Source organism: Ruegeria sp. CF2, assembly GCF_056537385.1.
Window position 1 is genome coordinate 447567 of the sequence record NZ_JBQFRL010000001.1, and the last position, 56011, is coordinate 503577.

The window sequence follows — 56011 nt, forward strand, 5'->3', positions numbered from 1 at the left end:
CCTGCGCCCGCGGAGTGATCTCGACGATCTCCAGCGTGTCATAGGCGTTGGTCGGGTTTTCGTTGCCGCGCACGACCAGCACATCCTTGAAGCACTGGTGGTCGGCACCGCGATACCAGGTCGGGCCGTTGCCCAGACCGTCGAACTCGAAGTCCTCGAGAGCTTCGACCACGCCGCACGGGTTGAAGGTGCCTGCGCGCTCGCACGCATCCGCGTACAGCAGTACCTGGGCATAGCAAGTCTGAGCCGAGTTCGACGGCGGCTTGCCGTACTTCTCGCCGAAGGACTTCACGAAGGCCTTGGTGCCCTCATCCTGCAGCTGCCAGTTCCAGTTCATCGAACCCAGAACGCCTTTGATGTTCTCGCCGGCACCGGCTGCCATCAGTTCCGAGTACAGCGGAACGACGATCTTGAAGTCCTTGCCGTTCACGACCTTGTCCAGCAGGCCGAACTGGATCGCGTTTGTCAGCGAGTTGACCATGTTGCCGCCGTAGTGGTTCAGAACCAGCACGTCCGCGCCCGAGTTCAGAACCGGCGCGATGTAGGACGAGAAGTCGGTCGAGGCCAGCGGGGTCTTGACGGTGTTGACCGTCTCCCAGCCCATCGCCTCGGTCGACGCCACGATCGACTCTTCCTGGGTCCAGCCCCAGTTGTAGTCGGCGGTCAGGTGATAGGCGCGGCGTTCGGTGCCCATCTCCTTGGCCAGCACCGGCGCCAGAGCGGCACCCGACATGTAGGCGTTGAAGAAGTGACGGAAGCCGTTCGCCTTCTTGTCCTTGCCGGTGGTGTCGTTGGCGTGCGTCAGGCCGGCCATGAAGATCACGCCCGCCTCCTGGCAGAGGCCCTGAACCGCAACGGCCACGCCCGAGGACGAGCCGCCGTTGATCATGATCGCGCCGTCTTTTTCGATCATCGACTTGGCCGATGCACGGGCAGCGTCGGACTTGGTCTGCGTGTCGCCGGTGACGAACTCGACCTTCTTGCCAAGGATGCCGTTGCCCTTCAGCGCCTTTGACGTGAAGGTGTTCAGGCAGCCGCCGTCGCCTTCACCATTCAGATGCTCGACCGCCAGCTGCTGCGCCAGCAGTTCGTCATTGCCTTCTTCGGCGTAGGGGCCGGTCTGCGGCACGTTGAAGCCCAGCGTGACTGATCCGCCAGTGGGTTCGTTGGTATAGGCCGCGGCCGACGAGGCCGTGAAGATCGTCGGCAATGCCAGACCGGCGCTTGTGACGGCACCAGACTTCAGCACGCCGCGACGCGTGACAGATTTGTTTGACATGAATTCCTCCCAATTAGCAGGCTACGCCCTCGGGCTCCTCTTCCGTCGGGTAAAACGCAACCTGCGCAGGGCAAGTATGAGGGGCAGAATGAAAATTCCCCAACAAGTCCCTAGAAATGAAATATTATTTTGTAAATTCTTGAACTCTTTGATTTATGAATTTGTAAATTTTTGGATTTGGAAGATGCTAAGCTGCTCATTGGAAAGGATGAGTCCGAAAATCCCGTTTCGATACAAGTGTCGGGTGTCAGTACGCAAACGCCAGTCCCACGCCGTCCGATGTCCGGCCGTTGATGCTCAGGGCATCGCATGATCTCCGGGCACTCAACCTTTGCCTGAATTTCCTTGCAGAATCGAGGGCAAACGCAAGGGACCACCCGGACAAAACCCGGTGTGCACTATCTATCTGCGTTCTGTTTTGCGGAAGAAGATGGTGGGCGACCCTGGAATCGAACCAGGCGTGCGTCTCCGCGAGGGAGTTACAGTCCCCTGCCACACCTTGCGGCCTGTCGCCCACTGTCAGGCGTTGCACCTGACGTGGAGGCGTGATTACTAGCGCTCCAAAGGAGCGTCAACAGGAAAATTCCGCTTTGGCGCAGGAAACATTGTTCCCGGCCCGGAGGCCAGTAAAATGAAGAAACCGAAGTGGGTGATCGAGAAAGAGCAGGCGCGTAAAGCGGCGGCTTCCGAAACCGTTTGGTTGTTCGGATTGCACGCCGTGCGTGATGCGTTGATGAACCCCAAACGGCAGAAACTGCGCCTGATCGTGACCCGCAACGCACAGGACAAGCTGGCGGATGCGATCGCGGAATCGGGCATGCAGGCTGAGCTCGTCGATCCGCGAAAATTCAACGCGCCAATCGACTCGGGCTCGGTGCACCAAGGCGCGGCGCTTGAAGTCAAGCCGCTGGAATGGGGCGGTCTGGCCGAGAATTGCATCGGGCGCGAAAACCCTCGGGTGCTGCTGTTGGACCGCGTGACCGATCCGCACAATGTGGGCGCGATTCTGCGCTCGGCCGAGGTTCTTGGCGCCAGCGCGGTCATCGGCACGCGCCACCACTCGGCGCCGGAAACCGGTGCGCTGGCCAAGACCGCCAGCGGTGCGTTGGAACGCCAGCCCTATCTGCGGGTGCGTAACCTGGCTGATGCGATCGTCGAGTTGCAGAATATGGGGTTCCTGGTTCTGGGCTTGGATGGTGAGGCCGAACAGACCATCGAGGCCGCTCTGGACGGCAAGCGCGATCGGCCGGTTGCGCTGGTTCTGGGCGCCGAGGGGCCGGGGTTGCGGCAAAAGACCAAGGAAACGGTGGATATGCTTGTCAAAATTGACGCAGCGGGCGGTTTCGGATCGCTGAACGTCTCAAATGCCGCGGCGATTGCCCTATATGCTTCTCAGCCGCATTGAGAGGAGAGACCCATTCCCGCCCCATCCAAGATTGCTACGTGCTGCTACTGCGGAACCCGCGCGGCGCTGGTCCTCAAGGGTCGGCAGCGGCACGAACTCAGCTGTTCCAGTTGCGGTGCCCCGCTGCATAATCTGAAGATGATCCCTGTCAAAAAGGCTTCGGATCCACAGCCGAGACACAGCATTCCGATGCAGAAGCCCAAAAAGAAGAGCTACAAGAAAAGGAAAAAAGGCCTTTTCTCGCGCGTTCTGGACGAAGCTTGGGATGTGATCGAGGACGTGTTCGACTGAGCCCTTTCCGACACGTCCCTTCACAACTGCGTCAAATGGGTTTCGCAGCGCGTCAAAAGTTGCATCTTATAGCGTCTGTAAAACACAACCCGTGAAATCTGATGCTACCCCGACGATCCGTACTTGCTGGTCTTACCTTTTCAATCGCTTGTCCGCTGACCTTGCGGGCGCAGACCGCCCCGGTCTTCTATTCCGCAAAAGGTGCGGCCATTACCGGTTATGACGCGGTCAGCTATTTTCGGGATGGCGGCCCGGTTCAAGGGCAACCCGACATTGCGGTGATGTGGAAGGGCGCTACCTGGCGGTTTGCCTCGCAGGAGAACCGAGAGGCGTTTGAACTTAGTCCGCGTGCCTACGCGCCGCGGTTCGGCGGATATTGCGCCTATGCCATGGCCTATGGCGAGCTCACCAGCACGGACCCGATGGCGTGGAAAATCGTAGGCGGCAGGCTGTATCTGACGCATTCCCTCGAGATCGAAAAGATGTGGTTGATGGACACGGCCGGCTTCATCCAGAAGGCCGAGAAAAACTGGCCGGCGATCCTATACGGTTGACAGGCAGATTCTCGCTTATCCGCTCGTGTCATCACAAAAATGCGCGCAGCCCCTTTTTTTTCCTCAACTCATGCCTAAATGTCACAGTGACCGCGGAACGGAACTGCCGCGGGTCATTTCACTGTCCCTCGTTCCAACAACTGGCGCCCAAGGTATCCTTGGGCGCTTTTTTCTTTTCCAAGTCACGGCTAGACTAAAGCCATGACTGAGTATTCCGATGACTTCCTCAGATCCGTCCTGAAACGCACCAAGGTGGTTGCGGTCGTTGGCGTGTCGATGAACCCGGTGCGGCCCAGCTACTATGTTGCGCGCTACTTGTCGCTCAAGGGATACAGGGTGATTCCGGTCAACCCCGGTCATGCCGGAGCCGATCTTTTCGGTGAAACCGTTCGGGCTTCGTTGTCCGAAATCAGCGAACCCGTTGACATGGTAGATATTTTTCGCAGGTCCGAAGCCGTTCCTCCGATCGTGGATGAAGCGCTGGCTGCATTTGCCGACCTGCGCACGATCTGGATGCAGATCGGTGTCGAAAACACCGAGGCCGCCGCGGTGGCGCAGGCACGCGGTGTCGATGTCGTCATGAATCGCTGCCCCAAGATCGAATATCAGCGCCTGTTCGGCGAGCTGCGCATGGGCGGGTTCGCCACCGGCATCATCTCATCAAAACTCTGACCGCTCAGTTGACCGCCACGGCGTTGATTTCCGCAAGCTGCTCTTGCCGCCGTTTCTCCAGCACGATGTCGCGCGGGACCCAGTCATAGCGCGTGTCCTCGCGCAATGGACTCCAAAACAGGACCCCTCCATAGCGCCATGGGTCCAGAACGACACCGTCGTACATCGAATCACCGCGTCGGCTGATTATTGCCGTGCTGTGATCGATTCGGAACGGGTTGTCGGCGTTGGCGATCGCGCGGTGCAGGGTCAGCGTGCGAAAGTTCTCCTGCTTCAAGCGCCGTTCGATGTCTTCGGCCCAGTGCCAGCACAGCCCGCGCGGGCGCAGCCCTTTGTTGACCTTGGCGTTATGGATCAGAGGGGGGTCTGTGATCTGGTATTCCTGCGCCAGCTGCGCGGTATAGGCATAGGTGACGCGGGCCGCGCGCTGGGCCTCTTCCGGGTCGATCTCGGGCCCCAGCGCCTGGATCTGGGCTGCAAGCCGTGCGACGTCGTCGCTGCGGGCGGGCGGCGCGGATGAGCATGCGCCGAGCCCCAGAATGGCCAGCGTCGTCAGTGCCCAGATCGTGGGTTTGAACATGCCTGTGTCCCTTGTCGCCCCTGCGCCCGGCAGGCGCTTCGGTCAATCAGTATAGGGCGCGGACGCTATTGGCGAAAGCCGGGTCTCAGCCCCGGTCGCGTGCGGCCTTTTCGGCGATGCCGCTGGTGCCCTGCCGCCTCGCAAGCTCGGCCAGAACGTCATCCAGCGGCACTTCGCGCGCGGCCAGCATGACCAGCAGGTGATACAGCACGTCGGCGGCCTCGGATGTCAGCCGGGCGCGGTCACCCTTGACGGCTTCGATGATCGCCTCCACGGCCTCTTCGCCGAACTTCTCGGCACATTTTTCCGGGCCCTTGGACAGCAGCTTAGCGGTCCAGCTTGATTCGGGGTCCGCGCCCTTTCGGGCTGCGATCGTGGCGGCCAGATCGTTCAGTATGCTCATGTCAGCCTCATGGGGATACCCGCGGCGGCCATGTGTTCCTTGGCCTCGCGGATCGTGTATTCGCCGAAGTGAAAGATCGAGGCCGCAAGCACCGCGCTGGCTCCGCCTTCCGTCACGCCTTCGACCAAGTGGTCCAGATTGCCCACGCCGCCCGAGGCGATCACCGGCACGTCGACCGCGTCCGAGATGGCGCGGGTGAGGGGAATGTTGAACCCCGCCTTGGTGCCGTCGCGGTCCATCGAGGTCAGCAGAATTTCACCCGCGCCCTTGGCGACGACGGTTTGGGCAAATTCGACGGCGTCAATGCCTGTGGACTTCCGCCCGCCGTGGGTGAAGATCTCCCATTTGCCGGGGCTGACGGTTTTGGCGTCGATGGCGCAGACGATGCACTGGCTGCCGAACTGGTCGGCGGCCTCGGAGATCACATCGGGGTTGGCCACGGCGGCCGAGTTGAAGCTGACCTTGTCGGCCCCCGCCAGCAATAACGCGCGCACGTCTTCCTTGGTCCGCACGCCGCCACCCACTGTCAGCGGTACGAAGCACTGCTCGGCCGTGCGCTGAACCACGTCGAACATTGTGCCGCGGTTTTCATGCGTGGCGTGGATGTCCAGAAAGCAGATCTCGTCAGCGCCGGCGGCGTCATAGGCCTTAGCCGATTCCACCGGATCGCCCGCGTCGCGCAGGCCCACGAAATTCACGCCCTTGACCACGCGGCCATCGGCGACATCCAGACAGGGAATGATGCGGGTTTTCAGCATGGTTTGTCCTTTGTTGCCGCACCTCTACCGGCAAAGCCCCGCCGATGCCAGAGTTGTGATTGTCCTGCGCCCGGAACCTCGTGAAACTGAAGCGGATTTCAGCAGGAGGTGAAAACCATGCGCAACTTGTTTCTTACAACCGCTTTCATTCTGTCCGGTGCGACTTGGGCGATGGCTGACGACATCATCAAGGTCCCGACCGACAAGTCCGTGACCGAGGCCATCGACGCGCTGCAGGCTGCCGTCGAAAATGCAGGCGCGACTGTATTTGCCCGCGTTGACCACGCGGCCGGTGCGCACAAGGTCGACATGACGATACCGCCCAATCAGGTTTTGATCTTCGGAAACCCGGCCCTGGGAACGCCCGCCATGCGGATCGATCCGCGCGCGGGATTGTTCCTTCCGCTCAAGGTGCAGGCCTATGAGGATGCCGACGGCCAAGTCTGGTTGGCCTACGAGGATCCCAAGGAAACCATGGACGAGCTTGATGCGGTGGAAAAATCCCCGGTGATCGACAAGATGCGCGGTGCGTTGAGCAAGCTGACGAGTGCGGCGGCCAACTGATCGGCGTCATACCTGAGAAGCGCGTGCGATCCGTTTCATGCAATTGCGCACGATCAGAATGTGAAGGGGCATGATCACCGTCAGATAGATCCGTCCCAAACGATTGTGAGTCCGCACCCAGGTTGCCATGACTACGCGGTCTTTGTCGCGATGCACGGCGATGCGGAAATCCAGATGGCGGTCATCGATTCCCACGATGACCTCTGTCTCATCCCTGTAGGTTACGGGAAAAATCGCGCCGGTGCCTGCGTCGGGCGAGCCATTGTCGGTGTTCAAGTGCTTGCCGCCCTTCAAGCCGAATGGGGAAACGATTGCGTTCCGGATTCCCATCAGGATCTTCACCCACCCCGGCATGTTCAGACCGATTTTCATCGCGTCAAACGGTGCAAGGTCGCTTTGGACCGAGTACCCATCAACAAAATCACCCGGAGTGAACAGCGACCACAATTCAGACTGCTCGGGCAGAACCTGTTTGCGGACCGCTTGCAATATCCTAACCCTTCAACGCCGCCAGGGCTTCGCGCAGATCCAGCGCGCCGTCATAGAGCGCGCGGCCTGAAATCGCGCCGTTCAGGTTTGCGCCGCAGTCGCGCAAGGCGATCAGGTCGTCCAGCGAGCTGACCCCGCCGCTGGCGATCACCGGGATCGAGACTGCACGGGCCAGATCGGCCGTGGCTTCGACATTGGGGCCTTGCATCGCGCCGTCGCGGTTGATGTCGGTGTAGATGATCGCCGCCACGCCCGCGTCTTCGAAGCTGCGCGCCAGGTCGGTCACCATCACGTCGGTTTCCTCGGCCCAGCCCTTGGTGGCGACACGTCCGTTGCGCGCGTCGATGCCGACGGCGACCTGGCCGGGAAAGGCCTTGGCTGCCTGACGGACCAGATCGGGGTTTTCCACGGCAACCGTGCCCAGAATCACCCGGGCCAGGCCTTTGTCCAGCCAGGTCTCGATAGTGGCCATGTCGCGGATGCCGCCGCCCAACTGGGCCGGTACGTCGCAGGACTTCAGGATCGCCTCGACCGGGGCGGCGTTCACGGGTTCCCCGGCGAAAGCGCCGTTCAGGTCCACCAGATGCAGCCATTCGCAGCCGGCCTCGACAAAGGCGCGGGCCTGGGCGGCAGGGTCTTCGTTGAAGACCGTGGCCCTGTCCATCTCGCCGCGCAGAAGGCGTACGGCCTGGCCGTCTTTCAGGTCGATTGCGGGATAGAGGATCATGTCGGGCGGCCTTTTCGTGACTGGTACTGGCGCGGGATATGGCACAGGCGGGGCAGGGGATGCAACGCGACGCAAAGTCAATCTTGCCCGAACGGGTGCCGGCGGTCAGACTGCCTGCAAAACAGGGAGGATACCATGAACAAACTTGCTCTGGCCGCTGCGGCGGCACTTGTCACCTTGGCCACCGGCGCACGGGCGGATGACCCGGTCGACGGGCTTTGGAAAACCCAGCCGGGCGATACCGGCGGATATCTGCACGTCTCGATCGGGCCTTGCGGCAGCGCCGTTTGCGGCACCATCGACAGCGCCTTCGACAAGGACGGAAACCAGCAGCTGGATTACGAGAATCTTGGCAAGAAGATCATCTGGGACATGGTCGCGGATGGCGGCGGCAGCTATAGCGGCGGCAAGATCTGGGCGCCGGACCGGGACAAGACCTACAATTCCAAGATGTCGCTTGACGGTCAGAACAAGCTGACGGTCAAGGGTTGCGTCGCGGGCGGCCTGATCTGCCGCGGCCAGGCCTGGACCCGCGTGCAGTAACCGGTCAGGGGGCCCAGGTCAGGAAGTTTCCGATCATCCGCAGGCCCACATCCTGGCTTTTTTCAGGGTGAAACTGCATTCCGATCATCGTGTCGCGGCCGATCACGGCCGTGACCGGCCCGCCATAGTCCACATGGGCCAGACGTTGCGCCGGATCGGCGACGCGGAAATGGTAGGAGTGGACAAAATAAACGTGATCGCCTGAGGTAACGCCGTTGAACACCGGGTGCTCGCTCTCGATCACCAGATCGTTCCACCCCATATGCGGAACCTTTAGCGCCCGGTCTTCGGGCTCGATCCGCACCACGTCTCCGGTCACCCAATTCAGGCCCGGCGTGTCGGTATATTCGCGGCCCGTGGTTGCCATCAGCTGCATGCCGACGCAGATGCCCAGGAACGGGCGGCCCTTCTGCTCGACCGCTTCGACCATCGCATCGTGGATGCCCTTGTGCCCGCGCAGCTCGGCCGCGCAGGCGGGAAAGGCGCCGTCGCCGGGCAGCACCAGTCGGTCGGCGCGCGCGACGACGTCGGCATCCGAGGTCACGACGACCTCGCCCGCGTCCAGCTCGCGCGCCATGCGTTGAAACGCCTTTTCCGCCGAGTGCAGGTTGCCGCTTTCGTAGTCGATGATCGCGGTCAGCATCTAGAGCGCGCCCTTGGTGGACGGTATCGCATCCGCTTTGCGCGGGTCGGTCTCGACCGCCTGGCGCAGGGCGCGGGCGACGGCCTTGAAGGCGGCCTCGGCGATGTGGTGGCTGTTGAAACCGTGCAACTGGTCGATATGCAGAGTGATGCCGCCATGGGTGGCCAGCGCTTGGAAGAACTCGCGCACCAACTCGGTGTCGAAACTGCCGATCTTGGGCGTCGGCAGATCCACGTTCCACACCAGAAACGGTCGGCCCGACAAGTCCAGCGCGCAGCGCACCTGCGCATCGTCCATCGGCAGATGGCACTCGCCATACCGACGGATGCCTTTTTTGTCCCCCAGCGCCTGCGTCAGCGCCTGACCCAGCGCGATGCCGGTGTCTTCGACGGTGTGGTGATCGTCGATGTGATAGTCGCCTTTGGCCCGGATCGTCATGTCGATCAGCGAATGGCGCGCCAACTGGTCCAGCATGTGATCGAAGAACCCCACACCGGTCTGGTTGTCATAGGTGCCGGTGCCGTCGAGGTTGACCTCGACCGTAATCGCGGTCTCGGCGGTCTTGCGGCTGATCGAAGCTGTGCGCATTGGCGAAATCCTCTTGCTACAGGGGCGCTTATAGACGGGGACGGGCGGCCTTATCCAGCCCGATCGTTGCAATCGCAGCAAACTGTTGCAGGGGATTGCGCCCGGGCGTGGGGCGTGCCAGCCTGCGCCAAACGGAAGCAACAAGGCCACGAAATGTCCACCTGCGTTTTCATCCAGATCCGCTGCAAGCCCGGCACCACCTACAAGGTGGCCGAAGAGATCGCTCTGCGCGAAATCCACTCGGAACTCTACTCCACCAGCGGTGAATATGATCTGCTGCTCAAGCTTTACATCCCCGAAACCGAGGATGTGGGCCATTTCATTAACGAACACCTTCTGGTCATTCCGAACATCGAGCGGTCGTTGACGACAATGACCTTCAAGGCGTTCTAAGGCTCAGCCAAGTTCGAACGTCGTCACGCCGAACACTCGGTTCAGGTCGATATCCGGCTCGTGGTCGGAATACATGCGCGCGGTTTCAAAGACTTTTTCCAAACCCAAAGCGTCAGCCAGTGCAAAGGCCGCCGCGTTGGGCTGTGGCATGTCGACATAGACCTCAGAGCTGCGGTGATCCGCGGGAACTTCGGCCAGAACCGCAGCCAAAAGCGCCAGCGCGATGTCCGGATCGTCGGCGAACAGTGGCCCTACCTTGTAGCCATTCAGGCAGGGGCGCAAAGTTGCATATCCGGCGATGCGACCTTTCTGGATACAAACACGCGAGACGTGGCCCGGTGCGCTCAGCCACTCCGTCAGAAAGGCATCCCGATGCGCGGGGAACAGGGCACGGTCATAGATGCGAAGGTCTTCGGACAGGCCACCGATGGGTGCAACCTCGATACTGGTCTTGGGTAGGCTGGAGAGGATGCCTGACACTGTGCCGGAGAACCGATAATTGTTGTAGGCGAAGACAAAGCCCGACTTGCGGTAGTTGTCCTGTTGTTCGACCACCCCGTCCAGACCCATGTTTCGCCCTGTACAATGCGCCAGGGCGTGCTGGGCGATTTCCAGACCATGACCGGATCCGCGAAACTCGGGCCGCACGATATAGAAACCCAGAAACGAAAACGCGTCGTCGTAGTTCACGGCTGAAACCGAGGCGATCATCTCGCCATCGAGAAACCCGCCCAGAAATCCGTCGGGGTCGGTCGAGCGGAAACAGACGGCGTCCTCATGACCCGGGTTCCAGCCCTCGCGCCCGGCCCAATCCACTGCGTGGCGCAGTTCTTCGGCGGTCAGCGTGCGAATTTGGTAGTCTGGCATCGGGGCATCCATCTGACTGCTGCATGTCAGAACAGAATGGCGCAGGACCGACCGATCCGCCAGTGCTTGTTGTGGGAAGTTGGATATCTGGAGCGGGCGATGAGATTCGAACTCACGACCCTAACCTTGGCAAGGTTATGCTCTACCCCTGAGCTACGCCCGCAATCAGATATCTTGTGCGACCTTTCGGTCCTCGTTGGAGCGGGCGATGAGATTCGAACTCACGACCCTAACCTTGGCAAGGTTATGCTCTACCCCTGAGCTACGCCCGCGCCGTCGAGTGAGGCGTGAACTATAAATTCTGGCGGAAAGCTGCAAGAGGAAAAACGCACTTGGCCGGAAAAAATTTGCGACGGAACAGGCGTGCTGAGCCGTTGAAACCTACAGCCACGGATATTGACAACGGTGGAGACGGAGGGATGAACAAGGTTGAGAACATAAAACTGACTACGTTGGTCGGAGCTATGCTTCTGAGCCTCTTTGCAGGTCAGTTGAGAGACGAGCAAGCCTATGAAGTTAATGATATTTTCAATCGGCCGCCCGAGGTCAATTCTCTCGAATTGAGTGGGTGACAGTGGCTTCGTTAGAATGCCAAATTTTGCCGTATTCGATAACTAGTATATGCATAATGCGAAATTTCTGCTCAAACTTGTGCCGGTTGGCGCAAGTATTTGGATACGAAAAAGGGGATTGGCATGCATTGGTTTATTTCCATGTCACGGGTTTTGGCGACATCTTTGTTGCTGACCGGGGCAGTTAGCTTCGTTGCGGTGTTGGCTACGCCAGATATCGCCATAGCCAAGAACGGGAATGGCAATGGTGGCGGAAATGGAAACGGTGGTGGAAACGGAAATAGCAACGGTGGCGGCAACGGGAACGGTGGCGGCAACGGAAATGGCAAAAGCGTAGAAAAATCCAGTGCCAGCCTCGGAGGATCTGCGCGCAGCACGAAGGGTGGGTCCGGCCAGGGCAAGGGTTTTCTCGCCGGTCTCGGTCTCGCTAAACCAAAGGCACAACGAAAGAACACCAAAACTACATCTCGGACCAAAGGGCAGAACGGTTTTGCAGCCAAACTCGACGAATTCTTCACTGGAAAAAAGAAAGTCGAGAAACCGATCCGCAAAGCGCGGGTAGCGGCGGCAGTTGTCGAGGAGCCGTATGTCAAACCAATCAAGCACGGCAAAATCGCGTCCGAGCTCAAGGGCTTGAATGCCGCGCACGCCAGCCAGACTGCCCTGAAGAATGCGGCCCCGAACAGCATGCCGGGCAAGCTCTACAGCTATCAGCAGAGTATACTTGGTTTCTCTGGCGCGACAGAGGATCTTGAAATGCGCGAACAGGAATTGTCCGAACTGGAAGGTCTGACCGAAGCGGAGATCGAGGACCAATTTGCGCCAACTGAAGAAGAAGCAGCCGAGGGCATCACCGCACAGGACAAATACGAGGATGCCGTGGCCGAAGCGGAGCAGGCTGTAACCGAAGCCGAAGAAGCCTTGGCAGGGGCGGACGATCCGCAGGATGCACTTGATACTTTGACCGGCGGCCGTGACTTGTCTGGTCCGGCTCTTCATGAACTGCACGATTTGTTGGGCTTGCCAGCGCCGATCGAGGAAGAGGTTTCGATTGACAGCACGCCGGAACAGTTGCCGCAACAGCCCGTCGCGGAGTCCAGCGACGGTTGAACTAGCCCGCTCGGATGAAAAAAGGCGCGCCTGATGGCGCGCCTTTCTGTGTTTTGACGGTTTGGGTCAATCCAGCTCGACCAACAGGTCCTTGGCGTCGATCTGGCCGCCGGGCTGGACATGCACCGCCTTCACGGTTGCGTCGCGTTCGGCATGGATGCCGGTTTCCATTTTCATGGCTTCGATCGTCAGCAGAAGGTCGCCTTCTTTGACCTCCTGCCCGGCGGTGACCGCCACAGTCGAAACCACGCCCGGCATCGGCGCGCCGACATGGTTGGCGTTTCCGACCTCGGCCTTGGGGCGCTGGGCGGTCGAAGCTTGCACAAGCCGGTTGGGAACGCGGATGACGCGCGGTTGGCCGTTTAGTTCAAAGAACACTTTGACCTCGCCGTTCTCGTCCGTCTCCCCAATGGCCTGGCAGCGGATCTCCAGCGTTTTGCCCGGGTCGATCTCGGCCGAGATCTCCTCTCCCGGCTCCATTCCGTAAAAGAAGGTGCGGGTGGGCAGGGTGCGCACCGGGCCATAGATCCGGTGACGGCCCATGTAGTCCAGGAACACCTTGGGATACATCAGGTATCCGTTCAGGTCCTCGTCATCGACCTCCATGCCTTCCAGTTGTTTCGACAGCTCCGCGCGGGTGGCCTCCAAATCAACCGGAGGCACGTCTTTGCCCGGCCGTTCGGTGTTCGGCTTTTCGCCTTTCAGTACCTTGGTCACGATCGTCTGTGGGAAACCGCCCGGAGGCTGGCCCAGATTGCCGCGCATCATGTCGATGACTGAATCGGGGAAGGCCACGTCGGTCGAGGGATCCTCGACCTGTTCGCGGGTCAGGCCCTGGCTGACCATCATCAGCGCCATGTCACCCACCACTTTCGAGGACGGCGTCACCTTGACGATGTCACCGAACATCTTGTTCACGTCCGCATACATCTGCGCCACCTCGTGCCAGCGTTCCTCCAGCCCCATCGAGCGCGCCTGCGCCTTGAGGTTGGTGAACTGGCCGCCCGGCATCTCGTGCAGATAGACCTCGGAGGCGGGCGCCTGCAGTCCGGATTCGAAGGCCGCGTATTGGCCGCGCACCGCCTCGAAGTAGTCGCTGATCTCGCGGATCGCCTTCACGTCCAACCCGGTGTCGCGGTCGGTGTGGCGCAGGGCCTCGACCACGGTGCCCAGCGTCGCCTGGCTGGTGTTGCCCGAGAAGCTGTCCATCGCGCAATCCACCACGTCCACGCCCGCCTCGCTGGCGGCCAGGATGGTGGCGCTGGCGATACCGGCGGTGTCGTGGGTGTGGAAATGGATCGGCAGGCCGACCTCTTCCTTCAATGCGCGGATCAGCACCCGCGCGGCGGCAGGTTTCAGCAGGCCGGCCATGTCCTTGAGGCCCAGAACATGGGCGCCGGCGTCGCGCAGCTCCTTCGCCATGCCGACATAGTATTTCAGGTCATACTTGGCGCGGTTCGGGTCGAGGATATCGCCGGTATAGCAGACGGTGCCTTCGCAGATCTTGCCGTTCTCGATCACCGCATCCATCGCCACGCGCATGTTCTCGACCCAGTTCAGCGAGTCGAAGACGCGGAACACGTCGATGTTCTGCGCGGCCTGGCGCACGAATTCCTGCACCACGTTGTCGGGATAGTTGGTATAGCCCACCCCATTCGCACCGCGCAGCAGCATCTGGGTCATCAGGTTGGGCATGGCCTCGCGCAGGTCGCGCAGGCGCTGCCAGGGGCATTCCTGCAGGAAACGATAGGCCACGTCGAAAGTCGCCCCGCCCCAGCATTCGACGCTGAACAGCTGCGGCAGGTTCGCCGCATAGCTGGGTGCCACGCGGATCATGTCGATCGAGCGCATCCGGGTGGCCAGCAGCGACTGGTGCCCGTCGCGCATGGTGGTGTCGGTGATCAGCAACTGGCGCTGGGCCTTCATCCAGTCGGCCACGGCCTGCGGGCCTTTCTGTTCCAGCAGATTGCGCGTGCCCATCAGCGGTTCCGCCTTGGGCGCGGGGGGCTTGGGTTCCTTGAGGTCGGCACGCGGCCGCGGGCGATCCTTGGTCTCGGGGTGCCCGTTCACCGTTATGTCGGCGATATAGGTCAGAACCTTGGTGCCCCGGTCGCGGCGCTTCTTGAACTGAAACAGCTCGGGCGTCTCGTCGATGAACTTGGTGGTGTATTCGTTCGACAGGAAGGTCGGGTGCTTCAGCAGGTTTTCGACAAAGGCGATGTTGGTGGAAACACCGCGCACGCGGAACTCTCGTAGGGCGCGGTCCATCCGGGCAATCGCCTTTTCCGGCGTCGGCGCCCAGGCGGTGACCTTGGTCAGCAACGAGTCGTAATACCGCGTGATCACCCCGCCGGCATAGGCCGTGCCGCCATCCAGCCGGATGCCCATGCCTGTGGCCGAACGATAGGCCGTGATGCGCCCATAGTCGGGGATGAAGTTGTTGAGCGGGTCTTCGGTGGTCACGCGCGTCTGCAGCGCGTGGCCGTTCAGGCGGATTTCGTCTTGGCTGGCCTTGCCGGTGGCCTCGGCCAGGGTCTTGCCCTCGGCAATCAGGATCTGCGCCTGCACGATGTCGATGCCGGTGACCTCCTCGGTCACTGTGTGTTCGACCTGGACGCGGGGGTTTACCTCGATGAAGTAGAACTTGCCGGTCTCCATATCCATCAGGAATTCGACCGTGCCGGCGCATTCATAGTTCACATGCGCGCAGATGCGGCGGCCCAGGTCGCAGATCTCGGCGCGTTGCTCTTCGGTCAGATAGGGGGCAGGGGCGCGTTCCACGACCTTCTGGTTGCGACGCTGGACCGAGCAGTCACGTTCATACAGGTGATAGATCTGCCCATGCTTGTCGCCCAGGATCTGCACCTCGACATGGCGGGCGCGGGTGATCATCTTTTCCAGATAGCCCTCGCCATTGCCGAACGCTGCCTCGGCCTCGCGACGGCCTTCCAGAACCTTTTCTTCCAACTCGTCTTCGGAATAGATCGGGCGCATCCCGCGGCCGCCGCCGCCCCAGGACGCTTTGAGCATCAGCGGATAGCCGATCTCGCCCGCTTCCTTGCGGATCGCGTCCATGTCGTCACCCAGCACCTCGGTCGCCGGGATCACCGGCACACCGGCGGCAATCGCCACCTTACGGGCGCTAGCCTTGTCGCCCAAGGCGCGCATAGTTTCGGCCTTGGGGCCAATGAAGGTAATGCCGTTCTGAACGCAGGCATCCACGAAATCGGGGTTTTCCGACAGCAGGCCATAGCCCGGGTGAATCGCGTCTGCGCCGCTTTCCTTGGCGACGCGGATGATCTCGTCGATCGACAGATAGGCCGCGACCGGGCCCAGACCCTCGCCGATGCGATACGCCTCGTCCGCCTTGAACCGGTGCAGGCCCAGCTTGTCCTCCTCGGCATAGACGGCAACAGTGCGTTTGCCCATCTCGTTCGCGGCGCGCATCACGCGAATGGCAATCTCACCCCTGTTGGCGATCAGGATTTTCTTGAAGTCAGTCATGGCAAGTCCCGGTCTTTTGCATTTGGCCGTGTTAATAGACCGAGATTACGCGCAGATATATCTGTAGTTCTGGGTAGAACCGGCATGTTATCGCTCGCAAACGCCGCCTATTGCGGCGTTTTATGGCACATGCTGCATCGCGGCATCAATGTTTGCGTTAACATCAGGCAAATCTTTTAGCGTTGCGGCACCCAATTGTCCCATATTTGCAAGCATATCTTGCCGCAGAATATCGATGACATGGGCCGGGCCGTGCGCGCCCAATGCTGCAACGCCATAGAGGAAAGCCCGCCCCAACATGATCAGATCGGCGCCCAAGACACGCGCCCGCAGAATGTCCAGCCCGCCCGAAATCCCGCTGTCGAAGATCAGCGGCAGGTCGGTCGCGGCGCGGATTGCCGGCAGCATGTCGATGCTGGCCGGCGCGCCATCGAACTGACGGCCGCCGTGATTCGACACCCACAGCGCGTCGATCCCGGCCTGTTTCAACCGCTCGGCATCCTCGGGGCGCAGCACGCCCTTGATGATGAACGGGCCCTGCCAGTGGTCGCGCAGCCACTTGACGTAATCCATGCCCGGAGAGGTCCTGAGCAGGTATCCGATATGCGCCGTGGGCGGCAGATTGGCGGTGCCGTCGATATACTTGTCCAGCGTGCGCATCCGGGGCTTGCCGTGACGCGCCATGCCCCAGGCCCAGGCCGGGCGGGCGGCGATCTGCGCCAGCAGGCGCGGCGTCAGGCGCGGCGGATGGGTCAGGCCCGAGCGGGTTTGCCGTTCCCGGCGCGAGGCCACGGGCACATCGACCGTCAGCACCAGCGTGCCGAACCCAGCGGACCGGGCGCGGCTCAGCAGGTCGGCGCGAATCTCGGGGTTTTTGGGCGGGTACAACTGGAACCAGGCGTCGGCGCCGATATGCGGGGCCATGTCCTCGGGGCTTTGGCTGGCGACGGTGGACAGAACATAAGGAATGCCCGCCTGCGCGGCGGCGCGCGCCATCAGCGCCTCGGCCCCCGGCCAGACCAGTCCGCACATCCCGATCGGAGCCATGCCGAAGGGCAGCGGATGGTCGCGCCCCAGAAAGCGGGTGCGGGTGTCGAACTCCAGCGGGCCTTTCAGGATGGCGGGCAGAAACCCGATGCGGTCCAGCGCCGCCCGGTTGCGTTTCAGCGCGGTCTCGGCCCCGGTGCCGCTGTCGACATAGTCCCAGACAAAGCGCGGCAACCGACGGCGTGCGCGGCGCTTCAGATCCTCGATGCCTGGATAGGTGCTGAGCAGGTCCATGCAGATTGATCCGACCTGCCGCGCGATTCGGCAAGGGTTTCAGTCGGATGCATCCCGCACCTGACGGCTCAACCAGCGCAACGAAAGAAATTCGCAAAACCGTGCGAACAAGCCGTGAACAAACCCTTTCCCTCGGCGCACTTCCGGCTTAGTTTGGGCGGATGAGCAGTTTCGATGAAAATGACGCCTTCGAGGGCGCCTCGCTGTCGGCCCGCGCCATGGCCGCGCTTCGGCCCGAGGCGGACTACTTGAATGAATTGAACCCGGCGCAGCGGGAAGCGGTCGAGCTTTTGGATGGCCCGATCCTGATGCTGGCCGGGGCGGGCACCGGCAAGACCAAGGCCCTGACCACCCGCATTGCGCATCTGCTGAACACCGGGCGGGCCCGCCCGAACGAGATCCTCGCCGTGACCTTCACCAACAAGGCCGCGCGCGAGATGAAGGAACGGGTCGGCCGCCTGCTGGGTCAGCCCGCCGAGGGGATGCCGTGGCTGGGCACCTTCCACTCGATCTGCGTCAAGCTGCTGCGCCGCCATGCGGAACTGGCGGGGCTGAAGTCGAACTTCACCATTCTGGATGCCGACGACCAGCTGCGATTGCTCAAGCAACTGGTGCAGGCCGCCAATATCGACGACAAGCGCTGGCCTGCGCGGATGCTGGCCGGCATCATCGACGACTGGAAGAACCGCGCCCTGACGCCCGACAAGGTGCCCGCCGCCGATGCCGGGGCCTACAACAACAAGGGCGTCGAGCTTTACGCTCAATACCAGACCCGCCTGCGAGAGTTGAACGCGGTGGATTTCGGCGACCTGCTGTTGCACATGGTCACGATCTTCCAGACCCACCCGGACGTGCTGGAGCAATACCAGCGCTGGTTCCGCTACATCCTGGTGGACGAATACCAGGACACCAACATCGCCCAATACCTGTGGCTGCGGCTGTTGGCGGGCGGGCACAAGAATATCTGCTGCGTCGGCGACGACGACCAGTCGATCTATGGCTGGCGCGGGGCCGAGGTGGGCAACATCCTGCGGTTCGAGAAGGACTTTCCCGGCGCCCATGTGGTGCGTCTGGAGCAGAACTACCGCTCGACCCCGCATATTCTGGCCGCTGCCTCGAACGTGATCCGTGGCAATGAAAGCCGTCTGGGAAAGGAGTTGTGGACCGACAAGCCCGGGGGCGAAAAGGTCCGCCTGATCGGCCACTGGGATGGTGAGGAGGAGGCCCGTTGGATCGGCGAAGAGATCGACGCCATGCAGGGCGGCACCCGTGGCGTGCGACCGATGAATCTGGACGAAATCGCCATCCTTGTGCGCGCCAGCCATCAGATGCGCGCCTTCGAGGACCGGTTCCTGACCATCGGCCTGCCCTACAAGGTGATCGGCGGCCCTCGATTCTATGAACGGATGGAGATCCGCGATGCCATGGCCTATTTCCGGCTGGTGGTCTCGCCCGAGGACGATCTGGCCTTCGAGCGGATCGTGAACACCCCCAAGCGCGGCTTGGGCGACAAGGCGCAGCAGACGATCCAGCGCACCGCGCGCGAACATGGCGTGTCGCTGGTTCAGGGCGCGCGGATCGCGGTCGAGCAGGGGCTGATCAAGGGCAAGGGTGGTGCGGCCCTGCGCGACCTGGTCGAGGGGCTGGCCCGCTGGAACGCGATGACCCGCGGTCCGCGCATCGAGATCGAGGATGATGCGGTCATCGACGACGGCACCGCGCCCATCCGATACGGCCCGCCCGAGGTGTCGCATATCGAACTGGCGCAGATCGTGCTGGACGAATCCGGCTATACCGCCCACTGGCAGAACGACAAGACGCCCGAGGCGCCGGGGCGGCTGGAAAACCTCAAGGAACTGGTCAACCAGCTGGACAACTTCGAGAACCTGCAGGGGTTCTTGGAGCATGTCAGCCTGGTGATGGACAACGAACAGGACAGCGGCGGGCCCAAGGTCTCGATCATGACCCTGCACGCGGCCAAAGGGCTGGAGTTCCCGGCCGTGTTCCTGCCGGGCTGGGAGGATGGGCTGTTCCCCTCGCAACGCTCGATGGACGAATCCGGATTGAAAGGGCTCGAGGAAGAACGGCGGCTCGCCTATGTGGGAATCACCCGCGCCGAAGAGGTCTGCACCATTTCCTTCGCCGCCAACCGGCGGGTGTTCGGGCAGTGGCAGAACGCGATGCCTTCGCGTTTCATCGACGAATTGCCCGAGGACCATGTCGAGGTGCTGACGCCTCCGGGCCTCTATGGTGGCGGGCAGATGTCGGCAGGTATCGAGACCCGCGCGGCGCAGGCCAATGTCTACAACTCGCCCGGCTGGAAACGGATGCAGGCGCGGCAGGGGCAATATGGCATGTCGCAGCCGCGCGAATCCCGCAACACCGTGATCGACGCGACCGCCGTGGCCAGCTTCACGCTGGGCGAGCGGGTGTTCCACCAGAAGTTCGGCTATGGCGGCGTGGTCGGGATCGAAGGGGACAAGGTCGAGGTCGAGTTCGACAAGGCCGGAACAAAGAAGGTCGTCGCGCAGTATCTATCCGCAAAAGACGACGTTCCGTTCTGATCCAGCGGAATGTGCCCGCCGGCACATGCTCGATTTGTTGATTGGCGCCCGGTCCTGCCCGTGGTGCCTTTTTCATGCCCGAAAGAAATAAAACGGCGGTTCCCAGGGAGGAGGAGGGAACCGCCGTTCTTGTCAACATCAGAGCAGGGAGGAGGAGAGCCCCGATGTATCCGAACCCGGGTTTTCCCCGGTATCTGAAGCGCGCGGTGACACCAGGGAGGAGGAAGGGTGCCACCGCGCTCTTTTCACATCGGGAAGGGAGGAGGAGAACCCGATGTATGCGTTTCCGGGTCTGGCCCGGTATTCGAAGGGCGCGGTGGCATCAGGGAGGAGGAAGATGCCACCGCGCGCTTTCAACATCAGAGCAGGGAGGAGGAGAGCCCCGATGTATCAGCATCCGGCAGGTTGAGGCCGGTATAGGGTGCGGCAGCATCAGGGAGGAGGAGAGATGCTGCCGCTGAAATACAGGTCCTATGGGAGGAGGAGTGGACCTGATCTCGGTGTTCCGTGGCGCTTAGCGCGCGAATTGTTCTTCGGCGGCCTGCATGGCCAGGCGACGGATCATCGAACGGTGCAGGCCCAGATCGGCCAGCTCGCGGTCCGACAGTTCTGACAGTTCGTTCACCGTCTGGCGGTACACGCGATAACGTGCGATACGGGTCTTCATGGTTTCGATCAGAGAGGCGAAACCAAATGTCGATGCGCTTTTGTGTGCGCTGTTGGTGCTTGCGACTGCCATGTTCGTTACCCAATCATCTGTCGTTGCCGCCGCTATGTTCCGGCGCTTGCTTGAGACTGAAGATAGGCAAATGCTGCGATTGCACAATACCAGACAGGATCAATGCTGCTATGCAGCAAGTGCATAGATTGACTGTCGGAATCCCGACACCCGTAAATATGCCTTTAAAATATGGAAATTTTCGTTAGCGCGAACTGCGGGGCATTGTTCCGGCCTGGCTGCCGCCCATCATTTGATGAAAATTTGCGCGCGTAAACGCGGAATTTGTGCGGTTCAGGACTGCGCGATTTTTGTGCGTCTGGCCCAACTCCCGATTTGGGCGCGGTCATGGGACTTTGTGGGACTGGCGGGAATTGGTGGGAAATTCGGGGCGGTCTCTCTTGGGTTCGGCCTGGTTCGCAGGGTGATTCGGCGCCATTTGGTCGAATAAGCGAGGGGTGTTGGGCGGAATCGGGGTTGTTGAGCAGGAGATGTGGGAAATCGTGGGAAATTTTTCCCGCGCGGAATCTGTCTATATATTGTGTTTGGGTATTACTAGTTGTCTATCTGTGGTCATTTTTCGTATTTGCGTATGAATTTCCACTGCTGTAGTTTTCCGAATCTAACCTTCCTGGAAAAAAATCTCATTGATTTCCATGAATTCCCATGGCATCCCTTATTCATCCGATGAGGACGAGGCACATGGGGCGCCAAACGACCCCGAACCAAAAATAAACAGGTTTCATACAGGCATCTCGCTTTCATCACTCAAGAGATCCGGCGCGCGGGCGAGCAGACATCCCCCCAGGTGGCGCGCGCAGCTGGACATCCCGCACAGCGGGTCAATGCGGCGGGTTGATCAGTGGCAGCAGATCAACCCGCCGTTTTTCATCCGGGGGAAGACGTAGGTGGGGCGCAAGCGAAAGGGACAGTCGTCTTGGCGCGCAGGTTTAGAGGTGAAAGCCACCACAAGGTGGACGCGAAGGGCAGGGTGTCGATCCCGGCCTCGTTTCGCCGTGTGCTCGAGGCCTCGGACCCCAATTGGCAGCCCGGTGACAATCCTGAACTGGTGATCGTTTACGGTGACCACCGCCGCAAATACCTTGAATGCTATACTATGGAGGCGATCGACGAGGTCGACGCCAAGATCGACGCGCTGCCGCGCGGCTCGATGCAGCGCAAGATGTTGCAGCGCCTGTTCCACGGGCAGTCTTTCCCGACCAATGTCGATGAAACAGGTCGCCTGGTGTTGCCGGCCAAGCTGCGCAACAAGATCGGGTTGGAAGGCGAGGCGTTTTTTATCGCCGCGGGCGACACGTTCCAGATCTGGAAGCCCGAGACATACGAGGCCGAGGAACTGGCCGCCACCGAAGACTGGTTGGACGAACTGCCCGAGGATTTCGATCCGATGCAGTTCCTTGACGGCATCGAAGGTGCGTGACGGCATGGCCGGCGCGGATCACACTTCATCTGACAAACCCCATATTCCCGTTCTGCTGCGCCCTTTGCTGGACGCGGTCCAGCCGGTTTCCGGCACCTGGCTGGATGGTACCTTTGGTGCGGGCGGCTATACCCGGGGTTTGCTTGAGGCTGGCGCCGACAAAGTAATCGGCGTCGATCGCGATCCATTGGCCTTTGAAATGGCGGCGGATTGGGCAGCCGAATATGGCGACCGGCTGGTGATGCAGCCGGGTGTTTTCTCGCGCATGGATGAATACGCCAGCGATCTCGACGGCGTGGTGCTGGACCTTGGTGTCTCGTCTATGCAGCTGGACCAGGCCGAGCGTGGCTTTTCCTTCATGAAAGACGGCCCGCTGGACATGCGCATGAGCCAGGAGGGCGAAAGCGCAGCTGATCTGGTCAACACCGCGACCGAGGAGCAATTGGCCGACATCCTGTTCCACTACGGTGAGGAGCGGGCCAGCCGCCGCATCGCGCGCGCCATCGTCAAGGCCCGCACCGAGTCGCCCATCACCACCACCCTGCGTCTGGCCGAGATCGTCGAATCCTGCCTGCCGCGCGCCAAGCCCGGACAATCCCATCCGGCCACTCGGTCGTTCCAGGCGTTGCGCATTGCGGTGAATGCCGAATACGAGGAGCTGTTCCAGGGCCTAATGGCCGCCGAGCGCGCGTTGAAGCCGGGCGGGCAGCTGGCCGTGGTCACCTTCCACTCGGTCGAGGACCGGATGGTCAAACGCTTTTTCCAAGCGCGCGCGGGCAAGACAGGCCGTGCCAACCGCTATGCGCCCGAAATCCAGCAGGATCAGCCGCAATTCACGTTGAAGACCCGCAAGGCCATCGGCCCCGACGCGCAAGAGTTGCAGGACAACCCGCGCGCGCGCTCGGCCAAGTTGCGGGTTGCTGTTCGTACCGATGCTCCGGCGGGGGAAATTGATGCCCGCGCCATCGGCATGCCCATGATCGGGGGAAAGGCAAGATGAAGAGTATTCTGTTTGTATTGACTGCCTTGGGTGTTTTCGGGTTGGCCCTGTGGGCCTATCAGGAAAACTACCGCACCCAGCAAGTATTGAAGGAAACCCAGTCCCTGCAGCACCAGATCGGCGCGGCACAGGCCCGGCTGGCGGTGTTACAGGCCGAATGGGCCTATCTGAACCGCCCCGACCGCCTGCGTGAGCTGGCCGACCTGAATTTCGAGCGTCTGGGCCTGCTGCCGCTGCGCGCCGAGCAATTCGGGCGCGCGGACCAGATCGCCTATGCCGAGGATCCCGACCTGCCCATCGCGGACCCGATCGAACTGCAGGCGATCACCGACACCCAGGCCCTGGGCGAGGTGCAGATCCCATGACCCGCACACCGCTCCGCCCGCTTGCCCGCATCCTCGAGGCCCGCGCCCGCGGGGAAAACCCCAAGGTGATCGAGCGCGAGAACATCCGCCGCCGCCACGAAGAGATGAAGGACCGCGCCCGCGCTCGCGCCGAGGGGCGGTTGCTGGTGCTCAGTGCGTTTTTCTTTGCGGCATTTGCCGTTGTCGGGTTCCGGATGGGCGCCTTGGCTACTTCGGAGGCGCAAGAGCCGCTGGCGAGCGCCCCGGGCGCGTCGATTGCCATGCAGCGGGCGAATATCGTGGACCGCGAAGGCCGAATCCTTGCGACCAACCTTGATACCTACTCCGTTTATGCCCAGCCCCCGCTGATGATCGACCCGATCGCGGCCGCGGAAAAGCTGGTGGCGATCTTCCCGGATCTGGACAAAGAGCGGTTGGTCAAGGACTTCACCGGCAAGCGTAAATTCCTCTGGATCAAAAAACGTATTTCACCGGAACAAAAGCAGGCGGTGCATGACATCGGCGATCCGGGCATCCTGTTCGGCCCGCGCGAAATGCGGCTCTATCCCAACGGCCGGCTGGCCGCGCATATCCTTGGCGGTTCAGGCTTTGGGCGCGAAGGCGTCTCGGCTGCCGAGGTGATCGGTGTGGCCGGGGTGGAAAAACAGTTCGATGACTATCTGCGCGACCCGGCCAACGGAACCAAGCCGCTGCAGCTGTCGCTTGACCTGACCGTTCAGGCGGCGGTGGAACAGGTGCTGGACGGCGGCATGAAGATCATGAACGCCAAGGGCGCCTCGGCGGTGTTGATGAACGCCCATACCGGCGAAGTGATTGCTGCCGCCTCGTTGCCCTCGTTCGACCCGAACGACCGTCCGCGCCCGCCGACCTCGGGGTTCGACCCCTCGGATAGCCCGCTGTTCAACCGCTATGTGCAGGGCGTGTATGAACTTGGCTCGGTCTTCAAGATCTTCACTGCCGCGCAAGCGGTCGATCTGGGGCTGGTGAATGCAGACACGATCATCGACACCTCGGGCCCGATGAAGATCGGGCGTTTCCCGATCGGCGAATTCAACGGCAAGAATTACGGCAAGATCAGCGTGGCCGATGTGATTGTGCACAGCTCGAACCGCGGCACGGGGCGGTTGGCGCTGCAGATCGGCGTCGAGCGCCAGCAACAGTTCCTGGACGCGCTGGGCATGTTCGACCCCACCCCGTTCGAGATCGTCGAGGCCAAGGGCGGGGTGCCGCTCAAGCCCAAGAAGTGGGGCGAATTGAGCACCGTCACCATTTCCTACGGCCACGGCCTGTCGACCAGCCCGATGCATCTGGCGGCGGGCTATGCGGCCATCGCCAATGGCGGGCATTATGTCAGCCCCACGATCTTGCGCCGCAACGGGCCGCAATACGGGCCGCGAGTGATGTCAGAAAACGCGGCCAAACAATCGCTGATGATGCTTCGCAAAGTGGTGACGGACGGAACCGCCAGCTTTGGTGACGTTCCGGGCTATGCCGTGGCCGGTAAAACCGGCACCGCCGACAAGCCCAAGCCGCGCGGCGGCTACTATGATGACAAGGTGATCGCCACCTTCGCTTCGGTCTTTCCGGCCTACGATCCGAAATATGTTCTGATCGTTGCGCTGGACGAACCGTCGATCCTGGCCTACGGCGAAAAGCGCCGCACGGCAGGCTGGACGGCAGTGCCCGTGGCGGCCGAGTTGATCGGCCGCATCGCGCCGCTGTTGGGCTTGCGTCCGCGGCTTGAGCCTGAGGATCGCGCTGCTATAACGCTGACCTCGAATTAGGCAGTCCGACAGAGGTGGGTCATGGGCGCAAGGTCAAAGAAACTCAGCCAGCTGGCCCTGACCGCGCGCGGAGGTGCCGACCCGGAGATTACCGGGCTGGCCGTGGACAGCCGTCAGGTCAAGGACGGGTTTCTGTTCGCGGCGCTGCCGGGGACGCGCGTGCATGGGGGCGAATTCATCCAATATGCCCTGCGTATGGGGGCTGCAGCCATCCTGACCGATGCAGAGGGCGCGCGGATCGCCGCTGATGAACTGGCCGCCTCGGACGCCGCCCTGGTGGTGGTGCAGGACCCGCGCCAGACGCTGGCCTATACCGCTGCATTGTGGTTCGGGGCGCAGCCGCGCACCATGGTGGCGGTCACCGGTACCAACGGCAAGACCTCGATTTCAACATTCGTGCGCCAGATCTGGACCGAGCTGGGCCACATGGCCGTCAATCTCGGCACCACAGGGGTCGAGGGCGCGTGGACGGCACCGCTGGCCCACACGACACCCGAACCCATCACCCTGCATCGCAGTCTGGCCGAGGCCGCCGAGGCCGGCGTGACCCACGCAGCGATGGAGGCCTCGTCGCACGGGCTGGAACAGCGCCGGCTGGACGGCGTGCACCTGACGGCGGCGGGGTTTTCGAATTTCACCCAGGATCACCTGGACTATCACGCGACGTTCGAGGCCTATTTCGCCGCCAAGGCCGGTCTGTTCGACCGGGTTCTGCCGCAGGAGGGAACGGCCGTGATCAACATGGATGATCCGAAAGGCGCCGCGATCCGTGATATCGCGGAGGCGCGCGGTCAGACAGTTCTGACCGTAGGCAGCGGGGATGTCGATCTTTGCCTGTTGAACCAACGGTTTGACGCTACCGGGCAAGATCTGCGCTTTGCCTGGCGCGGCAAGACCTTCCAGACCCGGCTGAACCTGATCGGCGGGTTCCAGGCGGAAAACGTTCTGCTGGCCTGCGGATTGGTCATCGCCAGCGGAGACGAGGCTGAACATGTCTTCGACACCCTGCCGCATCTGACCACGGTGCGGGGGCGGATGCAGTTGGCCGCGACGCGCAGCAACGGGGCGGCGGTGTTCGTCGATTACGCGCACACGCCCGACGCCGTGGCCACTGCGCTGCAGGCGCTGCGCCCACACGTGATGGGCCGGTTGATCGCCATCGTCGGCGCGGGCGGCGACCGGGATGCGACCAAGCGCCCGCTGATGGGCCGGGCCGCGGCCGAGAACGCCGATATCGTCTTTGTCACTGACGACAACCCGCGCTCGGAAGACCCCGCCGCCATCCGCGCTGCGGTGATGGCCGGAGCCCCCGACGCGACCGAGGTTGCCGACCGGGCCGAGGCCATCCTGCGCGGCATCGATGCATTGCAGCCGGGCGATGCGCTGCTGATCGCGGGCAAGGGGCACGAGACCGGGCAGATCGTGGGTGACCAGGTTCTGCCCTTCGATGATGTGGAACAGGCCAGCATCGCCGTGGCTGCACTGGACGGGAGGGTCGCATGAAGCTCTGGACCGCATCCGAGGCCGCCGCCGCGACCGGCGGGCGCGCCACGACCGACTGGCAGGCGGGCGGCGTGTCGATCGACACGCGCACGCTGCAACCGGGCGACCTGTTCGTGGCGTTGAAGGCGGCGCGCGACGGGCATGATTTCGTGGCGCAAGCGCTGGACAAAGGGGCTGCTGCCGCGCTGGTGACGCACATCCCGGATGGCGTGGCTGCCGATGCGCCATTGTTGATCGTCGATGACGTACAAACCGCGCTCGAGGCGTTGGGCCGCGCCGCCCGTGACCGGTGCAAGGCTCTCGTAGTTGGGGTGACGGGCAGTGTCGGCAAGACCTCGACCAAGGAGATGCTGGCGACCATCCTGTCGGATCAGGGCCGCACCCATGCCAGCGTTGCCAGCTACAACAACCATTGGGGCGTGCCGCTGACTCTGGCCCGGATGCCGCGCGACACCGAATATGCGGTGATCGAGATCGGCATGAACCATCCCGGCGAAATTGCACCCTTGGCGCGGCAGGCTCGCCCGCATGTGGCGCTGGTCACTACCGTCGCCGCCGTTCACCTTGAGGCCTTCGAGTCGGTTGCTGGCATTGCCCACGAAAAGGCCGCCATCTTTGATGGGTTGGAGGCCGGCGGCACCGCCATCGTGAACGCTGACCTTGATCATACCGACATCCTGCGCTCCTGCGCCGCCCGGCATGGCGCGGTGATCGTGGATTTCGGCCGCACCGCATCGGATTATCGGCTGACCGGCGTGACCCAGTCGCCTACAGACATCCACGTGACCGCCGAGGCCATGGGCCAGGCCATCGCCTTTGATGTGCAATCGGCGGGCACGCATTTTGCCATGAACGGCCTGGGCGCGCTTGCCGCCTGCGTCGCGCTGGGCATCGATCTGGACGCGGCCATCACCGGCCTGGCCAAATGGGCGCCGGTCACGGGGCGGGGCGTGCGCGAGATGCTGACATTGCCGGATGGCGGGCAGATCGAACTGCTGGATGACAGTTACAACGCCAATCCGACCTCGATGGCGGCGGCGCTGGATGTGTTGGCGGCGGCGCATGGCGCACGGCGCATCGCCTTTCTGGGCGACATGAAAGAGCTGGGGCCAAACGAACGCACGATGCACGCAGCGATGGCAGATGTGCCGGCGATGACCCAGATCGACAAGGTGCATTGCATCGGTCCGTTGATGCGGGCGCTGCACGAGGCGTTACCCGACGGCAAGCGCGGGCTGTGGTTCGAGACCAGCGCCGAAATGGTTCAAGAGCTTCCGCAGCTGGTTCGGGCGGGCGATGCCGTGTTGGCCAAAGGCTCGCTCAGTATGGCGCTGGCACGGATTGTTGACGGTTTGCGGAAAATGGGGCAAGTGGGCGCGCTTGATGCATGACCACCCATGACCGCGGTGTGAGAAAGGTTTTGTAATGCTCTATTGGTTGACCAGCCTGTCGGACGGAGGGGATTTCTTCAACCTCTTCCGCTACATCACGTTCCGCGCAGGCGGCGCCTTTCTGACGGCCCTGATCTTTGGCTTCCTGTTCGGCAAGCCGTTGATCAACGTGCTGCGCCGGAAACAAGGCAAGGGTCAGCCAATTCGGGATGATGGCCCCGAGGGGCACTTTACCAAGGCCGGCACGCCCACTATGGGCGGGCTGCTGATTGTCGGTGCTCTGGTGACGTCCACGCTGATTTGGGCGCGGTGGGACAATCCTTATGTGTGGATGGTTCTGTTTGTCACTCTGGCCTATGCGGCCATCGGATTCGCCGACGACTATGCCAAGGTGTCGAAGCAAAATACTAAGGGCGTTTCAGGAAAAATGCGCCTGGCTTTGGGCATCATAATCGCCGCGTTGGCCGCGCTGTGGGCGACGCTGCACCACCCGGAGATGCTGCAGAACCAGCTGGCCGTGCCGATCTTCAAGGACACGCTGATCAATCTGGGTATCTTCTACATTCCGTTCTCGATCGTGGTGATCGTGGGGGCGGCGAATGCCGTTAACCTGACCGACGGGCTGGACGGGCTGGCCATCATGCCCGCGATGATCGCGGCCTCGACCTTGGGCGTGATCGCCTATGCGGTGGGTCGCGTCGACTTTACCGAATATCTGGACGTGCACTATGTGCCCGGCACGGGTGAGATACTTATCTTCACTGCCGCATTGTTTGGCGGCGGTCTTGGGTTCCTGTGGTACAACGCTCCGCCCGCGGCGGTGTTCATGGGGGATACCGGCTCGCTGGCCCTCGGCGGCGCACTGGGCGCCATCGCCGTTGCCACCAAGCACGAGCTGGTTCTGGCCATCGTCGGCGGCCTGTTCGTGGTTGAGGCGCTGAGCGTGATCATCCAGGTGCTGTATTTCAAACGCACAGGGAGGCGGGTCTTCCTGATGGCGCCGATCCATCACCACTATGAGAAGAAGGGCTGGGCCGAGCCAACCATCGTGATCCGGTTCTGGATCATCTCGCTGATCCTGGCGATGATTGGCCTTGCGACACTGAAAGTACGGTAAGGCTCCCGCCGGGCGCGGTGGGCCTGCGGCCCGCCTGTACCCGTTGGGCCCGGCTCGCGCCGAGGACGCGAGCCTGACGCCGCCCTTGCCAAGGGTCAATTCTTCGGTACAGGGTGGCGGCGCATTGGCAGATGGAAGAAGGTGCGCGGCATGATCCCGGTCAAAGGGTTTTCAGGACATAAGGTTGCGGTTCTGGGGCTGGGGCGGTCGGGCCTGGCCACGGCGCGCGCATTGCGGGCGGGCGGAGCCGAGCCGGTGTGCTGGGATGACAACCCCGCCGCGCGCGAAAAGGCCGAGGCTGAGGGGTTCATGTGTCAGGACCTGCGGCGGGGAGGCGCCTTTGACGCGATCGCCAGTTTGATCGTGTCGCCCGGCATTCCCCATCTTTATCCCGAACCCAACCCGGTTGTTGCCGCGGCGTTGCAGGCCGGCGTTCCGGTCGACAATGACATTGGTCTGTTCTTTCGCTCGTTGGGCGGTGCCGAATGGGACAAGTTCGACGTGCCGCCGCGTGTGGTCGCCGTCACCGGCTCGAACGGGAAATCAACCACGGCGGCGTTGATCCACCACATCCTGACCCAGTCGGGGCGCGAGGCGCAGTTGGCGGGCAATATCGGGCGCGGCGTGCTGGACATTGACCCCGGCGGCGACGGATCGGTGGTGGTGCTGGAGCTTTCCAGCTATCAGACCGAGCTGGCGCGTGCGCTGACGCCCGACGTGGCTGTGTTCACCAATCTTTCACCCGACCATTTGGACAGGCACGGGGGCATGGGCGGCTATTTTGCCGCCAAGCGCCGCCTGTTCTCTGAAGGCGGTCCCGACCGTGCCGTGATCGGCGTGGACGAGATCGAAGGCGCGTTTCTGGCCGGTCAACTGGCCGAAGGGCCGGGCGACGACCGGGTGATCCGCGTCTCGGTGGCGCGCAAATTGGCCGGCCCGGGCTGGCAGGTCTTTGCCCGCAAGGGGTTCCTCTCGGAATACCGCAAGGGGCGCCAGGCCGCTTCGATCGACCTGCGCGGCATCAAGGGCCTGCCCGGAACCCACAACCACCAAAACGCGTGCTCGGCCTATGCCGCCTGCCGCGCGCTGGGCCTGGCGCCCAAGTTGATCGAGGACGCGCTGCACAGCTATCCAGGCTTGCCGCACCGCAGCCAGATCATCGCTGAGGCAAACGGTGTGACATTCGTGAATGACTCCAAGGCCACCAATGTCGACAGCGCGGCCAAGGCGCTGGGCGCGTTCAAAAAAATCCGCTGGATCTGCGGAGGGCTTGAGAAAGAGGGGGGTGTCGCCGCGCTGAACGACGCGACCGACGAGGTTCTGTGCGCCTATGTGATCGGGCGCGAGGCGGCCGGCTTCGCCATGCAGTTGTCGGTTGAGGCCCGCGTTTGCACCACAATGGCCGAGGCAGTCGAACAGGCCGTGCGCGACGCCGCGCCGGGTGAAACCGTGCTGCTGGCGCCCGCGGCGGCCAGTTTCGACCAGTACGACAATTTCGAACAGCGCGGCGACGATTTCGTGGCGCAGGTTCAAAAGCGGCTTTGAACTGTACATTTGCAATGAACCGCCGGTTGGGCCAAATTGAAGTGCTATCAGCTTGACGCACCAGAATTAATGATTTTGTTACCCTAGGAATTCAACACGAGGTTAAGACCATGCTGAACCGCAAGCTTTCAATGATCCTGCCGGCCATCCTGGTGGCAGGGGCCTGCACGAACACAGGCGCGAACTACCAACCCATTGTGGATGGACCCGTCAGCCCGAACTACAACGCAGACCTGGCGCAGTGTCAGGCCGTAGCGCGGCAGCAGGGCACGATCGACAGTAATACCGCTGGGGCGGCGGCCATTGGCGCGGCGGGTGCTGCGGGCACCAAAGCCATCATCGACGACAGCGCAAGCGATCTGGGCCGTGCGGCCGTAGCTGGCGCACTGGTGGGGGCAGGCGCCAGCGCTCTGCAAAACACCCAGAAGCAGGAAGTCATCGTCCGCAACTGCATGCGCGGCCGCGGGTACAACGTCGTAGGCTAAAGGCGACCGGCGATCGCAATTCCGGCGGCGTGGCCCGAGGACCACGCCCACTGGAAATTGTATCCGCCCAGCCATCCGGTGACATCCACCGCTTCACCAATCGCATAAAGGCCGGGGACATCCCTGGCCTCCATCGTTTTGGAAGACAGGCTGTCCGTATCGATGCCGCCCAAGGTGACCTCGGCGGTGCGGTACCCTTCGGTGCCCGAGGGGGTCAGTGCCCAGTCGCTCAGCGCATCGGTCAGTGCCTGCAGCGCCGCATCCGACTGATCGGCCAGGTTGCTACGCATCGGGATCTGGGCGCTCAGATACTCGACCAGGCGGGCGGGCAGGTGGTGCGCGAGTTCGGTTGTCAGGGCCTTGCGGCCCGCGCTTTGCCGCCGTTCGCGCAGAAGGTCGAAAAGGGGCAGCTCGGGGATCAGGTTGACCCGGATCGCCTCGCCCTCGCGCCAGTATGAGGACAGTTGCAGCACAGCCGGACCGCTCAGGCCGCGATGGGTGAACAGCAGCGCCTCGTCGAAACTCGCGCGATCGTTCGACAGTCGCGCGGGGACGGAAACACCGGACAAGTCTTTGAACCGCCCATCGGGGAAGGTGAACGGCACCAGTGCGGCACGGGTCTCGGTGACGTGCAATCCGAACTGCGCGGCGATGTCATAGGCCAGCCCGGTCGCACCCATCTTGGGGATGGATTTTCCGCCGGTGGCCAAAACCACGTTGGCACAGCTCAGGTCATATCGCGCACCCTCGCGCTCGACCACCAGTTCAAAGCCGGCTTCGGTCTTGCGCAGATGGCGCAGCGACGTGTGCAACCACAGCTCTGCGCCCGCGCGGTCCATCTCGGCCAGCAGCATGGCGATGATCTGCTTCGATGAGCCGTCGCAGAACAGCTGCCCCAGCGTCTTTTCATGCCATGCGATGCCGTGACGGCCCACAAGGTCGATGAAATCCCATTGCGTGTACCGCGCCAGGGCCGATTTGCAGAAATGCGGGTTCTGCGACAGGAAGTTCTGTGGTCCGGCGTAGAGGTTGGTGAAGTTGCAGCGCCCTCCGCCCGAGATGCGGATCTTTTCCCCCGGCGCCTTGGCGTGATCAATCACCAGCACACGCCCGCCGCAATGGGCGGCGCACATCATGCCGGCGGCTCCGGCGCCCAGTATGATCGTGTCAAATCGCATCCCTCGCCCTTGGCGCGGATTGACGCCAATGACAAGAGGAAGAGGCTGGCCTGAGGGGCATTTTCCCTGTAAACTCTCAAACAGATCCCGAAAACGGGACGGTAACGAGGCAGATAGTGGCGGTATCTCATGACTGAGATGGTGTATGGCGCGGTCCAGGACCAGCGCGGTGAACCGATCCTTCCGAAATGGTGGCGGACGATTGACCGCTGGACGATGTCCTGCGTGCTGATCCTTTTTGCGATCGGGCTTCTGTTGGGGCTGGCCTCGTCGCCGCCGCTTGCGCAGCGCAACGGTTTCGATCCGTTTCACTATGTCGAGCGTCAGGCCCTTTTCGGTGTGTTGGCGCTGATCGCGATGATGCTGACCTCGATGATGTCACCCACCCTGGTGCGCCGGTTGGCGGTGCTGGGCTTTCTGGCCTCATTTGTTGCGCTGGCCTTTCTGCCGGTCTTCGGAACCGATTTCGGCAAGGGTGCGGTGCGCTGGTATTCGCTGGGCTTCGCCTCGCTGCAACCGTCCGAGTTTCTGAAGCCGGGCTTCATTGTCGTGGCTGCCTGGCTGCTGGCCGCTGCGCAGGAAATCAATGGTCCTCCAGGGCGGTTGTGGTCGTTTGCGCTGTGTATGTCGATCGTTGGCATGTTGGTGATGCAGCCTGATTTCGGTCAGGCCTGTCTGATCCTGTTCGGCTGGGGCGTGATGTATTTCGTGGCGGGTGCGCCGATGTTCCTGCTGCTGGGAATGGCCGGAGCGGTCGTCTTGGGTGGCATGTTCGCCTACGCCAATTCTGAACACTTCGCCCGGCGCATCGATGGTTTCCTGAATCAAGAGGTCGATCCGACGACCCAGTTGGGCTATGCCACCAACGCAATCCGCGAGGGCGGGTTGTTTGGCGTTGGGGTCGGTGAGGGCCAGGTGAAATGGTCGCTGCCCGATGCACATACCGATTTCATCATCGCCGTCGCGGCCGAAGAATACGGCCTGATCCTGGTGCTGATCATCATCGCGCTTTATTCAATCATCGTGGTGCGGTCCCTGCTGCGCTTGATGCGCGAGCGTGACATGTTCACCCGGTTGGCAGGCACGGGACTGGCTTGCATGTTCGGTGTTCAGGCGATGATCAACATGGGCGTCGCGGTGCGCCTGCTGCCGGCCAAGGGCATGACGCTGCCCTTCGTCAGCTACGGCGGCTCGTCGTTGATTGCGGGTGGTATTGCGTTGGGGATGCTGCTGGCGTTCACGCGGTCGCGGCCTCAGGGCGAGCTGGGCGACATTCTGCGCGGACGAGGCTGATGACGTACCCTAATTTGCTGATCGCGGCTGGCGGAACCGGGGGCCACATGTTCCCCGCCCAGGCGCTGGCCGAGGCGATGCTTAACAAGGATTGGCGCGTGCGCCTGTCCACCGATGCGCGCGGCGCGCGTTATACCGGCGGTTTCCCGCATTCAACCGAGATCGTCGAGGTGTCCTCGGCCACATTCGCCCGCGGCGGGCTGGCGGCCAAGGCGCTGGCCGGTCCCCGGATCGCGGCCGGTGTGGCCGGGATGACGGCCCAGTTGCTGCGCGACAGGCCGGACGTGGTGGTGGGGTTCGGTGGTTATCCGTCGATCCCGGCGCTGAGCGCGGCGGTGATGTTGCGTCTGCCCCGCATGATCCACGAACAGAACGGCGTTTTGGGGCGCGTGAACCAGTTGTTCGCCACGCGGGTTGCGCATGTGGCCTGCGGTGTCTGGCCCACCGACCTGCCCGAGGGCGCCCACGGTATCCACACCGGCAACCCCGTCCGGGCTGCCGTTCTGGAACGTGCGGCCGCGCCCTACATCCCGCCCGGAGATTATCCGATGTCGGTGCTGGTGATGGGCGGCAGCCAGGGCGCCCGTATCCTCAGCGATGTAGTTCCCGGCGCCATAGCTGCACTGCCCGAGAGCCTGCGCCAGTATATCCGCGTCTCTCACCAAGCGCGCGAGGAGGACACCGAACGGGTCAGCGCCTTCTACGCCGACCACGGGATTCTGGCCGAGGTCCAGCCCTTTTTCCACGACGTGCCCCGCCGCATGTCCGAGGCGCAGCTGGTCATCAGCCGCTCGGGTGCGTCCAGCGTGGCCGACATCTCGGTGATCGGGCGACCTTCGATCCTGATCCCCTTCGCCGCCGCCGCAGGCGATCACCAGACCGCCAATGCCCGAGGGCTGGTGCAGGCGGGCGGGGCAATCATGATCCCCGAAAATGCGCTTGACGTTCCCGCCCTGACCGAGCAAATCGCACTGGTTCTGACCAACCCCGAAGCCGCACAGAAAATGGCCCATGCTGCCCTGTCGGTCGGGGCGCCCGACGCGACCCAGCGTCTGGTGGCCCTTGTCGAACAGCTGGCGCAGAAGGAGACCCCATGAATCCAGCAACCAAACTGCCGCAGGATGTCGGACCGATCCATTTCGTGGGCATCGGCGGCATCGGGATGTCGGGCATCGCCGAGGTGCTGCTGAACCTTGGGTACCAAGTGCAGGGATCCGATCTGAAAGCGTCGAAGATCACCGACCGTCTGGCGTCGCTGGGGGCTGAGATTTTCGTGGGTCAGCGGGCTGAGAACCTCGACAACGCGGCCGTCGTGGTCGTGTCGACAGCGATCAAGCCGGGCAACCCTGAACTGGACGGCGCTCGTGCGCTGGGCCTGCCGGTGGTGCGCCGCGCCGACATGCTGGCCGAGCTGATGCGGTTGAAATCCAACATTGCCATCGCCGGTACCCACGGCAAGACCACCACAACCACCATGATGGCCGAGTTGATGGTGGCGGGCGATTTCGACCCGACCGTCATCAACGGCGGCGTGATCCATGCCTATGGCTCGAACGCGCGGATGGGGCAGGGCGAATGGATGGTGGTCGAGGCCGACGAGTCCGACGGCTCGTTCAACCGGCTGCCGGCGACCATTGCCATCGTCACCAATATCGACCCCGAGCACATGGAGCATTGGGGTGATTTCGACCGGCTGCGCGCGGGCTTTCATGATTTCGTCTCGAACATCCCGTTCTACGGTCTGGCGGTGTGCTGCACCGACCATGCCGAGGTTCAGGCGTTGGTGGGCCGCATCACCGACCGCCGCGTGCGCACCTATGGGTTCAACGCTCAGGCCGACGTGCGTGCAGTCAACCTGACCTACAAGGGTGGCATCGCGCATTTCGACATCCACTTGCAATACGAGGATACCGTGGTCGAGGGTTGCACCCTCCCGATGCCGGGCGATCACAACGTCTCAAACGCGCTGTCGGCCGTGGCCGTGGCACGTCATCTGGGCATGAAAACCGCTGAAATCCGCGACGCGCTGGCCAATTTCGGCGGCGTCAACCGCCGCTTTACCAAGGTGGGCGAGGTGAACGGCGTCACCGTCATCGACGACTACGGCCACCACCCGGTGGAAATCGCGGCGGTGCTCAAGGCCGCGCGTCAGGCGACCGAAGGCCGCGTGATCGCGGTGCACCAGCCGCACCGCTATTCGCGCCTGTCCAACTTGTTCGACGATTTCTGCGCCTGTTTCAACGATGCCGATGTCGTGGCCATTGCCGAGGTATTCTCGGCCGGTGAGGACCCGATCGAAGGCGCCAGCCGCGATGATCTGGTGCAGGGCCTGATCCGCCACGGCCACCGCCACGCGCGCGCGTTGCTGGACGAAGGCGACCTGGAGCGTCTGGTCCGCGAACAGGCCCGGCCCGGCGACATGGTCGTCTGTCTGGGCGCCGGCACCATCAGTGCCTGGGCCAATGCGCTGCCGGACCGGCTGAAGGTCAAACAAGCCGTTTGACGTTCGCAGGCATTTGGGTGCACAACTTGCGGATGTGTCGCTGCCCTGGTGCGTGACTCATTTGCGGAGAGAGCCATGGATTATTCCGTCATCTTTGCCGCCCTTTGGGTGATCTGCGCCACTGTCGTGGCGCTGCTGCCGATGCGCCTGCAATTCCCGCCGGGCATCGTGCTGCTGATCTGCGCGCCGGTTCTGATCGCCTGGCTGGGCGTAGCGCATGGCTGGCTGATCGGAGTGCTGGCCTTTGCCGGGTTCGTATCGATGTTCCGCAACCCCATCCGGTTTTACTGGCGCAAATGGTCGGGCCGCGAGGTGGGGCAATGAGCTGGTCGATCGCACTTGCCGCCCTTTGGGGCGTCGCCGCCAATGTGCTGGCCATGATCCCCAGCAAGGACAACCACTGGACCCGCGCCTATGCGCTGATCGCGGTGGGCATTCCGATCCTGGGTTATGTCACCTACGAAAACGGCCCGTGGGTTGGCCTGTTCGTTCTGGCCGCCGGCATGTCGGTGCTGCGCTGGCCGGTGATCTACCTTGGGCGGTGGCTGCGGCGGCGGATTTGACCCTGCGGCTTGGAACGGGCTTGCCACGCCCCGCCGAATCCGCGATCTAGCCTCAATGACCACTTTGCCAACGCCTCAAGGCCGCCTGACGGCGAACCGACCACTGAACGACCTCACTTGGCTGCGTGTCGGCGGCCCGGCGGATTATCTGTTTCAGCCGGCTGACCTTGAGGATTTGAAGGCTTTCCTGCGCCATCTTCCGGCCGAGGTGCCGGTGTTTCCCATGGGCGTCGGCTCGAACCTGATCGTGCGCGACGGCGGCTTGCGGGCCGTTGTGATCCGGCTGGGGCGCGGATTCAACGGCATCGCGGTCGACGGGACCACCGTCACCGCGGGGGCGGCCGCGCTGGATGCGCATGTGGCGCGCAAGGCGGCGGATGCGGGGGTGGACCTCACCTTTCTGCGCACCATCCCTGGTTCCATCGGTGGGGCCGTGCGGATGAACGCCGGGTGCTATGGCAGCTACACGGCGGATGTTCTGAAGTCGGCTACCATCGTCACCCGGCAGGGCGAGGTGGTCGAACTGATGCCCGCCGACCTGAACTTCCGCTATCGCCAGTCCGACCTGCCCGAAGGCGCGGTGCTGATGTCGGCCACGTTCCAGGGCCCGGCGGGTGACCCGGCCGACCTGCACGCCCGGATGGAGGCGCAGCTGAAAAAGCGCGACGAGACCCAGCCCACCAAGGACCGCAGCGCCGGCTCGACCTTCCGCAATCCGGCCGGGTTTTCCTCGACCGGGCGGGCAGACGATGTACACGACCTGAAGGCCTGGAAGGTGATCGACGACGCCGGAATGCGCGGCGCTCGGCGCGGGGGCGCACAGATGAGCCCCAAGCATTCGAATTTCCTGATCAACACCGGAAACGCCACCGCCGCCGACCTCGAAGGGCTGGGCGAAGAGGTGCGAAAAAAGGTTTACGAAACAAGCGGGATCACGCTAGAGTGGGAAATCATGCGGGTCGGTGATCCGCTGACAGATTAAAGCCCCGACCGTCAGACCAAAACAGGCAAATTCAGGCGACGGATCAAAGGCATAACGAAATACGGACCACCAGATAAGGTCCGGGGACATTGAGGCGCACGAACGTGGGTAGGTCGAGCAGGACAAACCCCAAAGTGGCGGTATTGATGGGTGGCCCCTCGGCGGAACGCGAGGTGTCTCTCAGCAGCGGGCGCGAATGCGCAGCCGCCCTTGTGGGAGAAGGGATTAAGGTCGTCGAACTGGACGCCGGTCCTGACCTTTGTGCGCGTTTGCAGGACATCAAGCCAGACGTGGTTTTCAACGCCCTGCATGGCCGCTGGGGCGAGGACGGTTGCGTGCAGGGTCTGCTGGAGTGGCTGCGAATGCCCTACACGCATTCCGGCGTGCTGGCCTCGGCGCTGGCCATGGACAAACAGCGCAGCAAAGAGGTTTTCCGCGCGGCCGGCCTGCCGGTGGCCGACAGCGTGATCGTTCCGAAATCGGACGTGATGGCGGGGCACGTCATGCCTGCGCCATATGTGGTCAAGCCCAACAACGAAGGTTCCAGTGTCGGGATCTACCTTGTGTTCGAAGGGTCGAACGGCCCGCCGCAGCTGTCGGATGACATGCCCGAACAGGTCATGGTCGAACAATACGTGGCCGGGCGCGAGTTGACGGTGACCGTGATGGGCGACCGCGCCCTGACCGTGACCGAGATCCTGACCGACGGCTGGTATGACTACGACGCCAAATACAAGCCCGGCGGATCGCGCCACGTGCTGCCCGCCGACATCCCGCAGCGGATCTTCGATCTATGCATGGATTATGCCCTGCGCGCCCACCAGGTTCTGGGGTGCCGGGGCGTCAGCCGCACCGACTACCGCTGGGACGACGCCAAGGGCGAAGAAGGCCTGTTCCTACTGGAGACCAACACCCAGCCGGGTATGACCCCCACCTCGCTGGTGCCTGAACAAGCCGCGCATCTGGGCATGACCTTCGGCCAGCTCTGCGCCTGGATGGTCGAGGACGCCTCATGCGACCGCTGACCGCCACTCGTGCGCCGGTGATCCACCGCGCCAAGCCTCTGTCCGGCCCTGATGCCGAGTTCCAGTCTGCGGACGCCGACGCCGAACGTGCTGAGCCCAAATTGCGGTTGCGCGGTGGTCGGTTGTTCCGCCGTGGCAGAGGCCGTGCGGACCCGGCACCGTCGCGGTTCAGTTATCGGTTCCAGCGATGGATGCTGACGCCGGGAATCCGGCTGGGGGTCAAGATCGGAGTGCCGCTCTGCGCGGTCGTGGCGACGGTTGGGCTCTACTTCGCAGCCGAAGATCGGCGAGAAGCGGTTCGGGCGCAGGTGGACAACTTGATTACGTCGTTCCAGGAGCGTCCTGAATTCATGGTCAAGCTCATGGCGATCGACGGGGCGGGGGCCGGCCTTGCTGATGACATCCGCGAAGTCGTGCCTTTGGACTTCCCGCTCAGTTCTTGGGACCTGGATGTCGAGCAGATCCGAGACACGATCACCGGCTTGGACCCGGTCAAATCGGCAACCGTGCGGATCCGTCCGGGCGGCATTCTGCAGGTCGATGTTGTCGAACGTCAGCCCGTGATCGTCTGGCGCACTCGTGAAGGCATCCAGCTGTTGGACGAAACGGGCACCCACGTGGCCGAGATCGCGGCTCGGACCGAGCGCTCCGATCTTCCGCTGATTGCCGGTCAAGGCGCAGATCAGCATGTGGCCGAGGCACTGGAACTTCTCGCCACCGCGCGCAGCCTAGGCAGCCGAGTGCGCGGTCTGGTCCGCGTCGGCGAGCGGCGCTGGGACCTGGTTCTGGACCGAGGCCAACGGGTCATGCTGCCGACGGAACGTCCGGTGCGTGCGCTCGAGCGTGTACTGGCGGTGAACGAGGTGCAGGACCTTTTGGAACGGGATGTTGCCGTGGTCGATATGCGCATAGGGGCGCGGCCGACCATTCGGATGACAGAAGCCGCCAGCGCAGACTGGTGGAATACAAAAGTGACTATGGGTAACGGGCAGTAATACGATGATGACGGATCTCTATCAGTCTCAACGCGCAATGCGCCAGATGCGCAGACAGGCCATGCAACGCGGTGTCGTTGCGATCCTGGATGTCGGAAGTTCCAAGATCGCCTGTCTTGTGCTGCGGTTTGATGGGTCGGCGCGGCTCAGCGAGGACAACTCGATCGGGTCCATGGCCGGGCAGACCGGGTTCCGGGTGATCGGTGCGGCGACGACCCGATCGCGCGGGGTGCGCTTTGGAGAGATCACGGCCATGCAGGAAACCGAGCGCGCCATCCGCACCGCGCTGCAGGCCGCTCAGAAGATGGCCGATATCCGGGTAGACCATGTGATCGCCTGTTTCTCGGGGGCAAACCCTCGGTCTTATGGGCTGGATGCGCAGGTGGATCTGGACGGTCAGCTGGTGACCGAGGCCGAGATCGGTCGTGTCCTGAACGCCTGCGATGTCCCGGATTATGGGGCAGGGCGTGAGGTGCTGCATGCACAACCTGTGAACTTCGCTCTGGACAACCGATCTGGCTTGATCGACCCGCGGGGGCAGATGGGTCAGACGCTTGCGGTCGACATGCACATGTTGACGGTCGATGCGGTGGCGATTCAGAACATCGTTCGTTGCGTCAAGCGGTGCGACCTGGAATTGGCCGGCATCGCGAACTCGGCCTATGTGTCGGGGATTTCTGCGCTGGTTGAAGACGAGCAGGAACTTGGAGCGGCCTGTATCGACATGGGCGGTGGGTCCACCGGCGTTTCGCTCTTCATCAAAAAGCACATGATCTATGCCGACAGTGTCCGCATGGGCGGGGATCACGTCACCAGTGACATTTCGATGGGGCTTGGTGTGTCCGCCTCGGTTGCCGAGCGGATCAAGACCTTCAATGGCGGGGTTCACGCCACCGGAGCCGATGACCGCGACATGATCGACATTGGCGGCGACACCGGGGATTGGGAACACGACCGGCGTACCGTCAGCCGTGCCGAGCTGATCGGCATCATGCGTCCGCGCGTCGAGGAAATCCTCGAGGAAGTCCGTGTTCGGCTGGACGCTGCAGGGTTCGAACATATGCCAAGCCAACAGATCGTGCTGACCGGTGGAGCCAGTCAGATCCCAGGTCTGGATGGGCTGGCCAGCCGCATATTGGGTCAGCGTGTGCGTCTGGGTCGACCGCTGCGTGTGCATGGGTTGCCGCAATCTGCGACAGGCCCAGGGTTCTCCTCGGCGGTCGGTCTTGCGCTGTTTGCGGCGCATCCGCAGGACGAATGGTGGGACTTTGAAATCCCGGTTGATACCTACGCAGCACGGCCATTCAAGCGTGCCGTGCGTTGGTTCCGTGACAACTGGTAGGTTCCTGCTCCGGGCTGCGGTGTTTTGCGCAGCCTGGGTTCCGGCTGCGGCTGTCGCGCAGAGCCGTATCTCGCCCGAAGCATTCCTGGAAGCGGTGGTCGGAAAAACCGTCACGTTCCACGAATTGACCAGCGGTATGCTTGTGGGCACTGAGGAGTTCCTCAGCCCAACCCGCTCGGTCTGGCGGCGAGAGGGCGAAGGCTGTGTCTATGGCCAGATCACGACGCCGGACGGCAAGCTGTGCTTCCTCTATGACACCGAGCCCGGCCCGGTATGCTGGTGGCCATTCGAGCATGATGGGCGGTTGCTGGTCAGGATCGCGCGGCTGGGGGATGGCGAAATCCAGGAAGTCAGCGGATTTTCGGACGACGGCCTGGATTGTCCTTCCGTTCCCATCAGCTGAAAATTCTGGTTGCGGTGCAGGGATTTATCCCTCAGAATATCAAGAAGGCCCGTCAGAGGCTCATCGGCAGGACCCGAGCAGTCAGCCGCAGTTTGAACAGGATGTCCAGCATCGCACCCGCCAAATCAGGCTGGGGGTTTTCGCGTGTGTGGTGGTCTGTCCGCCCTGAACCGCTAGATTTGCGCAGTCGGGCGAAATGCCGCGAAAAACCGCCTTATTTCTTCCATATTTTGTGGATTCACGCGATTTTTGGCGTGACGTTTGACGTTTGGAAAGGTAGAATCACAAGCGGATAGGCAAGAAAAACACCGCTTTGCGGGATCATAAATACAGGCGGACAGAGCATGACATTGAATCTTTCGATGCCCGGGCACGACGAACTCAAGCCTCGGATTACGGTATTTGGCGTAGGCGGTGCAGGTGGAAACGCCGTCAACAACATGATTGAAAAACAACTCGACGGCGTTGACTTCGTGGTGGCCAACACGGACGCGCAGGCACTGCAGCAAAGCCGCTCGTCGGCGCGGGTGCAGCTGGGTATCAAGGTGACCGAGGGTCTGGGCGCAGGCGCCCGCGCATCGGTCGGCGCCGCCGCCGCCGAAGAAAGCATCGAACAGATCGTCGATCACTTGGCCGGCGCGCATATGTGCTTCATCACCGCCGGCATGGGCGGGGGCACCGGCACCGGCGCCGCTCCGATCATCGCGCAGGCTGCGCGTGAACTGGGTGTATTGACCGTGGGCGTGGTGACCAAACCGTTCCAGTTCGAAGGCGCCAAGCGCATGCGCCAGGCCGAGGACGGCGTCGAGGCGCTGCAGAAGGTTGTCGATACACTGATCATCATCCCGAACCAGAACCTGTTCCGTCTGGCCAACGAAAAGACCACGTTCACCGAGGCCTTCTCGATGGCCGATGACGTGCTGTACCAGGGCGTCAAGGGCGTGACCGACCTGATGGTGCGTCCGGGCCTGATCAACCTCGACTTCGCCGACGTCCGCGCGGTGATGGACGAGATGGGCAAGGCCATGATGGGTACGGGCGAGGCCGAGGGCGAAGATCGCGCCATCCAGGCTGCGGAAAAGGCCATCGCCAACCCGCTGCTGGACGAAATCAGCCTCAAGGGCGCCAAGGGCGTGTTGATCAACATCACCGGCAGCCATGACCTGACCCTGTTCGAACTGGACGAGGCCGCCAACCGCATCCGCGAGGAAGTGGACCCCGAGGCCAACATCATCGTCGGCTCCACTTTGGACCCCGAGATGGAAGGCAAGATGCGCGTATCGGTCGTGGCAACCGGCATCGACGCCAGCGAAAGCGGCTCCGAGGCGCCGGCTCCGCGCCGGTCCATGTCCGCACCTCTGACCCGCACCGTATCGGCGGAAGAAGAGGCAGCACAGCCGGCTCCGGTTGCGGCGGAAGTTGCTGAACCGGCTCCGCAGCCCGAAGCTCCGCGCGAACCGTCACTGTTTGAAGCGGCCGAAGAGCCTTCGCACACGACTTTGCAATTCGGTCAAGGCGCGGATGAGGCTGTCGAGGACGATGACGACGGGCTGCCTCCCCCGGCCTACCAGCCGCGCAGCACCGAGTTCGATCCGCAACCCGAGCCGGTCGAACGCCCGGCGGAAAGCTATCAGCCGCAACAGGTGCCGCATACCCCTGGAACGCCTTCGCCGGCCGCGCTGGAACGGTTGCAGGCAGCTGTTCAGAACGTACCGACTTCGGCCCAGCGTCTGACCGCGTCGCGCCCGCAGGAACCGGCGCCGCAGCGCCAGCCCACCGCTGAGGAACGGCCGCGGTTCGGGTTCAACCGTTTGATCGACCGGATGACTGGGCACGCCCCGGATACCCCCGCTCAACCGGCCCGGCAGCAGCCTGCGATGCGCCAGACTGACGCTACGGCACCCTCGCATGAAGAGGTTGATCCCGAGCAGGAGCGGATCGAAATTCCGGCTTTCCTGCGCCGTCAGGCCAACTGATCGCGGTAACAATATCCACTCACGGGGTCGCCGAGAGGCGGCCCTTTTTCCTTTTGATGCAAACGTTTAAGTGCCAGTAAGCAGGGTTTTGCCGATCTGTTGCAGAACTGTTTCATTCAGTTGCAAAGAGTGAGTTGAGCCTTGACCCGCCCTTCCTTAACTGAGGGTGCAACACAGCCGGAAAAGGCTGGACACCGCTCACTGAGGTTCAATTTGCAACAGACGCTCAAATCTTCGATCACGTTCAAAGGCGTGGGTCTGCACAGCGGCAAGCCCGCGACGATGGTTCTGAAACCGGCGGCTGCCGGTCACGGGATCTGGTTCAAGCGGACCGATATCGAACTGGGCAATGCGTTGATCCCGGCCATCTACGATGTGGTCGAAAGAACCCAACTGTGTACGCGCCTGGTCAATGACGCTGGCGTTTCGGTGTCGACCGTCGAGCATATCATGGCCGCGCTGGCAGGGTGCGGGATCCACAACGCATTGATCGAGATTGATGGACCCGAAGTTCCCATCATGGACGGTTCTTCGATCGACTTCGTGCGCGGTATCATCGCCAAAGGCGTTCGCCGTCAGGCCAGCCCGGTTCTGGCGTATGAGGTCCTCAAGCCGGTCGTGGCCGAGCGGGAAGGAGCCCGTGCGTCGATCCGGCCGGCAGACGGTTTGATCATCGAGTTCCACATTGATTTCGAAGACACTGCGATCGGCAGCCAGTCGAAGATCCTGGATATGCGCAACGGGTCGTTTGCTCGGGAACTGTCCGACTGCCGGACCTTCTGCCGCCGAACCGATGTCGAGGCGATGCGCGAAAACGGTCTGGCCTTGGGCGGCACACTGGAGAATGCGGTTGTTGTTCAAGGGGCCGAAGTGCTGACACCAGGTGGCTTCCGTTACCAGGATGAAGCCGTGCGCCACAAAATGCTGGACGCGTTGGGAGACCTGTATCTGGCCGGTGGCCCGATCTTTGGTCACTTCGTCGGCGAGAAATCCGGCCATGCCATGACCAACACATTGCTGCGCAAGCTGTTCGAGACACCGGGCGCCGTGCGTCCGGTGCTGTGCACGCCTGAGCAAGCCGCACAACTTCCCGGGCAGGGGTTGGTCTGGGACGAAATCCCCGAAGTTGCCTGATCCGGCACGGCCCGGCGACAAATCGGTCGCGGGGCCGATAAGGCGTTTTGCACCGGAATTTTATGTGCTAGACCAAAGCTCAATCCGGGGTTACCCAAAGAGACAAGACGACTAGGATGGGCGGTATGGTTGGCACCAAAGCGGCAGTCAGGCTTGCGGGCGCGATTCTTCTGGCAGCTACTTTGACGGCCTGCGGCAACGCGGGCGGCCTGTTTGGTAACAAGGGCGCTGACAAGTCCCAGAACCTTGAAGGCTTTACGCCCGAGCAGATCTATACCCGTGGCGAATACGAGCTTGCGCAGAATCGTCCCGCAGATGCGGCCTGGTACTTTTCCGAAGTCGAACGGCTTTATCCCTATTCCGACTGGGCCAAGCGGTCACTGATCATGCAGGCTTTCGCGTTCCACTCGGACAAGGAGTATGAAGAAAGCCGCGCCGCCGCGCAGCGGTATATCGACTTCTACCCAACCGACGAAGACGCAGCTTATGCGCAATACCTTCTGGCGCTCAGCTACTATGACCAGATCGACGAGGTCGGCCGCGACCAGGGCCTGACCTTCCAGGCGCTGCAGGCGCTGCGCACTGTTATCGAGGTTTATCCCGACAGCGAATACGCCACCTCGGCGGTGCTGAAATTCGATCTGGCCTTCGACCATCTGGCAGGCAAGGAAATGGAGATTGGGCGCTACTACCTGCGTCAGGATCACTATACCGCGGCCATCAACCGTTTCCGTGTCGTGGTCGAGGATTTCCAGACCACCAGCCACACAGCCGAGGCGCTGTACCGCTTGGTCGAGGCTTATCTGGCCTTGGGTCTGGTCGACGAGGCTCAATCGGCCGGCGCGATCCTGGGCTACAACTACCAGTCGTCTGAATGGTATGACGCGGCTTACAAGCTGCTGACCTCGCGCGGGCTTGAACTCAAGAGCCGCGGCAACAACTGGCTCAGCACGATCTACCGCCAGACCATCAAGGGCCAGTGGTTGTAATCGCCATGGTCACAGGCTTGGGACGCTGACGACCCGATGCTGCGCGCCCTTGATATCCGCGATATGCTGATCATCGACCGGCTGGAATTGACCTTTCAGCCGGGCTTGAACGCGCTGACCGGCGAGACGGGGGCGGGCAAGTCGATCCTGCTCGACTCGCTGGGCTTCGTGCTGGGCTGGCGCGGTCGGGCCGAACTGGTCCGGCAGGGGGCCGCGCAGGGCGAGGTCGTGGCCGAGTTCGAACTGCCCGAGGGTCATCCCGCCCATGCGATCCTGGCCGAGGCCGGTTTGCCTGGCGGGTCGGAACTGATCCTGCGCCGCGTCAACACTGCCGAGGGGCGCAAGACTGCTTGGGTCAATGACCGCCGCTGCTCGGGCGAGGTGCTGCGGGCGCTGTCGGAAACCTTGGTCGAACTGCACGGACAGCATGATGACCGCGGCCTGCTGAACCCGCGCGGCCATCGCGGCATGCTGGACGCCTATGCCGGGGCCGAGCCGCAATTGGCCGCCGTGCGCGCCGCCTGGACCGAGATGGCGCGGGCCCGCAAGGCCCTGGCCGAGACCGAGGCCGCCGTGGCCGCCGTGCGCAGCGAAGAAGAATTTCTGCGGCATTCCGTGGCCGAACTCGACAAACTTGATCCGCAGCCGGGCGAGGACGCCGAACTCGACGCGCGCCGCCGGATGATGCAGGGGGCCGAGCGCATCCGTGACGACGTGGCCCGCGCCTTTGCCATGCTGGGCGGTGACGGGGCCGAAGGGGCGATGGCGGATGCCTTGCGCTGGCTGGAAGGCGTCGCCGACCGGGCCGAGGGCCAACTGGACGAGCCGATCGCGGCCCTTGGGCGCGCCCTTATCGAACTGGGCGAGGCGCAGGACGGCGTGACCGCCTGCCTCGAGGCGCTGGACTTCAACCCGGCCGAGTTGGAGCAGACCGAGGAACGTCTATTCGCCATCCGAGCGCTGGCCCGCAAACATGACGTGGCCCCCGATGACCTGAGCGGTTACGCCGACACGCTGCGCGCCCGGCTGGGCCAGCTTGAGGCCGGTGACGCCGACCTGGCCGACCGCCGTGTTGCGGTGCAGGCCGCGCAGGCCACCTATAACGCGGCCGCCGAGGCGCTCAGCGCCCTGCGGCGCGAGGCTGCCGGCCGGCTGGACGCGGCGGTAATGGCCGAGCTTGCGCCGCTCAAGATGGAGCGTGCGGTGTTCCAGACCCAGATCACGCCCGCCGACCCCGGACCCGAGGGGCAGGACGCCGTGGCCTTTACCGTGGCCACCAACCCGGGCGCCCCGTCGGGCCCGCTGAACAAAATCGCCTCGGGCGGGGAGCTCAGCCGCTTTCTGCTGGCGCTCAAGGTGTGCCTGTCGGGCGATGACAGCACCCGGACAATGATCTTTGACGAAATCGACCGCGGGGTGGGCGGCGCCACCGCGGACGCCGTGGGCCGCAGGCTTGCTGCGCTGGCGCAGGGCGGGCAGGTGCTGGTGGTAACCCATTCTCCGCAGGTCGCGGCCCGCGCGGCGCATCACTGGCGGGTTCAGAAGCACGTGACCGACGGGCAGACCCTGTCCACTGTCCTGCCGCTGTCCGAACCGGACCGGATCGACGAGATCGCGCGCATGGTCTCGGGCGACGTCATCACGGATGAAGCCCGCGCGGCCGCCCGTTCGTTGTTGCAAGCCTGATGCAGCCGGGCGGCGACACTTGCCTTCAATATCTTGTCAGCCGACTTTTCTAAGCGCCCGGCGTGGCTTAGTAAGGGATACCTGTTTATCCGCAAAGCCCCATGACACAATCAACCCGAACCGTCCTGCGCACTCAGCTCAACCAGGCCCTGGCCGCGCTCAAGGACGCGTGGCGGGTACTGCGGCACCGCGGGCCAAGCCAGATCCAGTTCTGGTTCATCGCGCTGGTGATCGGGATCACGGCAGGTTTCATGGCCTTGGGATTTCGCAAGGGGATCGCGGCCCTGCAAGCGCTGGTCTATCAGACCGACGACATCCTGTTTCTGCACAGCTTTGCCGAGAAACTGCACTGGGCCTGGATTTTGGCGATCCCCACGGTCGGAGGGCTGGTCGTCGGGATCATCCTGCACCGCTTTACCGATGACGGGAGAGTTCGGTCTGTCGCCGATGTGATCGAAGGATCCGCGATCAGCGATGGCCGGGTCGAAACCAAAGCCGGGGTCGCGTCGTTTTTTGCCTCGCTGATCACGCTCAGCACGGGCGGGTCGACGGGCCGGGAAGGACCTGTCGTGCACATGGCCGGCGTGATTTCAACCTGGGTGTGCCAGCGTATCAACGCGGATGGAATAACCGGCCGCGACCTGCTGGGCTGCGCCGTGGCCGCCGCTGTATCGGCCAGCTTCAACGCCCCGATCGCCGGGGCGCTGTTCGCGCTGGAAGTCGTATTACGCCATTTTGCAGTCCACGCATTCGCACCGATCGTGATCGCGTCGGTGGCCGGCACCGTCATCAACCGGCTGGCATATGGCGATGTCACAGAGTTTGTCCTGGATACGCCCGGATCCCTGCAATTTTACGTCGAACTTCCGGCCTTTCTGATCCTTGGGCTGATCTGCGGGCTGGTCTCGCTGTTGCTGATGCGGTCAATCTTTTTTGCCGAAGACTTTGGCAACCACGTGCAGGCGCGACTGTCGCTGCCGCGCTGGCTGCGACCCGCCGTGTCCGGCGCGATGCTGGGCGTGCTGGCAGTGTGGTTCCCGCATATCATCGGCGTCGGATACGAGACGACCATCCGTGCCCTGACCGGAGATCTGGTGCTGACCACGGCCATCCTGTTTGCAGTGATGAAAACTGTGGCAGTGGCCATAACCATGGGTGGACGTATGGGCGGCGGGGTATTTTCTCCGTCGTTGATGATCGGCGCGCTGACTGGCCTTGCCTTTGGCCTGATCGCCACAGGCCTTCTGCCAAGCGTGTCGGGCACGCATACGCTATATGCTTTTGCCGGCATGGGTGCTGTTGCGGCGGCGGTTCTGGGCGCTCCGATCTCGACTACGTTGATTGTGTTCGAACTGACCGGAGACTGGCAGATCGGCCTTGCCGTGATGGTCTCGGTGTCCATGTCTACGGCGTTGGCCTCCCGCCTTGTGGACCGGTCCTTCTTCCTGACCCAGCTCGAGCGCCGCGGGGTGCATTTGGCCGCCGGGCCACAGGCTTATTTGCTGGCGATGCTGCGCGCCGGGGCCGTGATGCGCCCGCTGGGAGATCCGAATACGGCAAGCAGGGAGGAGGTTCAGGAGATGATCGAGCAGGGCCTGTGCGTCCGGGCCAGCGCAACCCTCGAGGCGGCAATGCCGTATTTCGATCGAGACGGAGTCACCTGGCTCCCGGTGGTTGTTCGGGATGACGACGGGGTCGAAAATCCGGTCGGAGCCTTGTACCACGTGGACGCATTGAAGGCGTACAACCGTGCACTGGCCGCAACAGCGGCCGAGGAACACTCATGACGAAGCAGTGGCAGGCCAGCCACTGAGAGTTTCTCTTTGATTTTGACGCCTTGTCAAAAGGTGAGAACATTCTAGCCTGATGGAAGAATTATCCTTGATAGTCACTTTTTTGGAGGTCTGAACATGTCTTTCGAACGGTCTTCTTTGCTGACTGTGGTGGTTGCGGTTTCGATGATTGGTGCTGTCCCCGCGCGGGCGCAGGAGGCTCCGTACGTGACCGGCTTTCTCGGTATCACCGATATGGGCGACTATGATTTTGATTTTTTCCAGACAGTTCCTTCGGTCGTGGTTGGCCAAGGCACCATCACAACCGACAATGGTGTAACCTACGGCCTGGCCGTCGGACTGCGTGTCGCACCAAATCTGCGGGCCGAGATCGAACTTTCATATGCTTCGAATGATACCAAGGAAATCGGTCGCCCGTTTACTCAGTATGACGGAAGCTTTGATGCGACCTTCGGGATGGCAAACCTTTGGTATGACGTCCCGGTACAGGGCAGGTTCAAGCCCTATGTTGGTGGCGGGCTCGGGTTTGCGCGCGTGTCCCACGACGGTCAGTCCGGTGCTGGCGTGACACTGGTCGATGACAGTGACACCGCCATTGCGGGGCAATTGGGGTTTGGCGGACGCTTTCAGGTAGGGGAACGCGGGAACATTGACATCGGGTACCGCTACAAGACGACCGGCGATCTTGATTTCGCCACGACCCAAGTGTTCATCCCGACAGATCTCGCGAATGGCCGCTACTCTTCGCACTCGCTCATTCTCGGATACAGTTACAGTTTCTGACAGACGTGGTTGAGGGCCAGGTTTGTCCAGCCCTCAGATCTGTTCGACCTTCACCGACTCCAGCGGGTAGAAGGCGAGGTAATCCTTGATTTCGGCAACGGCAGGAATTGGATCTTCATAGCTCCACACCGCGTTCTGCGTCACGCTCGACTTGTTAACGATCGAGTAGTGCGTAGCATCGCCTTTGTGCGGGCAGTGGGTCAACTTGTCGGTCTTGTCCAGAAAGGCCATCGCGATGTCTGCGCGTGGAAAGTAGATGACGGGGGCCAGATCGCCTTCCAACAGTTCCAGGGCGTTGGTCGTTTCGCCCAGAATCGCGCCACCGGATCGGACGCACCACTTGCCAGGTGCTTTGCGGATCTTGATGTAGTCTGTCATGTCTGCTCCTTCCCTCGTCGTCGCGGCCTCGTTGTGGTCAGGCCTTCGCCTATGCCCATAATATGTGACAAACGGGTGTCACAAGGGCGCGGTTGCGGCATCCAACCACAGTTGCGCGGCATGTGACAGTCTTGGCCGGACTTTTTCCGCCACGTCCCGGTGATACGCGTTCAACCAATCACGCTCGGCAGTGGTCAGCATGTCGACGACGATCAGGCGTCGATCGATGGGGACATATGTCAGTGTCCGCCAGCACAGCATCGCGCGCTCGGGGTCTGCGCCGGGCAGGGCGGGGGCCTCCTCAACAACCAGCAGGTTCTCAATCCGAATGCCGAAGGCACCTTCGCGGTAGTAACCGGGTTCGTTCGACAGGATCATCCCGGGCTCGAGCGGAACGTGGCTGACCCGCGCCAGGCGCTGTGGCCCTTCGTGAACGCTCAGGTAGGCGCCGACACCGTGGCCGACGCCGTGATTGAAATCCTGGCCCGCGGCCCACAAAGGTGCCCGGGCGATGCACTCGATGTCTCGACCGGCCAGACCAACGGGCCAGCGCAGTTGCGACATCGCGATCATTCCCTTCAGAACCCGGGTAAAGCAGCTCTTTTCCTCGTCTCCTAGCGTGCCGATGGGGATCGTCCGGGTGATGTCCGTGGTGCCATCCAGGTATTGTCCACCGCTGTCCAGAACCAGAATATGACCGTCCTCAAGCCGGCTGTCGGTTTCTTCGGTCACTCTGTAGTGCATGATGGCGCCGTTTGGCCCGGTGCCCGCAATGGTGTCGAACGAGATATCCTGCAACGCATTGTCGCGCCGCCGGTTCTCCTCCAACCGTGTGACCACCTGCATTTCGGTCAGGCTGCCGGGGGGTTGGGCATCCAGCCAGCACAGAGTTTCGATGACGGCGGCGGCGTCACGAAGATGCGCGGCGGCGCTGCCGGCAATTTCGGCTTCGTTCTTGCAGGCCTTGGGACGGGCGCAGGGATCGCCGCCATCCACGGCCCGGTCGCCAAGCACATCGGCAACGGCCTGCGGCAGAGTTCCCATGTCCACTTGCACCGCGCCCTCAAGCGCCGCAACGGCGTTCAGGAACGCGTCGGGTTCGTGGATCGAAACCCGCGGCCCCAGATGGTCGTCCATTCCCTTCAGCTTTTTTGCGGCCATGAACAGGTCCACGTGCCCGTCGGCCTGCAAAATCGCAAACCCATGCGCAACCGGGTTATACGGAATGTCCGATCCGCGGAAGTTCAGCAGCCACATGATCGAATCCGGCAACGTGATGACGGCAGCCGACCTCCCGTTTCGAGCCAGTGCCGAAGCCAGCCGAGAGACCTTGCTTTCGGCGCTTTCGCCTGCAAATTCCAGCGGGTGCACCTTGACCGGGTTCATTGGCGGTGGTGGCTGATCGGACCAGATGCGGTCCACAAGATTGTCTGACGGAACCAACTCTATCCCGCTATTCTGCAGCTCGGCCCGGGTTGCGGTGATCTGTCCGGCGGAATGCAACCAAGGATCGAACGCAACTTTCCCTCCATCGGGCAACTGCTGTTTCAACCACGCCGAAAGGCTTACGTCGGGCCACGGTACCGGCGTGAAATCGGACGCCACCTGCGCCTTGACCTGAGTGCGATACCGACCATCCACAAATACGCCGGCAACATTTCGCAGCGCTGCGCAGAACCCGGCAGAACCAGTGAATCCGGTCAGCCATGCCAGCCGCCCGTCGCGGGCGGCTACATATTCGCCCTGATGCGCGTCGGCACGCGGGACGATGAAGCCATCCAGTCCTTCGCGCTCCAATTCTTTGCGCAACGCCGCCAAACGTGGCGGCCCCTGTTCGGGCCGCGCCGTGACTTCGAAAGACTGGAACATCTGCTTCTCCTTCGGCTCGCTACAGGTCTTGTTCGCCTGCCTTCACCTATCTTTGAAATGCTCCCGCTGGAGGCAAGACCGGCCTCAGCCGGCCTTTTTCATGCCCATCACGCGGGCCCGCGCGCGCGGGTCGCTGTCGAACAGCGCGGCTAATTGCTCGGTCATCGCTCCTGCCAGCTGTTCGACATCGGTGATCGTGACCGCACGATCATAATAGCGGGTGACGTCGTGGCCGATGCCGATGGCCAGCAACTCGACCATCTTGCGCTTTTCGACCATGGCGATGACATCGCGCAGATGCTTCTCAAGGTAGTTGGCTGGGTTCACGCTGAGCGTTGAATCATCGACCGGAGCGCCATCCGAGATCACCATCAGGATCTTGCGCTGTTCACGACGCGCCAGCATCCGGCGGTGGGCCCATTCCAACGCCTCGCCGTCAATGTTTTCCTTCAGCAGGCCTTCTTTCATCATCAGGCCAAGGTTGGGCCGTGCGCGGCGCCAAGGCGCGTCGGCGCCCTTGTAGACGATGTGGCGCAGGTCGTTCAGGCGGCCGGGTTGCTGTGGGCGGCCATCGTTCAGCCACGCCTCACGCGCTTGTCCACCCTTCCATGCCCGCGTCGTGAAGCCCAGGATCTCGACCTTCACGTTGCACCGTTCCAGCGTGCGGGCCAGAACATCGGCGCAGATCGCTGCAATGGAAATCGGCCGTCCACGCATCGAGCCCGAATTGTCCAGCAACAGTGTCACCACGGTGTCGCGGAACTCGGTATCCTTCTCGACCTTGAAGCTGAGCGGTGTCGTGGGGTTGGCCACCACCCGCGCCAGCCGACCGGCATCCAGAATGCCCTCTTCGCGGTCAAACTCCCAGCTGCGGTTCTGCTGTGCTTGAAGGCGGCGCTGCAGCTTGTTGGCCAAGCGGCTGACGGCGCCCTTCAGCGGCTCGAGCTGCTGATCAAGATAGGCCCGCAGCCGTTCCAGTTCGGCGGGTTCGGCAAGGTCCTCGGCCGCAATCTCTTCGTCATGCGTGCTCAGGTAGACCATGTAGTCCGGATCGGCCTCGGATGCGGGCGGAGGGGCAGGCGGCTCCAAAGGCGCTTCGCCCTCGGGCATCTCGGCTTCTTCACCCATCTCGTCCTCGGCCATCTCGTCCATCGAGACCTGCGCCTGAGACTGATCCTGTTGCTCTTCCTGAGTTTGCTCGGGCGTCGCGTCGGCGTCCTGGTCGTCTTGGTCGTCCTGGCCGGTGCTGTCCGGATCGGGCTGTTCTTCGGCGTCTTCCTCGGCCTGATCTTCCTGATCTTCGTCCAGTTCGTCCGGGTCGTCACCCAACTGGTCGCCATAGCCCAGATCCTTGATCATCTGGCGGGCGAATTTGGCGAATTCGGCCTGATCCGAGAGCACCTCGTCGAGATTCTCCAACACCCCGCCGGCCTGTTCCTCGATGAATCCGCGCCACAGGTTCATGACGTTCTCGGCTGCAGCGGGCAGATCACGCCCGGTCGCCAGATGACGGATCAGATAACCCGCCGCCACCGCAAGCGGTGCCTCGGAGGGTTGCTTGCATTGGTCATAGCCGCGCCGCAACGCCTCGTGGCCGATCTTGACGTCAATGTTCGAAGCCGTGCCGGGCATGTCCCGGGCGCCCATCGCTTCGCACCGGGCGGTTTCCATCGCTTCATAGAGGTCGCGCGCCATATCTCCCGGAGGCGCATATCGTGCATGCGTCGCATCGTCATGGTAGCGACGGTTCAGCGCCAGGGCATCTGCGGTGCCCCGCGCCAAAAGAACCTCTTCGCGTGTCATTCGGCGTGACACCTGCGGCAGGCGCATCGAGTCTCCGGACAGGCCCGACGGGTCGACGGAATAGCTTACCGACAACTCGGGATCATCGGCCATGACCTTGGTCGCCTCGGCCAGAGCCTTCTTGAACGGATCAGCAGGGTTGTCGTTCTTCTGCGCCATATCTATCAGCCCTCACTCACGCCCTTAGGCCCGACGCCCGGTCGAAGTGACCGGACCCCGTCTTTATCTGGTCCCCGATGTCCCCGCCGGGGGCGTTGCGCCCAATCTGGGCGCAATCGATGCCATCAACCCAGGCTCACGCTGGCCGCGCTTTCCGGCAGTTCTTCATCAAAACAACGCTGATAGAACTCGGCAACGGTCTGCCGTTCCAACTCGTCGCATTTGTTCAGGAAAGACAAGCGGAAGGCGTAGCCCACGTCGCGGAAGATCTCGGCGTTCTGCGCCCAGTTGATAACGGTACGCGGGCTCATCACGGTCGACAGATCGCCGTTCATGAACGCCGTCCGGGTCAGGTCGGCAACGGTGACCATCTGGCTGACGGTCTTGCGGCCTTTTTCGGTGTTGTAATGCGGCGCCTTGGACAGAACGATCATCACCTCGGCGTCGTGGCTGAGGTAGTTGAGCGTCGCCACCAGCGACCAGCGGTCCATCTGGGCCTGGTTGATCTGCTGAACGCCATGATACAGGCCGGTGGTGTCACCCAGACCCACGGTGTTGGCGGTCGCGAACAGGCGGAAATAGGGGTTCGGCGTGATGATCTCATTCTGGTCCAGCAAGGTGAGCTTGCCGTCATGCTCCAGAACCCGCTGGATCACGAACATCACGTCGGCGCGGCCGGCATCGTATTCGTCGAACACGATGGCCACAGGGTTGCGCAGCGCCCAGGGCAGGATGCCTTCGTGGAATTCAGTCACCTGTTTGCCATCACGCAGCTTGATCGCATCCTTGCCGATCAGGTCGATCCGGCTGATGTGGCTGTCCAGATTGACGCGCACGGCAGGCCAGTTCAGTCGCGCAGCGACCTGCTCGATATGGGTCGATTTGCCGGTGCCGTGATAGCCTTGGATCATCACCCGGCGGTTGTGGGTGAACCCGGCCAGAATTGCCAGCGTGGTTTCGGGATCAAACTTGTAGGTAGGGTCGATTGCCGGCACGCGGTCGCTGCTTTCGGCGAACCCTTTGACGGACATATTGCTGTCGATCCCGAACACGTCACGGACCGAGATCTCTTCGGTGGGTTTTGCGTTGATATCGGTCGATCCGTCAGCCATTCGCCTTGTCCTTATCCTTTGGCCCGTTTTGCCGGGTTTGAACCCGTGTGTGGTGCAACATATTGCAGATAAGGGCAAGGGAAAGCGGCCCCCTTGGAAAGGTGAGCAGGTTTTTCTTTCAAACTGGCCCTATTGACGCGCGGGCGATCCTTGGTCGCGACGCGTACCAGGTGCAGGTCAAGCCGCGTTTGTCAACAAAGGCACTGCGGCCTGTTCGGACGCACATGCCGATCCATGTGTCGGAAATGCTGTATGCAGGTAAGTATTCAATAATCCAAATGTTGAAAATGACCTTATCAGACATATGAAAAATGGTCTCATGGGGCTTTTTGCAAGTTGCTCAAGCACACAGCAGATTTCTTTGCTAGTCGCGAGCCAGAACTGTCAGGTGGCAATACCAGACGTCGAGATGGCAGTTTCTGGATTCAGCGTCATCCTAAGGACGTGTAGAAACTAGGCAGGCCAACACTTTCGGCGAACGGGAAAGTGACCTCGGGCAAATGCCACAAGAAATCGTCACAACTTGCGGCTCGTCACGTGCAGATATTGAAATGTGTTGTGGAGGTGGTACACTATTTCGGACTTAGTTTAAGTAAAAGGTTGCCATGGCTTTAGTAATTACCGGTCCAACGAGGATTTTCTTTCCTCCGAACACGGACACATTTTCTGTGGACTACAACTCCAGCAAGCCAGCGTCTTGGTTTGTATCTGTAACAGATGACGGACTTCTTTCCCCTTCAGATTACTCGGTTACGATTTCCAGTGCTGGTTTACTAACAGTGGACCTGCAGCCGGGGGTTATTGTTCCCCCAAATACAACTCTGAGTTTGATCGTCAGAGCCTCCAGCGGGCCTGGAAATGGCAACAATGCCTCGATTGGGGTAACCGTTAGGTTGCCCGCTGGAACGG

The 56011-nt window shown here is 62.3% G+C and carries 52 protein-coding genes and 3 tRNA genes (2 of these 55 only partly in view); 35 read left to right on the top strand and 20 right to left on the bottom strand.

From position 1 onward, the window contains the following. Positions 1-1279: the 5' portion of a substrate-binding protein gene (locus tag ACR0IR_RS02205; RefSeq protein ID WP_093964815.1), read on the bottom strand. 68 nt of this gene lie to the left of the window's left edge; the window shows 1279 of its 1347 coding nt (coding positions 1-1279); its start codon is at positions 1277-1279; its stop codon lies beyond the left edge, outside the window. A 431-nt stretch (positions 1280-1710) separates the two neighbouring features. Then, positions 1711-1794 (bottom strand) — tRNA-Tyr (locus ACR0IR_RS02210). A 116-nt stretch (positions 1795-1910) separates the two neighbouring features. Between ACR0IR_RS02210 and rlmB the strand changes: the two genes are divergently transcribed. The 3 genes from rlmB to ACR0IR_RS02225 all read left to right on the top strand — a co-directional run bounded on the left by rlmB (position 1911) and on the right by ACR0IR_RS02225 (position 4201). Next, positions 1911-2684 carry a 23S rRNA (guanosine(2251)-2'-O)-methyltransferase RlmB gene (rlmB, locus tag ACR0IR_RS02215; protein WP_170364590.1) on the top strand — a complete coding sequence of 258 codons (774 nt, stop codon included), beginning with the start codon at positions 1911-1913 and terminating at the stop codon, positions 2682-2684. A gap of 392 nt (positions 2685-3076) precedes the next feature. Further along, the gene (locus tag ACR0IR_RS02220) at positions 3077-3529 is read left to right on the top strand and encodes a YHS domain-containing (seleno)protein (protein WP_170364589.1); all 453 of its coding nucleotides are present in this window, start codon (positions 3077-3079) and stop codon (positions 3527-3529) included. A 201-nt stretch (positions 3530-3730) separates the two neighbouring features. Continuing rightward, positions 3731-4201, top strand: coding sequence for a CoA-binding protein (locus ACR0IR_RS02225; RefSeq protein ID WP_170364587.1), 471 nt, complete (start codon positions 3731-3733; stop codon positions 4199-4201). 4 nt (positions 4202-4205) lie between these two features. Here ACR0IR_RS02225 and ACR0IR_RS02230 read toward each other — a convergent pair whose 3' ends face one another. The 3 genes from ACR0IR_RS02230 to hisF form a co-directional block, all read right to left on the bottom strand. Then, entirely contained in the window at positions 4206-4781 is a 576-nt protein-coding gene (locus ACR0IR_RS02230; protein ID WP_170364585.1) for a hypothetical protein, read from the bottom strand. An 85-nt stretch (positions 4782-4866) separates the two neighbouring features. Next, positions 4867-5184, bottom strand: coding sequence for a phosphoribosyl-ATP diphosphatase (locus ACR0IR_RS02235; RefSeq protein ID WP_170364583.1), 318 nt, complete (start codon positions 5182-5184; stop codon positions 4867-4869). Next, on the bottom strand, positions 5181-5942 hold the full coding sequence (gene hisF / locus ACR0IR_RS02240) for an imidazole glycerol phosphate synthase subunit HisF (RefSeq protein WP_170364581.1): 762 nt from the start codon (positions 5940-5942) through the stop codon (positions 5181-5183). Before hisF ends, ACR0IR_RS02235 begins: the two co-directional genes overlap by 4 nt. A gap of 171 nt (positions 5943-6113) precedes the next feature. Between hisF and ACR0IR_RS02245 the strand changes: the two genes are divergently transcribed. Further along, on the top strand, positions 6114-6506 hold the full coding sequence (locus ACR0IR_RS02245) for a DUF302 domain-containing protein (RefSeq protein ID WP_170341095.1): 393 nt from the start codon (positions 6114-6116) through the stop codon (positions 6504-6506). Between the two features lie 6 nt (positions 6507-6512). Here the strand turns inward: ACR0IR_RS02245 and ACR0IR_RS02250 are convergent, their stop codons facing one another. Together ACR0IR_RS02250 and hisA are read right to left on the bottom strand one after the other, a co-directional pair. Continuing rightward, complete coding sequence (locus ACR0IR_RS02250) at positions 6513-6995, bottom strand: DUF2867 domain-containing protein (protein WP_170364579.1); 483 nt, start codon at positions 6993-6995, stop codon at positions 6513-6515. Positions 6996-6999: 4 nt separating this feature from the next. Beyond that, positions 7000-7722: a 1-(5-phosphoribosyl)-5-[(5-phosphoribosylamino)methylideneamino]imidazole-4-carboxamide isomerase gene (gene hisA / locus ACR0IR_RS02255; protein ID WP_170364577.1), complete on the bottom strand. Its 723-nt coding sequence runs from the start codon at positions 7720-7722 to the stop codon at positions 7000-7002. Positions 7723-7857: 135 nt separating this feature from the next. Between hisA and ACR0IR_RS02260 the strand changes: the two genes are divergently transcribed. Continuing rightward, a complete protein-coding gene (locus ACR0IR_RS02260) occupies positions 7858-8265 on the top strand; it encodes a DUF2147 domain-containing protein (protein ID WP_005977442.1) in 408 nt (135 codons plus the stop codon). Positions 8266-8269: 4 nt separating this feature from the next. Here ACR0IR_RS02260 and hisH read toward each other — a convergent pair whose 3' ends face one another. Then, a complete protein-coding gene (gene hisH, locus ACR0IR_RS02265; RefSeq protein ID WP_170340265.1) occupies positions 8270-8908 on the bottom strand; it encodes an imidazole glycerol phosphate synthase subunit HisH in 639 nt (212 codons plus the stop codon). Continuing rightward, positions 8909-9496 (bottom strand): imidazoleglycerol-phosphate dehydratase HisB, encoded by a 588-nt coding sequence (hisB, locus tag ACR0IR_RS02270; protein ID WP_170340267.1) that lies wholly within the window; start codon positions 9494-9496, stop codon positions 8909-8911. Positions 9497-9649: 153 nt separating this feature from the next. Between hisB and ACR0IR_RS02275 the strand changes: the two genes are divergently transcribed. Further along, entirely contained in the window at positions 9650-9889 is a 240-nt protein-coding gene (locus ACR0IR_RS02275; RefSeq protein WP_050602861.1) for an Lrp/AsnC family transcriptional regulator, read from the top strand. Positions 9890-9892: 3 nt separating this feature from the next. Here the strand turns inward: ACR0IR_RS02275 and ACR0IR_RS02280 are convergent, their stop codons facing one another. From ACR0IR_RS02280 to ACR0IR_RS02290, 3 genes are all read right to left on the bottom strand, one after another. Next, entirely contained in the window at positions 9893-10756 is an 864-nt protein-coding gene (locus ACR0IR_RS02280; RefSeq protein WP_170364575.1) for a GNAT family N-acetyltransferase, read from the bottom strand. A gap of 88 nt (positions 10757-10844) precedes the next feature. Then, positions 10845-10919, bottom strand: a tRNA-Gly gene (locus ACR0IR_RS02285). Between the two features lie 34 nt (positions 10920-10953). After that, a tRNA-Gly gene (locus ACR0IR_RS02290) sits at positions 10954-11028 on the bottom strand. 15 nt (positions 11029-11043) lie between these two features. Between ACR0IR_RS02290 and ACR0IR_RS02295 the strand changes: the two genes are divergently transcribed. Both ACR0IR_RS02295 and ACR0IR_RS02300 read left to right on the top strand, forming a co-directional pair. Further along, on the top strand, positions 11044-11328 hold the full coding sequence (locus ACR0IR_RS02295; RefSeq protein WP_217357126.1) for a hypothetical protein: 285 nt from the start codon (positions 11044-11046) through the stop codon (positions 11326-11328). Positions 11329-11451: 123 nt separating this feature from the next. Further along, entirely contained in the window at positions 11452-12438 is a 987-nt protein-coding gene (locus ACR0IR_RS02300) for a hypothetical protein (RefSeq protein ID WP_170364426.1), read from the top strand. A gap of 66 nt (positions 12439-12504) precedes the next feature. Here the strand turns inward: ACR0IR_RS02300 and ACR0IR_RS02305 are convergent, their stop codons facing one another. Together ACR0IR_RS02305 and ACR0IR_RS02310 are read right to left on the bottom strand one after the other, a co-directional pair. Continuing rightward, positions 12505-15942 (bottom strand): pyruvate carboxylase, encoded by a 3438-nt coding sequence (locus ACR0IR_RS02305; RefSeq protein ID WP_170364573.1) that lies wholly within the window; start codon positions 15940-15942, stop codon positions 12505-12507. Positions 15943-16062: 120 nt separating this feature from the next. Further along, positions 16063-17223 (bottom strand): alpha-hydroxy acid oxidase, encoded by a 1161-nt coding sequence (locus ACR0IR_RS02310; RefSeq protein ID WP_170364571.1) that lies wholly within the window; start codon positions 17221-17223, stop codon positions 16063-16065. A 161-nt stretch (positions 17224-17384) separates the two neighbouring features. Between ACR0IR_RS02310 and ACR0IR_RS02315 the strand changes: the two genes are divergently transcribed. Continuing rightward, positions 17385-19787, top strand: a complete 2403-nt coding sequence (locus ACR0IR_RS02315; protein ID WP_170364569.1) for an ATP-dependent helicase — start codon at positions 17385-17387, stop codon at positions 19785-19787. Positions 19788-20301: 514 nt separating this feature from the next. On the opposite strand, the gene ACR0IR_RS02320 is transcribed toward ACR0IR_RS02315, so the two are convergent. Beyond that, positions 20302-20526, bottom strand: a complete 225-nt coding sequence (locus ACR0IR_RS02320) for a DUF1127 domain-containing protein (RefSeq protein ID WP_093964832.1) — start codon at positions 20524-20526, stop codon at positions 20302-20304. Positions 20527-21442: 916 nt separating this feature from the next. On the opposite strand from ACR0IR_RS02320, the gene mraZ reads away from it, so the two are divergent. The 9 genes from mraZ to ACR0IR_RS02365 all read left to right on the top strand — a co-directional run bounded on the left by mraZ (position 21443) and on the right by ACR0IR_RS02365 (position 31136). Continuing rightward, positions 21443-21946, top strand: a complete 504-nt coding sequence (gene mraZ / locus ACR0IR_RS02325) for a division/cell wall cluster transcriptional repressor MraZ (protein ID WP_093965061.1) — start codon at positions 21443-21445, stop codon at positions 21944-21946. Between the two features lie 4 nt (positions 21947-21950). Further along, positions 21951-22946 carry a 16S rRNA (cytosine(1402)-N(4))-methyltransferase RsmH gene (gene rsmH / locus ACR0IR_RS02330; RefSeq protein ID WP_170365195.1) on the top strand — a complete coding sequence of 332 codons (996 nt, stop codon included), beginning with the start codon at positions 21951-21953 and terminating at the stop codon, positions 22944-22946. Further along, positions 22943-23311, top strand: coding sequence for a cell division protein FtsL (ftsL, locus tag ACR0IR_RS02335; protein WP_093964833.1), 369 nt, complete (start codon positions 22943-22945; stop codon positions 23309-23311). Before rsmH ends, ftsL begins: the two co-directional genes overlap by 4 nt. Continuing rightward, positions 23308-25095 carry a peptidoglycan D,D-transpeptidase FtsI family protein gene (locus tag ACR0IR_RS02340; protein WP_170364567.1) on the top strand — a complete coding sequence of 596 codons (1788 nt, stop codon included), beginning with the start codon at positions 23308-23310 and terminating at the stop codon, positions 25093-25095. The genes ftsL and ACR0IR_RS02340 overlap by 4 nt, the downstream gene beginning before the upstream one ends. A gap of 21 nt (positions 25096-25116) precedes the next feature. Then, positions 25117-26598, top strand: a complete 1482-nt coding sequence (locus ACR0IR_RS02345) for a UDP-N-acetylmuramoyl-L-alanyl-D-glutamate--2,6-diaminopimelate ligase (protein WP_170364566.1) — start codon at positions 25117-25119, stop codon at positions 26596-26598. Next, a complete protein-coding gene (locus ACR0IR_RS02350; RefSeq protein ID WP_170364565.1) occupies positions 26595-27989 on the top strand; it encodes a UDP-N-acetylmuramoyl-tripeptide--D-alanyl-D-alanine ligase in 1395 nt (464 codons plus the stop codon). The genes ACR0IR_RS02345 and ACR0IR_RS02350 overlap by 4 nt, the downstream gene beginning before the upstream one ends. Before the next feature lie 34 nt (positions 27990-28023). Continuing rightward, complete coding sequence (gene mraY, locus ACR0IR_RS02355; protein ID WP_093964837.1) at positions 28024-29106, top strand: phospho-N-acetylmuramoyl-pentapeptide-transferase; 1083 nt, start codon at positions 28024-28026, stop codon at positions 29104-29106. A gap of 150 nt (positions 29107-29256) precedes the next feature. Beyond that, positions 29257-30651 carry a UDP-N-acetylmuramoyl-L-alanine--D-glutamate ligase gene (murD, locus tag ACR0IR_RS02360; RefSeq protein ID WP_170364564.1) on the top strand — a complete coding sequence of 465 codons (1395 nt, stop codon included), beginning with the start codon at positions 29257-29259 and terminating at the stop codon, positions 30649-30651. A gap of 110 nt (positions 30652-30761) precedes the next feature. After that, positions 30762-31136: a glycine zipper family protein gene (locus ACR0IR_RS02365; protein WP_093964839.1), complete on the top strand. Its 375-nt coding sequence runs from the start codon at positions 30762-30764 to the stop codon at positions 31134-31136. Here ACR0IR_RS02365 and ACR0IR_RS02370 read toward each other — a convergent pair. Then, the gene (locus tag ACR0IR_RS02370) at positions 31133-32314 is read right to left on the bottom strand and encodes a BaiN/RdsA family NAD(P)/FAD-dependent oxidoreductase (RefSeq protein ID WP_170364563.1); all 1182 of its coding nucleotides are present in this window, start codon (positions 32312-32314) and stop codon (positions 31133-31135) included. The two genes, ACR0IR_RS02365 and ACR0IR_RS02370, sit on opposite strands and share 4 nt — an antisense overlap. Before the next feature lie 129 nt (positions 32315-32443). Here ACR0IR_RS02370 and ftsW point away from each other — a divergent pair, with 129 nt between their 5' ends. The 16 genes from ftsW (at position 32444) to ACR0IR_RS02450 (ending at position 49781) form a co-directional block, all read left to right on the top strand. After that, positions 32444-33607, top strand: a complete 1164-nt coding sequence (gene ftsW / locus ACR0IR_RS02375; RefSeq protein ID WP_170357284.1) for a putative lipid II flippase FtsW — start codon at positions 32444-32446, stop codon at positions 33605-33607. Continuing rightward, on the top strand, positions 33607-34704 hold the full coding sequence (locus ACR0IR_RS02380) for a UDP-N-acetylglucosamine--N-acetylmuramyl-(pentapeptide) pyrophosphoryl-undecaprenol N-acetylglucosamine transferase (RefSeq protein ID WP_170364562.1): 1098 nt from the start codon (positions 33607-33609) through the stop codon (positions 34702-34704). The genes ftsW and ACR0IR_RS02380 overlap by 1 nt, the downstream gene beginning before the upstream one ends. Continuing rightward, on the top strand, positions 34701-36110 hold the full coding sequence (murC, locus tag ACR0IR_RS02385; RefSeq protein WP_170364561.1) for a UDP-N-acetylmuramate--L-alanine ligase: 1410 nt from the start codon (positions 34701-34703) through the stop codon (positions 36108-36110). The genes ACR0IR_RS02380 and murC overlap by 4 nt, the downstream gene beginning before the upstream one ends. 75 nt (positions 36111-36185) lie before the next feature. After that, on the top strand, positions 36186-36434 hold the full coding sequence (locus ACR0IR_RS02390; protein ID WP_170340901.1) for a DUF2484 family protein: 249 nt from the start codon (positions 36186-36188) through the stop codon (positions 36432-36434). Next, a complete protein-coding gene (locus tag ACR0IR_RS02395) occupies positions 36431-36673 on the top strand; it encodes a DUF2484 family protein (RefSeq protein ID WP_170357288.1) in 243 nt (80 codons plus the stop codon). Before ACR0IR_RS02390 ends, ACR0IR_RS02395 begins: the two co-directional genes overlap by 4 nt. Positions 36674-36728: 55 nt before the next feature. Then, positions 36729-37655 (top strand): UDP-N-acetylmuramate dehydrogenase, encoded by a 927-nt coding sequence (gene murB, locus ACR0IR_RS02400; protein WP_170364560.1) that lies wholly within the window; start codon positions 36729-36731, stop codon positions 37653-37655. Positions 37656-37759: 104 nt separating this feature from the next. Next, entirely contained in the window at positions 37760-38680 is a 921-nt protein-coding gene (locus ACR0IR_RS02405; protein ID WP_170364559.1) for a D-alanine--D-alanine ligase, read from the top strand. Beyond that, entirely contained in the window at positions 38668-39675 is a 1008-nt protein-coding gene (locus ACR0IR_RS02410; protein ID WP_170364558.1) for a cell division protein FtsQ/DivIB, read from the top strand. The genes ACR0IR_RS02405 and ACR0IR_RS02410 overlap by 13 nt, the downstream gene beginning before the upstream one ends. A 7-nt stretch (positions 39676-39682) precedes the next feature. After that, complete coding sequence (ftsA, locus tag ACR0IR_RS02415; protein ID WP_170340912.1) at positions 39683-41017, top strand: cell division protein FtsA; 1335 nt, start codon at positions 39683-39685, stop codon at positions 41015-41017. A gap of 19 nt (positions 41018-41036) precedes the next feature. Then, entirely contained in the window at positions 41037-41420 is a 384-nt protein-coding gene (locus ACR0IR_RS02420) for a hypothetical protein (RefSeq protein WP_367646582.1), read from the top strand. Positions 41421-41764: 344 nt separating this feature from the next. Continuing rightward, complete coding sequence (ftsZ, locus tag ACR0IR_RS02425; RefSeq protein WP_170364557.1) at positions 41765-43396, top strand: cell division protein FtsZ; 1632 nt, start codon at positions 41765-41767, stop codon at positions 43394-43396. 213 nt (positions 43397-43609) lie between these two features. Further along, complete coding sequence (gene lpxC / locus ACR0IR_RS02430) at positions 43610-44530, top strand: UDP-3-O-acyl-N-acetylglucosamine deacetylase (protein ID WP_170364555.1); 921 nt, start codon at positions 43610-43612, stop codon at positions 44528-44530. Between the two features lie 125 nt (positions 44531-44655). After that, entirely contained in the window at positions 44656-45519 is an 864-nt protein-coding gene (locus ACR0IR_RS02435) for an outer membrane protein assembly factor BamD (protein ID WP_170340921.1), read from the top strand. Between the two features lie 36 nt (positions 45520-45555). Next, positions 45556-47205 carry a DNA repair protein RecN gene (gene recN / locus ACR0IR_RS02440; protein WP_170364554.1) on the top strand — a complete coding sequence of 550 codons (1650 nt, stop codon included), beginning with the start codon at positions 45556-45558 and terminating at the stop codon, positions 47203-47205. Positions 47206-47306: 101 nt separating this feature from the next. Next, positions 47307-48992 carry a chloride channel protein gene (locus ACR0IR_RS02445; RefSeq protein ID WP_170364553.1) on the top strand — a complete coding sequence of 562 codons (1686 nt, stop codon included), beginning with the start codon at positions 47307-47309 and terminating at the stop codon, positions 48990-48992. A gap of 123 nt (positions 48993-49115) precedes the next feature. Beyond that, a complete protein-coding gene (locus tag ACR0IR_RS02450) occupies positions 49116-49781 on the top strand; it encodes an outer membrane protein (protein WP_170364551.1) in 666 nt (221 codons plus the stop codon). A 33-nt stretch (positions 49782-49814) separates the two neighbouring features. Here ACR0IR_RS02450 and ACR0IR_RS02455 read toward each other — a convergent pair whose 3' ends face one another. The 4 genes from ACR0IR_RS02455 to cobS all read right to left on the bottom strand — a co-directional run bounded on the left by ACR0IR_RS02455 (position 49815) and on the right by cobS (position 55102). Continuing rightward, positions 49815-50159, bottom strand: a complete 345-nt coding sequence (locus tag ACR0IR_RS02455) for a DUF427 domain-containing protein (protein ID WP_170364550.1) — start codon at positions 50157-50159, stop codon at positions 49815-49817. A 78-nt stretch (positions 50160-50237) separates the two neighbouring features. Continuing rightward, positions 50238-52028, bottom strand: a complete 1791-nt coding sequence (locus ACR0IR_RS02460; RefSeq protein ID WP_170364549.1) for an aminopeptidase P family protein — start codon at positions 52026-52028, stop codon at positions 50238-50240. Positions 52029-52112: 84 nt separating this feature from the next. After that, entirely contained in the window at positions 52113-53990 is a 1878-nt protein-coding gene (gene cobT / locus ACR0IR_RS02465; protein WP_170340929.1) for a cobaltochelatase subunit CobT, read from the bottom strand. Positions 53991-54115: 125 nt separating this feature from the next. Next, complete coding sequence (cobS, locus tag ACR0IR_RS02470; RefSeq protein WP_093964859.1) at positions 54116-55102, bottom strand: cobaltochelatase subunit CobS; 987 nt, start codon at positions 55100-55102, stop codon at positions 54116-54118. Positions 55103-55707: 605 nt separating this feature from the next. Between cobS and ACR0IR_RS02475 the strand changes: the two genes are divergently transcribed. Next, a protein-coding gene (locus tag ACR0IR_RS02475; RefSeq protein ID WP_170364547.1) for a Hint domain-containing protein crosses the window boundary here: on the top strand, positions 55708-56011 show its start. 599 nt of this gene lie beyond the right edge of the window; 304 of the gene's 903 nt are visible here — the first part of the coding sequence; its start codon is at positions 55708-55710; its stop codon lies beyond the right edge, outside the window.

What these genes read in the sequence shown, in the direction of transcription:
- ftsA (WP_170340912.1), top strand. Translation starts at nt 39,683, where the DNA reads ATGACGGATCTCTATCAGTCTCAACGCGCAATGCGCCAGATGCGCAGA.
- ACR0IR_RS02280 (WP_170364575.1), bottom strand. Translation starts at nt 10,756, where the DNA reads ATGCCAGACTACCAAATTCGCACGCTGACCGCCGAAGAACTGCGCCAC.
- ACR0IR_RS02305 (WP_170364573.1), bottom strand. Translation starts at nt 15,942, where the DNA reads ATGACTGACTTCAAGAAAATCCTGATCGCCAACAGGGGTGAGATTGCC.
- ACR0IR_RS02365 (WP_093964839.1), top strand. Translation starts at nt 30,762, where the DNA reads ATGCTGAACCGCAAGCTTTCAATGATCCTGCCGGCCATCCTGGTGGCA.
- ACR0IR_RS02260 (WP_005977442.1), top strand. Translation starts at nt 7,858, where the DNA reads ATGAACAAACTTGCTCTGGCCGCTGCGGCGGCACTTGTCACCTTGGCC.
- mraY (WP_093964837.1), top strand. Translation starts at nt 28,024, where the DNA reads ATGCTCTATTGGTTGACCAGCCTGTCGGACGGAGGGGATTTCTTCAAC.
- ACR0IR_RS02225 (WP_170364587.1), top strand. Translation starts at nt 3,731, where the DNA reads ATGACTGAGTATTCCGATGACTTCCTCAGATCCGTCCTGAAACGCACC.
- murC (WP_170364561.1), top strand. Translation starts at nt 34,701, where the DNA reads ATGAATCCAGCAACCAAACTGCCGCAGGATGTCGGACCGATCCATTTC.
- ACR0IR_RS02320 (WP_093964832.1), bottom strand. Translation starts at nt 20,526, where the DNA reads ATGGCAGTCGCAAGCACCAACAGCGCACACAAAAGCGCATCGACATTT.
- ACR0IR_RS02230 (WP_170364585.1), bottom strand. Translation starts at nt 4,781, where the DNA reads ATGTTCAAACCCACGATCTGGGCACTGACGACGCTGGCCATTCTGGGG.
- ACR0IR_RS02300 (WP_170364426.1), top strand. Translation starts at nt 11,452, where the DNA reads ATGCATTGGTTTATTTCCATGTCACGGGTTTTGGCGACATCTTTGTTG.
- hisF (WP_170364581.1), bottom strand. Translation starts at nt 5,942, where the DNA reads ATGCTGAAAACCCGCATCATTCCCTGTCTGGATGTCGCCGATGGCCGC.
- ACR0IR_RS02455 (WP_170364550.1), bottom strand. Translation starts at nt 50,159, where the DNA reads ATGACAGACTACATCAAGATCCGCAAAGCACCTGGCAAGTGGTGCGTC.
- ACR0IR_RS02450 (WP_170364551.1), top strand. Translation starts at nt 49,116, where the DNA reads ATGTCTTTCGAACGGTCTTCTTTGCTGACTGTGGTGGTTGCGGTTTCG.
- ACR0IR_RS02395 (WP_170357288.1), top strand. Translation starts at nt 36,431, where the DNA reads ATGAGCTGGTCGATCGCACTTGCCGCCCTTTGGGGCGTCGCCGCCAAT.
- ACR0IR_RS02315 (WP_170364569.1), top strand. Translation starts at nt 17,385, where the DNA reads ATGAGCAGTTTCGATGAAAATGACGCCTTCGAGGGCGCCTCGCTGTCG.
- ACR0IR_RS02350 (WP_170364565.1), top strand. Translation starts at nt 26,595, where the DNA reads ATGAAGCTCTGGACCGCATCCGAGGCCGCCGCCGCGACCGGCGGGCGC.
- ACR0IR_RS02220 (WP_170364589.1), top strand. Translation starts at nt 3,077, where the DNA reads ATGCTACCCCGACGATCCGTACTTGCTGGTCTTACCTTTTCAATCGCT.
- rsmH (WP_170365195.1), top strand. Translation starts at nt 21,951, where the DNA reads ATGGCCGGCGCGGATCACACTTCATCTGACAAACCCCATATTCCCGTT.
- hisA (WP_170364577.1), bottom strand. Translation starts at nt 7,722, where the DNA reads ATGATCCTCTATCCCGCAATCGACCTGAAAGACGGCCAGGCCGTACGC.
- recN (WP_170364554.1), top strand. Translation starts at nt 45,556, where the DNA reads ATGCTGCGCGCCCTTGATATCCGCGATATGCTGATCATCGACCGGCTG.
- ACR0IR_RS02435 (WP_170340921.1), top strand. Translation starts at nt 44,656, where the DNA reads ATGGTTGGCACCAAAGCGGCAGTCAGGCTTGCGGGCGCGATTCTTCTG.
- murB (WP_170364560.1), top strand. Translation starts at nt 36,729, where the DNA reads ATGACCACTTTGCCAACGCCTCAAGGCCGCCTGACGGCGAACCGACCA.
- ACR0IR_RS02245 (WP_170341095.1), top strand. Translation starts at nt 6,114, where the DNA reads ATGGCTGACGACATCATCAAGGTCCCGACCGACAAGTCCGTGACCGAG.
- ftsZ (WP_170364557.1), top strand. Translation starts at nt 41,765, where the DNA reads ATGACATTGAATCTTTCGATGCCCGGGCACGACGAACTCAAGCCTCGG.
- ACR0IR_RS02445 (WP_170364553.1), top strand. Translation starts at nt 47,307, where the DNA reads ATGACACAATCAACCCGAACCGTCCTGCGCACTCAGCTCAACCAGGCC.
- hisH (WP_170340265.1), bottom strand. Translation starts at nt 8,908, where the DNA reads ATGCTGACCGCGATCATCGACTACGAAAGCGGCAACCTGCACTCGGCG.
- ftsW (WP_170357284.1), top strand. Translation starts at nt 32,444, where the DNA reads ATGACTGAGATGGTGTATGGCGCGGTCCAGGACCAGCGCGGTGAACCG.
- ACR0IR_RS02345 (WP_170364566.1), top strand. Translation starts at nt 25,117, where the DNA reads ATGGGCGCAAGGTCAAAGAAACTCAGCCAGCTGGCCCTGACCGCGCGC.
- ACR0IR_RS02380 (WP_170364562.1), top strand. Translation starts at nt 33,607, where the DNA reads ATGACGTACCCTAATTTGCTGATCGCGGCTGGCGGAACCGGGGGCCAC.
- ACR0IR_RS02410 (WP_170364558.1), top strand. Translation starts at nt 38,668, where the DNA reads ATGCGACCGCTGACCGCCACTCGTGCGCCGGTGATCCACCGCGCCAAG.
- ACR0IR_RS02390 (WP_170340901.1), top strand. Translation starts at nt 36,186, where the DNA reads ATGGATTATTCCGTCATCTTTGCCGCCCTTTGGGTGATCTGCGCCACT.
- ACR0IR_RS02235 (WP_170364583.1), bottom strand. Translation starts at nt 5,184, where the DNA reads ATGAGCATACTGAACGATCTGGCCGCCACGATCGCAGCCCGAAAGGGC.
- rlmB (WP_170364590.1), top strand. Translation starts at nt 1,911, where the DNA reads ATGAAGAAACCGAAGTGGGTGATCGAGAAAGAGCAGGCGCGTAAAGCG.
- hisB (WP_170340267.1), bottom strand. Translation starts at nt 9,496, where the DNA reads ATGCGCACAGCTTCGATCAGCCGCAAGACCGCCGAGACCGCGATTACG.
- ACR0IR_RS02275 (WP_050602861.1), top strand. Translation starts at nt 9,650, where the DNA reads ATGTCCACCTGCGTTTTCATCCAGATCCGCTGCAAGCCCGGCACCACC.
- ftsL (WP_093964833.1), top strand. Translation starts at nt 22,943, where the DNA reads ATGAAGAGTATTCTGTTTGTATTGACTGCCTTGGGTGTTTTCGGGTTG.
- murD (WP_170364564.1), top strand. Translation starts at nt 29,257, where the DNA reads ATGATCCCGGTCAAAGGGTTTTCAGGACATAAGGTTGCGGTTCTGGGG.
- ACR0IR_RS02460 (WP_170364549.1), bottom strand. Translation starts at nt 52,028, where the DNA reads ATGTTCCAGTCTTTCGAAGTCACGGCGCGGCCCGAACAGGGGCCGCCA.
- ACR0IR_RS02370 (WP_170364563.1), bottom strand. Translation starts at nt 32,314, where the DNA reads ATGCGATTTGACACGATCATACTGGGCGCCGGAGCCGCCGGCATGATG.
- cobS (WP_093964859.1), bottom strand. Translation starts at nt 55,102, where the DNA reads ATGGCTGACGGATCGACCGATATCAACGCAAAACCCACCGAAGAGATC.
- cobT (WP_170340929.1), bottom strand. Translation starts at nt 53,990, where the DNA reads ATGGCGCAGAAGAACGACAACCCTGCTGATCCGTTCAAGAAGGCTCTG.
- ACR0IR_RS02340 (WP_170364567.1), top strand. Translation starts at nt 23,308, where the DNA reads ATGACCCGCACACCGCTCCGCCCGCTTGCCCGCATCCTCGAGGCCCGC.
- ACR0IR_RS02310 (WP_170364571.1), bottom strand. Translation starts at nt 17,223, where the DNA reads ATGGACCTGCTCAGCACCTATCCAGGCATCGAGGATCTGAAGCGCCGC.